The organism is Mesorhizobium sp. DCY119, assembly GCF_003590645.1.
GTDB lineage: Bacteria > Pseudomonadota > Alphaproteobacteria > Rhizobiales > Rhizobiaceae > Mesorhizobium_M.
Window position 1 is genome coordinate 904456 of the sequence record NZ_CP031834.1, and the last position, 56884, is coordinate 961339.

General features: G+C 63.0%; 51 protein-coding genes and 1 riboswitch (2 of these 52 running past the window's edge). Of the genes, 30 read left to right on the forward strand and 21 right to left on the reverse strand.

Translation table 11 applies throughout. The features are described 5' to 3' along the window. From DZG07_RS04315 to DZG07_RS04340, 6 genes are all read left to right on the forward strand, one after another. On the forward strand, window positions 1-375 hold the end of the coding sequence (locus tag DZG07_RS04315; protein WP_162931545.1) for an ATP-binding cassette domain-containing protein. The gene continues 1470 nt to the left of window position 1, outside the view; the window shows 375 of its 1845 coding nt (coding positions 1471-1845); the start codon falls outside the window, past its left edge; the stop codon is at window positions 373-375. Beyond that, window positions 375-1103 (forward strand): ABC transporter ATP-binding protein, encoded by a 729-nt coding sequence (locus DZG07_RS04320; protein ID WP_091909138.1) that lies wholly within the window; start codon window positions 375-377, stop codon window positions 1101-1103. Before DZG07_RS04315 ends, DZG07_RS04320 begins: the two co-directional genes overlap by 1 nt. Window positions 1104-1235: 132 nt before the next feature. After that, entirely contained in the window at window positions 1236-1583 is a 348-nt protein-coding gene (locus DZG07_RS04325; RefSeq protein WP_091909141.1) for a DUF6867 family protein, read from the forward strand. Window positions 1584-1718: 135 nt separating this feature from the next. Continuing rightward, window positions 1719-2834 (forward strand): branched-chain amino acid ABC transporter substrate-binding protein, encoded by a 1116-nt coding sequence (locus tag DZG07_RS04330; protein ID WP_119814577.1) that lies wholly within the window; start codon window positions 1719-1721, stop codon window positions 2832-2834. A gap of 159 nt (window positions 2835-2993) precedes the next feature. Then, window positions 2994-6452, forward strand: a complete 3459-nt coding sequence (gene pyc / locus DZG07_RS04335; protein ID WP_119814580.1) for a pyruvate carboxylase — start codon at window positions 2994-2996, stop codon at window positions 6450-6452. 203 nt (window positions 6453-6655) lie between these two features. Then, window positions 6656-7837, forward strand: coding sequence for an MFS transporter (locus DZG07_RS04340; protein WP_119814583.1), 1182 nt, complete (start codon window positions 6656-6658; stop codon window positions 7835-7837). Between the two features lie 74 nt (window positions 7838-7911). Here the strand turns inward: DZG07_RS04340 and DZG07_RS04345 are convergent, their stop codons facing one another. The 6 genes from DZG07_RS04345 to DZG07_RS04370 all read right to left on the reverse strand — a co-directional run bounded on the left by DZG07_RS04345 (window position 7912) and on the right by DZG07_RS04370 (window position 16095). Next, a complete protein-coding gene (locus tag DZG07_RS04345; RefSeq protein WP_091909152.1) occupies window positions 7912-8070 on the reverse strand; it encodes a DUF3309 family protein in 159 nt (52 codons plus the stop codon). Window positions 8071-8189: 119 nt separating this feature from the next. Continuing rightward, entirely contained in the window at window positions 8190-11360 is a 3171-nt protein-coding gene (locus tag DZG07_RS04350; protein ID WP_119814586.1) for an efflux RND transporter permease subunit, read from the reverse strand. A gap of 15 nt (window positions 11361-11375) precedes the next feature. Continuing rightward, window positions 11376-12509: an efflux RND transporter periplasmic adaptor subunit gene (locus tag DZG07_RS04355; RefSeq protein ID WP_091909157.1), complete on the reverse strand. Its 1134-nt coding sequence runs from the start codon at window positions 12507-12509 to the stop codon at window positions 11376-11378. Window positions 12510-12767: 258 nt separating this feature from the next. After that, window positions 12768-13361: a hypothetical protein gene (locus DZG07_RS04360; protein ID WP_119814589.1), complete on the reverse strand. Its 594-nt coding sequence runs from the start codon at window positions 13359-13361 to the stop codon at window positions 12768-12770. Next, window positions 13358-15631, reverse strand: a complete 2274-nt coding sequence (locus DZG07_RS04365; RefSeq protein ID WP_119814592.1) for a xanthine dehydrogenase family protein molybdopterin-binding subunit — start codon at window positions 15629-15631, stop codon at window positions 13358-13360. Before DZG07_RS04365 ends, DZG07_RS04360 begins: the two co-directional genes overlap by 4 nt. A gap of 2 nt (window positions 15632-15633) precedes the next feature. Then, window positions 15634-16095, reverse strand: a complete 462-nt coding sequence (locus DZG07_RS04370; protein WP_091909165.1) for a (2Fe-2S)-binding protein — start codon at window positions 16093-16095, stop codon at window positions 15634-15636. A 115-nt stretch (window positions 16096-16210) separates the two neighbouring features. Between DZG07_RS04370 and DZG07_RS04375 the strand changes: the two genes are divergently transcribed. Continuing rightward, window positions 16211-16807, forward strand: a complete 597-nt coding sequence (locus DZG07_RS04375) for a TetR/AcrR family transcriptional regulator (RefSeq protein ID WP_245429578.1) — start codon at window positions 16211-16213, stop codon at window positions 16805-16807. Here the strand turns inward: DZG07_RS04375 and DZG07_RS04380 are convergent. Further along, window positions 16798-17928, reverse strand: coding sequence for a patatin-like phospholipase family protein (locus DZG07_RS04380; protein WP_119814598.1), 1131 nt, complete (start codon window positions 17926-17928; stop codon window positions 16798-16800). The genes DZG07_RS04375 and DZG07_RS04380 overlap by 10 nt on opposite strands. 269 nt (window positions 17929-18197) lie before the next feature. Beyond that, a complete protein-coding gene (locus tag DZG07_RS04385) occupies window positions 18198-18980 on the reverse strand; it encodes a 3-hydroxybutyrate dehydrogenase (RefSeq protein ID WP_119821389.1) in 783 nt (260 codons plus the stop codon). A 168-nt stretch (window positions 18981-19148) separates the two neighbouring features. Between DZG07_RS04385 and DZG07_RS04390 the strand changes: the two genes are divergently transcribed. Continuing rightward, entirely contained in the window at window positions 19149-20081 is a 933-nt protein-coding gene (locus tag DZG07_RS04390; RefSeq protein WP_119814600.1) for a helix-turn-helix domain-containing GNAT family N-acetyltransferase, read from the forward strand. Between the two features lie 3 nt (window positions 20082-20084). Here DZG07_RS04390 and DZG07_RS04395 read toward each other — a convergent pair whose 3' ends face one another. Both DZG07_RS04395 and DZG07_RS04400 read right to left on the reverse strand, forming a co-directional pair. After that, complete coding sequence (locus DZG07_RS04395) at window positions 20085-20492, reverse strand: VOC family protein (RefSeq protein WP_245429579.1); 408 nt, start codon at window positions 20490-20492, stop codon at window positions 20085-20087. Continuing rightward, entirely contained in the window at window positions 20489-20962 is a 474-nt protein-coding gene (locus tag DZG07_RS04400) for a metalloregulator ArsR/SmtB family transcription factor (protein ID WP_348626411.1), read from the reverse strand. The genes DZG07_RS04395 and DZG07_RS04400 overlap by 4 nt, the downstream gene beginning before the upstream one ends. 39 nt (window positions 20963-21001) lie before the next feature. Between DZG07_RS04400 and ispG the strand changes: the two genes are divergently transcribed. The 5 genes from ispG (at window position 21002) to DZG07_RS04425 (ending at window position 26620) form a co-directional block, all read left to right on the forward strand. Continuing rightward, entirely contained in the window at window positions 21002-22252 is a 1251-nt protein-coding gene (gene ispG / locus DZG07_RS04405) for a flavodoxin-dependent (E)-4-hydroxy-3-methylbut-2-enyl-diphosphate synthase (RefSeq protein WP_091909171.1), read from the forward strand. Between the two features lie 3 nt (window positions 22253-22255). After that, entirely contained in the window at window positions 22256-23107 is an 852-nt protein-coding gene (locus DZG07_RS04410) for a lytic transglycosylase domain-containing protein (RefSeq protein ID WP_119814603.1), read from the forward strand. Window positions 23108-23285: 178 nt separating this feature from the next. After that, window positions 23286-24149, forward strand: coding sequence for a hypothetical protein (locus DZG07_RS04415; RefSeq protein WP_119814606.1), 864 nt, complete (start codon window positions 23286-23288; stop codon window positions 24147-24149). A gap of 112 nt (window positions 24150-24261) precedes the next feature. Then, window positions 24262-26007, forward strand: coding sequence for a gamma-glutamyltransferase (ggt, locus tag DZG07_RS04420; protein ID WP_119814609.1), 1746 nt, complete (start codon window positions 24262-24264; stop codon window positions 26005-26007). A gap of 151 nt (window positions 26008-26158) precedes the next feature. After that, complete coding sequence (locus tag DZG07_RS04425; RefSeq protein ID WP_119814612.1) at window positions 26159-26620, forward strand: hypothetical protein; 462 nt, start codon at window positions 26159-26161, stop codon at window positions 26618-26620. 6 nt (window positions 26621-26626) lie between these two features. Here the strand turns inward: DZG07_RS04425 and DZG07_RS04430 are convergent, their stop codons facing one another. After that, window positions 26627-28987 carry a response regulator gene (locus tag DZG07_RS04430; RefSeq protein ID WP_119814615.1) on the reverse strand — a complete coding sequence of 787 codons (2361 nt, stop codon included), beginning with the start codon at window positions 28985-28987 and terminating at the stop codon, window positions 26627-26629. Window positions 28988-29112: 125 nt separating this feature from the next. Next, on the reverse strand, window positions 29113-30030 hold the full coding sequence (locus DZG07_RS04435; protein ID WP_119814618.1) for a polyprenyl synthetase family protein: 918 nt from the start codon (window positions 30028-30030) through the stop codon (window positions 29113-29115). 156 nt (window positions 30031-30186) lie between these two features. Between DZG07_RS04435 and mtgA the strand changes: the two genes are divergently transcribed. The 3 genes from mtgA to DZG07_RS04450 all read left to right on the forward strand — a co-directional run bounded on the left by mtgA (window position 30187) and on the right by DZG07_RS04450 (window position 31768). Continuing rightward, window positions 30187-30894, forward strand: a complete 708-nt coding sequence (mtgA, locus tag DZG07_RS04440) for a monofunctional biosynthetic peptidoglycan transglycosylase (RefSeq protein ID WP_091910235.1) — start codon at window positions 30187-30189, stop codon at window positions 30892-30894. A 144-nt stretch (window positions 30895-31038) separates the two neighbouring features. Next, a complete protein-coding gene (gene rpmF / locus DZG07_RS04445) occupies window positions 31039-31221 on the forward strand; it encodes a 50S ribosomal protein L32 (RefSeq protein WP_008834724.1) in 183 nt (60 codons plus the stop codon). A 142-nt stretch (window positions 31222-31363) separates the two neighbouring features. Further along, entirely contained in the window at window positions 31364-31768 is a 405-nt protein-coding gene (locus DZG07_RS04450; RefSeq protein WP_091909184.1) for a hypothetical protein, read from the forward strand. Between the two features lie 5 nt (window positions 31769-31773). Here DZG07_RS04450 and DZG07_RS04455 read toward each other — a convergent pair whose 3' ends face one another. Then, a complete protein-coding gene (locus DZG07_RS04455) occupies window positions 31774-32409 on the reverse strand; it encodes a DUF1062 domain-containing protein (RefSeq protein ID WP_119814620.1) in 636 nt (211 codons plus the stop codon). A gap of 84 nt (window positions 32410-32493) precedes the next feature. Between DZG07_RS04455 and DZG07_RS23715 the strand changes: the two genes are divergently transcribed. Then, entirely contained in the window at window positions 32494-32712 is a 219-nt protein-coding gene (locus tag DZG07_RS23715; protein ID WP_133304722.1) for a hypothetical protein, read from the forward strand. A 54-nt stretch (window positions 32713-32766) separates the two neighbouring features. On the opposite strand, the gene DZG07_RS04460 is transcribed toward DZG07_RS23715, so the two are convergent. Further along, window positions 32767-33195 carry a heme-binding protein gene (locus DZG07_RS04460; protein WP_091909189.1) on the reverse strand — a complete coding sequence of 143 codons (429 nt, stop codon included), beginning with the start codon at window positions 33193-33195 and terminating at the stop codon, window positions 32767-32769. A 127-nt stretch (window positions 33196-33322) separates the two neighbouring features. Here DZG07_RS04460 and DZG07_RS04465 point away from each other — a divergent pair, with 127 nt between their 5' ends. The 3 genes from DZG07_RS04465 (at window position 33323) to DZG07_RS04475 (ending at window position 36799) form a co-directional block, all read left to right on the forward strand. After that, window positions 33323-34909 carry a gamma-glutamyltransferase family protein gene (locus DZG07_RS04465; RefSeq protein ID WP_162931546.1) on the forward strand — a complete coding sequence of 529 codons (1587 nt, stop codon included), beginning with the start codon at window positions 33323-33325 and terminating at the stop codon, window positions 34907-34909. A gap of 61 nt (window positions 34910-34970) precedes the next feature. Continuing rightward, a complete protein-coding gene (locus tag DZG07_RS04470) occupies window positions 34971-35369 on the forward strand; it encodes a DUF2946 family protein (RefSeq protein WP_133304723.1) in 399 nt (132 codons plus the stop codon). A 62-nt stretch (window positions 35370-35431) separates the two neighbouring features. Further along, a complete protein-coding gene (locus tag DZG07_RS04475; RefSeq protein WP_119821395.1) occupies window positions 35432-36799 on the forward strand; it encodes a PepSY domain-containing protein in 1368 nt (455 codons plus the stop codon). Between the two features lie 205 nt (window positions 36800-37004). Here DZG07_RS04475 and phaR read toward each other — a convergent pair whose 3' ends face one another. After that, entirely contained in the window at window positions 37005-37604 is a 600-nt protein-coding gene (gene phaR, locus DZG07_RS04480) for a polyhydroxyalkanoate synthesis repressor PhaR (RefSeq protein WP_091909199.1), read from the reverse strand. Between the two features lie 278 nt (window positions 37605-37882). Between phaR and DZG07_RS04485 the strand changes: the two genes are divergently transcribed. Further along, a complete protein-coding gene (locus DZG07_RS04485; protein ID WP_119814626.1) occupies window positions 37883-39067 on the forward strand; it encodes an acetyl-CoA C-acetyltransferase in 1185 nt (394 codons plus the stop codon). Window positions 39068-39220: 153 nt separating this feature from the next. Next, window positions 39221-39943 (forward strand): acetoacetyl-CoA reductase, encoded by a 723-nt coding sequence (gene phbB, locus DZG07_RS04490; protein WP_119814628.1) that lies wholly within the window; start codon window positions 39221-39223, stop codon window positions 39941-39943. Between the two features lie 106 nt (window positions 39944-40049). Here the strand turns inward: phbB and aqpZ are convergent, their stop codons facing one another. After that, window positions 40050-40739: an aquaporin Z gene (gene aqpZ / locus DZG07_RS04495; RefSeq protein ID WP_119814631.1), complete on the reverse strand. Its 690-nt coding sequence runs from the start codon at window positions 40737-40739 to the stop codon at window positions 40050-40052. Between the two features lie 996 nt (window positions 40740-41735). Here aqpZ and DZG07_RS04500 point away from each other — a divergent pair. The 5 genes from DZG07_RS04500 to DZG07_RS04520 all read left to right on the forward strand — a co-directional run bounded on the left by DZG07_RS04500 (window position 41736) and on the right by DZG07_RS04520 (window position 47267). Then, on the forward strand, window positions 41736-45083 hold the full coding sequence (locus DZG07_RS04500; protein WP_119814634.1) for a helicase-related protein: 3348 nt from the start codon (window positions 41736-41738) through the stop codon (window positions 45081-45083). Window positions 45084-45095: 12 nt separating this feature from the next. Beyond that, entirely contained in the window at window positions 45096-45482 is a 387-nt protein-coding gene (locus DZG07_RS04505) for an RNA-binding S4 domain-containing protein (RefSeq protein WP_091909214.1), read from the forward strand. 151 nt (window positions 45483-45633) lie between these two features. Further along, window positions 45634-45972, forward strand: coding sequence for a ferredoxin FdxA (gene fdxA, locus DZG07_RS04510; protein ID WP_091909217.1), 339 nt, complete (start codon window positions 45634-45636; stop codon window positions 45970-45972). Window positions 45973-46334: 362 nt separating this feature from the next. Further along, window positions 46335-46925, forward strand: a complete 591-nt coding sequence (locus DZG07_RS04515) for a CarD family transcriptional regulator (protein ID WP_091909220.1) — start codon at window positions 46335-46337, stop codon at window positions 46923-46925. Window positions 46926-47075: 150 nt separating this feature from the next. After that, on the forward strand, window positions 47076-47267 hold the full coding sequence (locus tag DZG07_RS04520) for a DUF6494 family protein (RefSeq protein WP_091909223.1): 192 nt from the start codon (window positions 47076-47078) through the stop codon (window positions 47265-47267). 13 nt (window positions 47268-47280) lie between these two features. Here the strand turns inward: DZG07_RS04520 and DZG07_RS04525 are convergent, their stop codons facing one another. Further along, entirely contained in the window at window positions 47281-49068 is a 1788-nt protein-coding gene (locus tag DZG07_RS04525) for an acyl-CoA dehydrogenase (protein ID WP_119814637.1), read from the reverse strand. A gap of 148 nt (window positions 49069-49216) precedes the next feature. Here DZG07_RS04525 and DZG07_RS04530 point away from each other — a divergent pair, with 148 nt between their 5' ends. Beyond that, window positions 49217-50077 carry an RNA polymerase factor sigma-32 gene (locus DZG07_RS04530; protein ID WP_119814640.1) on the forward strand — a complete coding sequence of 287 codons (861 nt, stop codon included), beginning with the start codon at window positions 49217-49219 and terminating at the stop codon, window positions 50075-50077. Between the two features lie 48 nt (window positions 50078-50125). Here the strand turns inward: DZG07_RS04530 and DZG07_RS04535 are convergent, their stop codons facing one another. From DZG07_RS04535 to thiB, 4 genes are all read right to left on the reverse strand, one after another. After that, complete coding sequence (locus DZG07_RS04535) at window positions 50126-51565, reverse strand: M48 family metalloprotease (protein WP_162931724.1); 1440 nt, start codon at window positions 51563-51565, stop codon at window positions 50126-50128. A gap of 229 nt (window positions 51566-51794) precedes the next feature. Continuing rightward, window positions 51795-52526, reverse strand: coding sequence for a thiamine ABC transporter ATP-binding protein (gene thiQ / locus DZG07_RS04540; RefSeq protein ID WP_119814646.1), 732 nt, complete (start codon window positions 52524-52526; stop codon window positions 51795-51797). Next, window positions 52523-54187: a thiamine/thiamine pyrophosphate ABC transporter permease gene (gene thiP, locus DZG07_RS04545; RefSeq protein WP_119814649.1), complete on the reverse strand. Its 1665-nt coding sequence runs from the start codon at window positions 54185-54187 to the stop codon at window positions 52523-52525. The genes thiQ and thiP overlap by 4 nt, the downstream gene beginning before the upstream one ends. Window positions 54188-54279: 92 nt before the next feature. After that, on the reverse strand, window positions 54280-55281 hold the full coding sequence (thiB, locus tag DZG07_RS04550) for a thiamine ABC transporter substrate binding subunit (RefSeq protein ID WP_119821397.1): 1002 nt from the start codon (window positions 55279-55281) through the stop codon (window positions 54280-54282). Window positions 55282-55325: 44 nt separating this feature from the next. Next, window positions 55326-55448, reverse strand: a riboswitch (TPP riboswitch). A gap of 106 nt (window positions 55449-55554) precedes the next feature. Here thiB and DZG07_RS04555 point away from each other — a divergent pair. Together DZG07_RS04555 and DZG07_RS04560 are read left to right on the forward strand one after the other, a co-directional pair. Then, window positions 55555-56199 carry a thiamine diphosphokinase gene (locus DZG07_RS04555; protein ID WP_119814652.1) on the forward strand — a complete coding sequence of 215 codons (645 nt, stop codon included), beginning with the start codon at window positions 55555-55557 and terminating at the stop codon, window positions 56197-56199. Between the two features lie 6 nt (window positions 56200-56205). Further along, window positions 56206-56884 carry the start of an ABC-F family ATP-binding cassette domain-containing protein gene (locus DZG07_RS04560; RefSeq protein ID WP_119814655.1) on the forward strand. It continues 1136 nt past the right edge of the window, so only the first 679 of its 1815 coding nucleotides appear in the window; the start codon lies at window positions 56206-56208; its stop codon lies off the right edge, out of view.

The window sequence follows — 56884 nt, forward strand, 5'->3', positions numbered from 1 at the left end:
AAAGCTCCGGCTGCGCCCAAGGCTGCCGGTGTTTCCAACCGGCTCGCAGCGCCACGCGGCAACAGGGCCGACAATCTGACCCGCATCAAGGGCATCGGCCTCGTCAACGAGAAGAAGCTCAACGAGCACGGCATCTTCCATTTCGACCAGATCGCGGCGTGGAAGAAGGCGGATGTGGTTGCGGCGGAAGCCTATCTCGCTTTCGACGGGCGCATAGCGCGTGAGGAATGGGTGAAGCAGGCAGCGTTGCTCGACAAGGGCAAGGAGACCGAGTTCTCGAAGCGCGTCGACGCCGGCAAGGTCGCGACCAGTCATCCTTCGCAGAAGCCCAAAAGTGCCGCGCCGAAAGCGGCCAAGAGCGGGGAGCGTAAATAATGACCGGCAAGACCCTGCTCAAGGTCGAAGGCGTCGAGACCTATTACGGCAATATCCGCGCGCTCAACGGCGTCAACGTGTCGGTCAATGAGGGCGAGATCGTTGCCCTGATCGGCGCCAACGGCGCCGGCAAGTCGACGCTGATGATGACCATCTTCGGTTCGCCGCGTGCGCGCGCCGGCAAGATCACGTTTGCCGGAACCGACATCACCGAAATGCCGACGCATGAGATCGCGCGGCTGAGGATTGCGCAGTCGCCGGAAGGACGCCGCATCTTTCCGCGCATGACGGTGCTGGAAAATCTTCAGATGGGCGCGAGCCTCGACAATCTGAAGCACTACGACGAGGACGCCGAAAAGGTGTTCACGCTGTTTCCGCGCCTCAAGGAACGCATCGGCCAGCGCGGTGGCACGCTGTCGGGCGGCGAGCAGCAGATGCTGTCGATCGCGCGTGCGCTGATGGCGCGACCGAAGCTGCTGCTTCTGGACGAGCCGTCGCTGGGTCTGGCGCCGCTGATCGTCAAGCAGATCTTCGACGCCATCCGCGTGCTCAACAAGACGCAGGGGCTGACGGTGTTCCTGGTCGAGCAGAATGCGTTCGGCGCGCTGAAGCTGGCTACGCGCGGCTATGTGATGGTCAACGGCAATGTGACGATGAGCGGCACGGGCAAGGAACTGCTCGCCAATCCGGAAGTGCGCGCGGCCTATCTGGAAGGCGGGCGTCATTAGACCATGGTCCCGAAAAGTGGAAACCGGTTGTCGGACAAGATCATGGTCAAGAAGAGTGTCGGCGCGATGACGGTTTCGGCGCGGTGAAGAAAAGGAGACGGACCTTTCAAGGTCTGTCCGGAGGGAAGCAAAATGCAGGGCATTCTTTATGAAGAACCCTCGATATGGCAGTTCTTCTTCGTCACCTGCCTGCTTGGCGGGTGGGCGGCCTGGATGACGGGGCGCGCCTGCGCGCAGACCTGGCGCAACTACGTGGCGCTGGTGTTTTATCTGCTGCTGCTCGGCATCGCGATCCGCTTCATCCATCATGCGCTGTTCAACGGCACGATGTTTTCGCTGCAATACTACATCGTCGACACGATCATCCTTCTGGTCCTGGGATCGATCGGCTTTCGATACACGCGCACCAACCAGATGGTGACGCAATATAATTGGCTCTACGAGAGAGCTTCACTGTTGAGCTGGAAGCCGAAAGGTTGACGTTCATGATTAACGCCGCGTCCTCGTGAAACGGCGTGACAACGGCCGGAAAATCGGCAAACTCATCTTTCTGCGATAGGGTGGGCATCGCATGAAAGCATCATCCACGCCCACTCAGTTAATGGGAGTGTTTCAATGAGAAAATCACTTTTGTCCGCAGTTGCACTGACCGCTCTGATGGCGTTCAGCGGCAGCGCATGGGCGGACGTCCTGCTTGGCGTTGCCGGCCCGATCACGGGTCCGAACGCTGCCTTCGGCGCACAGCTCCAGAAGGGTGCCGAACAGGCTGCAGCCGACATCAATGCCGCTGGCGGCATCAATGGCGAGCAGATCAAGGTCTCGATCGGCGACGACGTTTCCGATCCTAAGCAGGGCATCTCGGTTGCCAACAAGTTCGTCGCCGATGGCGTCAAATTCGTTGTCGGCCACTTCAACTCGGGCGTTTCGATCCCCGCGTCGGAAGTCTATGCCGAAAACGGCATCCTGGAGATCACCCCGGCTGCGACCAACCCGGTCTTCACCGAGCGTGGCCTGTGGAACACCTTCCGCACCTGCGGACGTGACGACCAGCAGGGTGCTGTTGCCGGTGCTTACATCGCCGCCAACTTCAAGGACGCCAAGGTTGCCGTCATCCATGACAAGACGCCTTACGGCCAGGGTCTTGCCGACGAAACCAAGAAGGCGCTCAACGCTGCCGGCGTCACCGAAGCCATGTATGAAGGCGTCAATGTCGGCGACAAGGATTTCGGCGCGCTCATCGCCAAGATGAAGGAAGCCGGCGTCACGCTCATCTATTGGGGCGGCCTGCACACCGAAGCCGGCCTGATCATCCGCCAGTCGGCTGACCAGGGCCTCAAGGCTCCGCTGTTCTCGGGCGACGGCATCGTGTCGAACGAACTTGCCTCGATCGCGGGTGACGCGGTTGCCGGCACCTACAACACCTTCGGCCCGGATCCGCGCAACAACCCGAACGCCAAGGAAATCGTCGAGAAGTTCCGCGCTGCCGGCTTCGAACCTGAAGCCTACACGCTGTACTCCTATGCCGCGACCCAGGTCGTAGCACTGGCTGCTGCGGCTGCCGGTTCGAACGATCCGGAGGCAGTTGCCAAGGCGATCAAGGAAAAGGGACCGTTCAAGACGGTTCTGGGCGAGCTCTCCTTCAACGAGAAGGGTGACCGCACCGACGCCGACTATGTCGTCTACCAGTGGAAGAAGGGCGACGACGGCAAGTACAACTACTTCCAGCTCTAAGGTTTTATACCTTGCGGAAATGCCCGGCGTTCGCGCCGGGCATTTTTTCTTGCTTCAAATTAAATCGATTGAAATTAGTTCTTCGATTTGGGTTGCACTGCAGCAATTTCCCGCTAATCATGCGCCGGCCAATTTCCCTCGGTGTATGGAGCCTTGCTAGTGCCCATTTCGAAGATCCTCGTCGCCAACCGTTCCGAGATTGCCATTCGCGTGTTTCGCGCGGCCAATGAACTCGGGCTGAAAACGGTCGCGATATGGGCCGAGGAAGACAAATACTCGCTGCACCGCTTCAAGGCCGACGAGAGCTATCAGGTCGGGCGCGGGCCGCATCTCGCCAAGGATATGGGGCCGATCGAGAGCTATCTGTCGATCGAGGAGGTGATCCGGGTCGCCAAGCAGTCCGGCGCGGATGCCATCCATCCCGGCTACGGCCTGCTTTCGGAAAGCCCCGAATTCGCCGACGCCTGCGCCGAGGCAGGCATAACCTTCATCGGGCCCAAGCCGGAGACGATGCGCCGGCTCGGCAACAAGGTGGCGGCGCGCAATCTGGCCATCGAGGTCGGCGTGCCGGTGGTGCCTGCGACGGAGCCGCTGCCTGACGACATGGAGACGGTCAAGAAGCTTGCCGCCGGGATCGGCTACCCGGTGATGCTCAAGGCTTCCTGGGGCGGCGGCGGGCGCGGCATGCGCGCCATCCGCTCGGAGGCCGATCTCGCCCGCGAAGTGACGGAAGGCAAGCGCGAGGCCAAGGCTGCCTTCGGCAAGGACGAGGTCTATCTCGAAAAGCTGATCGAACGCGCCCGCCATGTCGAGGTGCAGGTGCTGGGCGACACGCATGGCAATGCGGTGCATCTGTTCGAGCGCGACTGCTCGATCCAGCGCCGCAACCAGAAGGTCGTGGAGCGCGCGCCGGCACCCTATCTCGACGCCATCCAGCGCGGCGAGCTTTGCGACTACGCGCTGAAGATCGCGCGCGCCACGAATTACATCGGCGCAGGCACTGTCGAGTTCCTGATGGATGCCGACAGCGGCAAATTCTACTTCATCGAGGTCAATCCGCGCATCCAGGTCGAGCATACCGTCACCGAGCAGGTGACCGGTATCGACATCGTCAAGGCGCAGATCCACATCCTCGATGGTTTTGAGATCGGCAAGCCGGAATCGGGCGTGCCTTCGCAGTCGGAAATCCGGCTGAATGGCCATGCCATGCAGTGCCGCATCACCACGGAAGACCCCGAGCACAATTTCATTCCCGACTATGGCCGCATCACCGCCTATCGCGGCGCGACCGGCTTCGGCATTCGCCTCGATGGCGGCACGGCCTATTCGGGCGCGGTCATCACGCGTTTCTACGATCCGCTGCTTGAGAAGATCACCGCCTGGGCACCGACGCCGACCGAGGTTATCGCCCGCATGCACCGTGCGCTGCGCGAGTTCCGCATCCGCGGCGTGGCGACCAACCTGACCTTCCTCGAAGCGATCATCACGCATCCGAGTTTCCACGACAATTCCTACACCACCCGCTTCATCGACACGACGCCGGAACTGTTCGCGCAGGTGAAGCGGCAGGACCGCGCCACCAAGCTGCTCAACTATCTGGCCGACGTGTCGGTCAACGGTCACCCGGAAACGCGCGGCCGCCCGGCGCCGAAGGAAGATGCGGCGGCCCCGATTGTGCCCTATCTCAACGGCAAGGTTCCCGACGGCAGCAAGCAGCGCCTCGACGCGCTCGGGCCTGAAAAGTTCGCCGCCTGGATGCGGGACCAGAAGCAGGTTCTGGTCACCGACACGACCATGCGCGACGGCCACCAGTCGTTGCTGGCGACGCGCATGCGCACCCACGACATCGCCCGCATTGCCGGCACCTATGCCCGCGCATTGCCGCAGCTGCTTTCGCTGGAATGCTGGGGCGGTGCGACCTTCGACGTTTCCATGCGCTTCCTGACCGAAGATCCCTGGGAGCGCCTGTCGCTGGTGCGCGAGGCGGCACCGAACCTGCTGTTGCAGATGCTGCTGCGCGGCGCAAACGGCGTCGGCTACACCAACTATCCCGACAATGTCGTGCAGCATTTCGTCAAGCAGGCCGCCGATGGCGGCATCGACCTGTTCCGCGTCTTCGATTGCCTGAACTGGGTCGAGAACATGCGCGTCGCCATGGATGCCGTGCGCACTGAGGGCAAGCTCTGCGAGGCGGCGATCTGCTACACGGGCGACATCCTCGACCCGGCGCGGGCGAAGTACGATCTCAAATATTATGTTGGCCTCGCCGGCGAACTGGAAAAGGCCGGCGCGCATATCATTGCCGTCAAGGACATGGCCGGCCTGCTCAAGCCGGCAGCGGCGCGCGTGCTGTTCAAGGCGCTGCGCGAGGCGACCGACCTGCCGATCCATTTCCACACGCATGACACCTCCGGCCTGTCGGCGGCGACCGTGCTTGCTGCCGTGGAGAGCGGCGTCGACGCTATCGATGCGGCGATGGATTCGGTGTCCGGCAACACCTCGCAGCCTTGTCTCGGCTCGATCGTCGAGGCGCTGAAGGGCGATCCGCGCGATCCTGGCCTCGACCCGCAATGGATCCGCCGCATCTCCTTCTACTGGGAAGCCGTTCGCAACCAGTATGCCGCTTTCGAAAGCGACCTCAAGGGGCCGGCCTCGGAAGTCTACCTGCATGAGATGCCGGGCGGCCAGTTCACCAATCTCAAGGAGCAGGCGCGCTCGCTCGGCCTTGAGACGCGCTGGCACGAGGTTGCCCAAGCCTATCACGATGTCAACCTGATGTTCGGCGACATCGTCAAGGTGACGCCCTCGTCCAAGGTGGTTGGCGACATGGCGCTGATGATGGTCAGCCAGGACCTGACGGTGGCCGATGTCGAGAACCCCGACAAGGACATTGCCTTCCCGGATTCGGTCGTCTCGATGCTGCGCGGCGATCTCGGACAGTCGCCCGGCGGCTGGCCGAAGGCGTTGCAGAAGAAGGCGCTGAAGGGCGAGAAGCCGATCACGGTGCGCCCCGGCTCGCTGCTCAAGCCCGCCGATCTCAAGGCCGACCGCAAGGAGATCGAGGAGAAGCTTGGCCGCGAACTCAGCGAATTCGAATTCTCGTCCTGGCTGATGTATCCGAAAGTCTTCACCGATTTCGTCGGCGCGCAGGACACCTACGGTCCGGTCAGCGTGCTGCCGACGCCGGTCTATTTCTACGGCATGGCCTCTGAGGACGAGATTTTCGTCGACATCGAAAAGGGCAAGACTCTGGTCATCCGCTGTCTCGCCATCGGCGATGTCGATGAAAAGGGCATGGTCACGGTCTTCTTCGAGCTCAACGGCCAGCCGCGCCGCGTGAAGGTGCCGGATCGTGCGCATGGCGCCTCGGCCGCCAAGGCCCGCCGCAAGGCAGAGCCGGGCAACGAGGCCCATGTCGGCGCGCCGATGCCGGGCGTGGTCTCGACGCTGGCCGTGGCTGCAGGGCAGGCGGTAAAGGCCGGCGACGTGCTTTTGTCGATCGAGGCGATGAAGATGGAAACCGCGCTCCACGCCGAGCGCGACGGCACCATTACTGAGGTGCTGGTAAAGGCCGGCGACCAGATCGACGCGAAAGATCTGCTCATAGCCTTCGGCTGAGAGACCGTTCGCTAATTCTACCCTGCCGGTAAATGCGCCGGCAGGCAGAAGTTTCAAACGACTTCCAACTCTTGCCGCATTGGCACGAAATAAGCGGACCGGACAACGCGGCTGGCCCAACGTTTGGCTATGCCTTATGCGTTGACAAGAAATTAAACCGATTTAATTGTCGCTAAATCGCAAATCCGGACGCAGAATCGCTTATGAACGCAACGAACACGATCGCTGCCGCGAAGAAAGGCCGCTGGGCAGTTGCCGCTGCTTTCTTCGCCAATGGCTTCATCACCGGAAGCTGGGCGCCGCAGATTCCCGTTTTCCTGACGCGGCTCGAGATCAGCGAATTCACGCTCGGCCTGCTGATCCTGGTGTTCGGCGTCGGCGCCATCGCCTTCATGTCGTGGTGCGGTCATCTTATTGCGCGTCATGGCTCGCGCAGCGTCATGCGCTGGTTTGGCGCTGCCGCCACATTTGGCCTGCTGATCGTAGCACTCGCGCCGAATGTGCCGCTGGCCGCGCTCTCGATGTTCCTGTTCGGCGGCGTCATCGGCGGTCTGGACGTGGCGATGAATTCCAATGCGGTGGCCGTCGAAAAGAAGCTCTCGCGGGCAATCATGTCGTCCTCGCATGGCTTCTGGAGCCTTGGCGGTTTCGTCGGCGGCGGCATCGGCGGCATCGCAATCCAGACCTATGGCTATCTCGCCCATGCGGCGGGTGTAACCGTGGTAGCGCTTGTCCTCCTTGGATTTGCGCTGCGCTACCTCGTCGTCGAGGACAGGCATGTCGCGGCTGAGCATCGCAAGTTCACATTGCCGAGAAATCCGGTGATCTACCTGGTTGGCGTGATGGCGCTGTTCTCGATGGTCCCGGAAGGCGCCGTGCTCGATTGGGCAGCACTCTATCTCAAGCAGGAACTCGGCGCGGATATCGCAACAGCCGGCTTCGCCTTTGGCTGCTTCGCTGGCACCATGGCGCTGGTGCGCTTCATGGGCGATGCGGTGCGCAACCGCTATGGCGCGGTGACCACGCTCAGGGTTTCCAGCCTGATCGCCGCTGCCGGCATGCTGGTGGCAGGCTTTGCGCCGACGCCATGGATTGCCATCGCTGCCTTCGCCTTCTGCGGCCTCGGCATTGCCAATATGGTGCCGATCGCCTTCTCGGCTGCGGGCAACCAGCCCGGCATGTCGGCGGGCGCCGGCATGAGTGTCGTCACCACCATGGGTTATTCCGGCATTCTGGTAGCGCCGTCGGCCATCGGCTTCATCGGCGGGCACACCGGCTTTGCGCCGGTGTTCGTGGCGGTTTCGGCGCTGCTTGTTGTGGTGTTCCTGCTTGCCGGATTGGCGCGCTCGGCAGATTTCGTACCTGCGGCGCAGCCTGCCGAATAGTTTCGGGTTTCAAGCCCATACAAAAAAGCGCGCCGCGTGATGCGGCGCGCTTTTTTGTTGCAGGCGGCTGCCTGTCAAATTCGTCCCATCAGAAGCAATACGAGCAGCACGACGAGGATAATGCCGACGATACCGGATGGGCCATAACCCCAGGCGCGCGAATGCGGCCACGCGGGAACCGCGCCAATCAGGATCAGAATGAGAATGATGATCAGAAGTGTTGTCAGCGTCATGGCAATTCCCTCGTCTGGAGTGTTGCAATGAACTGACAATGCGCAATCGCGCCACATTGTTCCGCCGGCTACGAAACAGCGGCCGTCCCGGGCACCCGGGACGGCGCTTTCGCTTCGCTTTATTCGGCGGCCTTGGGGTAGGTGACCGGCTCGGCGGTGGTCACCACGGGAGCCGTCTCGGTGGCCGCATCGTCCGTCTTGCCGCGCCGGAACAGCCGGCTGAACCAGCTGCGCTGCGCGCCGGGCTGGCGTTTTGCGCGGGTGAACACCATCAGCATGGCCGGCGTCACCACCAGCGTCAGCACGGTGGCAAAGGACAGGCCGAAGACGATGGCGCTGGACAGCGAGATCCACCACTGGGTCGACGGCGCGTTGATCGTCGTCTCATGGTGGAAGATTTCCAGCCCGAGGCCGAAGGCGATCGGCAGAACGCCCAGGATGGCCGAAACGGCTGTCAGCACCACTGGCCGCGCACGTTCGCGGCAGGTCTGCAGGACGGCTTCGGTCTTGTCCCAGCCTTCCTCACGCAGCCGGTCGTAGGTGTCGATCAGCACGATGTTGTTGTTCACCACCACGCCGGCCAGCGCGATGACGCCGATGCCGGACATGACGATGCCGAAGGCCTGGCCGGTCAAGAGCAGGCCCAGGAACACGCCGATCGTCGCCATGACCACGCAGGACAGCACCAGCCAGACGCTGGTGAACTTGTTGAACTGCGCCAGAAGCACGAGGAAGATCAGGAAGATCGCGGCACCGAAGGCCTTGCTGAGGAAGGCGCTGGCCTCCTCGCTGTCCTCGTTGGAGCCGGCGAGTTTCCAGCGCACGCCTTCCAGCTTCATGTCGGTGACCGCCTGGGAAACCTGCGCCTGCACCGCGGCGACCTGCTGGCCGGCAGCGACGTTTGCCTGCACGACCACCGTGCGGGCGCCGTCGATGCGGTGGAGGATGCCGGTCGTCGGTTCCGGCGTGCGGACGACGAAGTTGGAGATCGGCACCGAGCCCTGGCTTGTCTGGACCCGCAGCTCGTCGAGCGCCGACAAAGTGCGTCGGTCTTCCGGCAGGCGCAGCCTTATGTCGACCGCGTCGTCAGCACCGGCAGGGCGGTATTCGCTGAGCTTCAGGCCGTTCGTGACCAACTGGACGACCGTTCCGACCGAAGTCGGGCTGATGCCGTATTGCGCGGCCTTGGCCCGATCGACCGTCAGCGCCCAATCGACGCCGGGCGGCGGCAGGCCGTCCGAAATGTCGATGACGCCGGGTACCTGGGCAATGCGGGCGGCGACGTCGCGCGCCTTCTGGTCGAGGCCTGCCGGATCGGCAGCGGAAAGCCTGATCTGCACCGGCTTGCCTGTGGGCGGGCCGGCGTCGGGCACACGAACTTCCACGTCTACGCCCGGAATGCCGGCCATCACGCCACGCAGATCGTCGAGGATGCTGTTGGCCGACTTGCGCTCGCGCCAGTCGACGAACTCGTACTGGATCACGCCGACGACATCTTCCGGTATGTCCTGGCCGCCGCCCTGCGTCTTGCCGACGCGGGTGTAGACCGACTTGATGCCGGGCCAGCCGAGCAGCCTGTTCTCGGCTGCCTTGGTGGCGGCATCCATTTCGGCAAGCGAAAGGTTGCCGCGGGCATGGACGTAGAGAAGGCCATAGTCGGGCTCGACATTGGGGAAGAACTCGACGCCTGCACCGTATTTGCCATAGGCCATGAACACGCCCACCAGCAGCGCGACTGTCAGCAGGCAGACGGTGATCGGATAGCGCACGGCCTGCTTGACGATGGCCATATAGCGGCCGTCGCGATGCTCCTCCTCATGGGCAGGCGCCTTGGCGAAGATGGCGCCAAGGGTCGGCGCAAACACCAGCGCGTAGAGCATGGACGCTGCAAGCGTGACGATCAGCGTGATCGGCAGGTACTTCATGAAGTCGCCAATGATGCCGGGCCAGAACAGCAGCGGCGAGAAGGCGGCGATGCGCGTCATGGTGGCGGCGATGACCGGGCCGGCCATGCGCTGCGCGGCAAGCGCGAACGCCTCTTCCTTCGGCATGCCTTCGCTCATGCGGCGCTCGGCGAACTCAGTGACGATGATGGCATCGTCGACCAGCATGCCGACGGCCAGGATCAGGCTGAACAGCACGATCATGTTGATCGTGTAGCCCATCATGGCGAGCAGCAGGATGCCCATCAGGAACGATGACGGGATCGCCAGGCCGATGAGCAGCGAAGCCCGGCCGGACAGCGCATAGAGGATGACGATGAACACCAGGATCACGGCGATCATGACGTGGTTCTGCAGGTCACCCAGCAACTGGTTGACGAAGACCGACTTGTCCTGCGTGTAGGTTACGTTCATGCCTTCCGGCATGGTCTTGATATACTCGTCGGCCACTTCCTTCACATGACCGATCGTATCGATAAGATTGGAGCCGATACGCTTCTTGACTTCAATGGCAATGGCCGGCTTGCCGTTGAGCCGGGTGATCGTCTCGGCATCGGCGAAGGTCGAGCGCACCGTGGCGATGTCCTTGGCCTGGACCACCGCGTTCGGGCCGGCGACGATCGGGAGTGAGGCCACATCCTCGGGCGTTTCGATCAGGGACGGCACCTTGACTGCGTATTTGCCTTCCGACCCTTCGATGTTGCCGGCTGCGACCAGGCTGTTGGACGCGGCAACGCCCTGGATCAGCTGGTCGAGCTGCAGGCCGTAGGACGACAGCTTCATCGGGTCGATGAGCACCTCGACAAGGTCGTCGCGGGAGCCCTGCAGCGAGCCTTCGAGCACGCCGGGAATCTCTTCGATGCGGTCGCGCAGCTCGCGCGCGGATGCAGTGAGCACGCGCTCCGGCACGTCGCCCGACAGCGTCACGACAAGGACGGGAAACTCCGAGATATTGACTTCGTTGACGGTCGGTTCCTCGGCCGCCTGCGGCAGGTCGGCCTTGGCGTCCTGCACCTTGGAGCGCGTGTCCTGCAACGCGGTCGCCAGGTCGGTCTGCGGCTGGAACTCGACCAGCACGTAACCGCCGCCCTGGAAGGCGGCAGAGCGCATTTCCTTCAGGCCCTTGAGGCTTTTGAGCTTGCTTTCCATCGGCCGGAGCAGAAGGCGCTCCGAATCCTCCGGCGAAATGCCCTGGTAGATCAGGCTGATATACATCATCGGAATCGGAACGTCCGGTTCCGCTTCCTTGGGCGTGGACTCATAGGCGATGGCGCCCGCCAGCACGAGGAAGAACAGCACCGATATTGTTAGGCGCGCGTTGTTTATTGCGAGCTTGACGATATTCATGCTCTCTGGTCCCGCTTATTGCGTGCTGCCGGTAGCTTCGCCCATCAGCTTGCGCAAGGTTTCCTGGTCGGCGTCGACGGGCTTGACCACGTCGCCTTCCTTCACCAGTTCCTGACCGGCAACGATTATGCGTGCGTCGCTTGGAATGCCGCCGAGCACCAGCCCTTTCGGCGAATCATCGACGAGGTCGATCGGGAAGAAGGTGACCTTGCTGTCCTTGTCGACGGAGCGAATGCCGAGATCGCCCTTGTCGCCCAGCGTCACCACCGAGCGCGGCAGCATCACTGCGTCGGTCGGCTGCGCGCTCAGCGCGATTTCGGCGGTCATGCCGGCCGGAATGGCGCCGTCGGCATTGGGGATGGCGATCTCGATGCGGAAGGTGCGGGTCGCCGAAGAGGCATCGCGGCTGATGTAGCGCACCTTGCCCTTGACGGTCTGGTCGTTGACCATGCGCACATCGGCCTCGTCGCCGATCTTGATGTAGCGCAGGTCGCGTTCGCTGATTTCGCCGCGCGCGATCACCGGGTCGAGGGCGAGGATGGTCGCGACCTCACCGCCCTGCATGACCGCGCTGCCGAGTTCCACCGGAACGCGGTCGATGACGCCGTTGAACGGGGCCTTCACTTCGTTGCGATCGAGTTCGGCCTGGGCGGTGTCGAGCAGAGACTGCGCCGAGGAGAGATTGGAGCGCGCGGTGTCGAGCTGGAGCTTTGCCAGGTTGCCGGTCTTGGCCAGCCGCTCGGCGGCGTCCAGTTCCGCCCGGCGCTGAACCAGCAGTTGCTTGGCGTTGGCTACTGCCGACAGCTTTTCCTCTGCCGCCAGCATCAGCACGAGATCGCCGGTCTTGACGCGATCGCCCTGCTTGACCGGCAGTTTGTCGATGACGCCGCCGACGCGGGTCGCCAGAACGGCACGCTTGTCGGCCTCGGTCAGGCCGGAGATGCGGATAACGCGCGCATAGGTGCGCTGCGGCGGCGTGATGACGGCGACGGTGCGGGGCGGAGCCTTTGGCGCTACAGTCTCGGCCTTCTTCTTTTCGGCTTCGGTGGCAGCGCTGCCGACGGAGGAGAACTCGCCCGTGCCCATCCAGGCGGCAAAGCCGATGAGCACAATGATAGCGGCAAGCTTGTGGAACCTAATCTTGGCCATGACCGTTTCCAATGTAAGGGCCCCGGCGAGGCCACTCTCGTGCTTGAAGCGCGCCGCCGGATATGGGTGCGCCTATCGCCGGGTTCAATCGGTTCGTTCGCGAAAAGTTGAACGGTGTGCGCCTTTTATCGCAAGTTTGTGACGCAAAATAGTCAGAAAAATTCATGAGTCGCCCAATCCTGACAATGGGTTGTCAGGAGCTCTCGTTAACCGGCGAAGATGACGTCAGCCTTGCAAATACATGCAGGGATTTGACGATTACGGGCAGGGCGCGCCGGCAGCCGTCCATTTCTCGATTGCCTGATAGGTTTCCTCGGCCGAGCCGGGTGCTGGTTCGCGCCCAGGCCCGGGGGCCCAGCCCCAGCCAACGAGCTTGTCGCTGCGCACATGCTCGGCGACTTCGGCGAGCGACCTGCCGCCATTACGCGCCGGGTCCTTGATCTGGGCGCAGATTTCGCCGGACGACTTGCCGAACCAGACCATTTCGGCCGGCGCCAGATGCCAGTTCTCGGCACCGGGCGGGCCGTGCAGCACGCTGGAGTTGGTTTCGAAATGGCAGGTCATGCAGCGCAACCCCGGATTGCCCAGGCCCGAGCCGTCAATGCCGCGCTGGACGTTGAAAGCGTGGAAGCGGGTCTTGCCGTAATGCGCGCCCGACCAGCGCGGATGGTCATCCTCGACATGGCAGTTGGCGCAGCGCGGATGCGAAAATACCGCGTAGATCTTTTCCCACTCCGGCGGTCCTGCCGCTGCATCGACGGCGGGTGACGTCTGCGCTTCCTGCGCCAGCACCCATGTCGCCATGGCAAAGACCATGATGGCTGAGGTCGCGATGACAATGAATGCCCTCATGCGAAACTCACTTCCTTCGACAGCGGAAGGCTGCGTATGCGCTTGCCTGTCAGCGCGAAGACGGCGTTGGCGAGTGCGGGGATCGCCGGCGGCGTGGCGACTTCACCGACGCCGCCCATCTTCCTGGCGTTTTCCAGAATGGCGACTTCGAAGGTCGGGCACTGGAAGATGCGCATGGCGTCGAAATCGTGGAAGTTCGACTGCTCGACCATGCCATCGGCGAAGGTGATCTCCTGTCCCATCGCCGCCGACAGGCCATAGATTGCGCCGGAAACCAGCTGAGCCTCGATGATGCCGGGGTCGATCGCCGTGCCGACATCGGCGGCGATCCAGACCTTTTCGATGCGGATGCCGGCCGGCGTGTCGGCGACCTGCACAACCTCGCCGACCCAGCTGCCGAAGCTCAGCGTGAAGGCAAAACCCTTGGCCTTGCCGGCCGGCAGCGTCTCGCCCCATTTCGCCATCTCGGCGACTTTCTCGACGACCTTCAGCGCGGTCGGGTGTGCCGTCATCAACTTCCGGCGCAGCTCGACGGGGTCGGTTTTGCCGGCGGTCGCGATCTCGTCCATGAAGGCTTCGTGAAAGAAGCCGTTGTAGGAATTGCCGACCGAACGCCAGAAGCCGACGGGCACCGAAACCTGCGCGGGGATCGCAGCGACGCGGTAGTTCGGCACGACATAGGGCTGATCGAAAGAGCCTTCGGCAATGGTCTTGTCCGGCCCGACCGGCGACAGCGAGGGAAACGTGCGCCGCAGCACGCTGGCGATGATGGAAGGGGAGGCGATCTTCATGTCGATCGCCACCGGCAGGCCGTCGTCACCGAGCCGCGCCTGGAATTTTCCGGCTGCTGCGGGGCGGTAGACGTCGTGGCGGGTGTCTTCCTCGCGTGTCCAGATGATCTTCACCGGACGCCCCCCTGCCTCCTTTGCCAGAAGGGTGGCATAGATGGAAAAATCCATCTCGCCGCGCCGGCCGAAGCCGCCACCGAGGAATGTCGTGTGGACATTGACCTTGTCCTGCTCGACGCCCGCAGCACCGGCGCAAAGCTGGCGGGTTATGGTCGGCATCTGGTTGGGCGACCAGATGTCGAGCACGCCGTCCTTCAGCCGTGCCGTGGCGTTCATCGGCTCCATGCAGGCATGGGCCAGATAAGGCACGGCATAATCGGCTTCGACGATCTTTTCGCGTGGCGCGTCGGCGAAGGCGGTGTCGACATTGCCGTCGTCGCGCAGCGCCGAGCCTTGCGTGGCAAGCGCGTCGGTCAACGCCTTGGAGATCGCTGCGCTATCTATTGGATATTCGGCGCCGGCCCATTCGACCTCGATGGCTTCAGCCGCCTTGAACGCCGCCCAGGTGTTTTCGGCGATCACGCCGAAGCCGTGGCCGTAGGTCGTTTCGAGCGGCACGATCCTGATCACGCCGGGCATCTTCTCGGCCTTGGAGAGGTCGGACTTAACCGGCTTCGACCAGAAGCGCGGGCTCATCTTCACTGTACCGTGCAGCATGTCGGGCAAGGTCACATCGACGCCGAAGATCGGCGCGCCGGTGACCTTGGCCAGCATGTCCGTGCGCATCTGCGGCTTGCCGAGCAGCTTCCACGCGGTCTTTTCCCTGAGCTTCAGCGTTGCGGGCGGTTCGATCTGCGCGGCTGCAACTGCAACTTCGCCATAGGTCAGGCTCTTGCCCGACGCCTTGTGGGTGATGGTGGCGTCGGCCGTTTCCAGTTCGGAAGCCGGTACGCCAAGGTTCTTTGCCGCCGCTTCGATCAGCATATGGCGGGTTGCTGCGCCGGCCTGGCGCATCTTGTCGAAACCGTCGCGGGTCGATGACGAACCGCCGGTGCCCTGGAAACCGAGGACCTTGCCGAGAGCGCCCATCGCACCGCGCGCCGTTTCGGCGACGAGGCCGTCATTGTAGAAGGCGAAGGGGCCGCCGTCGGCCAGCATTTCGGAATTGTAGTAAGCGTAGGCCGCCGGCCCGTGCTCGACCTTGATCCTGTCGAGGCCGACATCGAGTTCCTCGGCGACCAAAGCGGCAAGCGAGGTCGAAACGCCCTGGCCCATCTCGGCGCGCGGCGCGATGACGGTGATGGTATTGTCGGAGGCGACCTTCACATAGGGATTGAACGTCGCCTCGCCCTCGGCAAGCTCGCCTTCGAGCGGGTTGGGGTAGGGCTTGCGATAATAGTAATAGCCGATGGCGACGCCGCCGGCGATTGCGGCTGCACCAATCAGGAATGTGCGGCGGGCGATCTTGCCAACGCTGGCCATGGTCAGATCCCCGCCGTCTTGAGTGCTGCCGCTTTCTTGATTGCGGCGCGGATGCGCGGATAGGTGCCGCAGCGGCAGAGATTGCCGCCCATGGCGTTGTCGATGTCCTCGTCGCTCGGGCTCTCGATCTCGTCGAGCAGCGCCACCGCGCTCATGATCTGGCCGGCCTGGCAGTAGCCGCATTGGGCGACCTGCTCTTCCAGCCATGCCTGCTGCACCGGATGCAGCTTGCCGTCGGTGGAGATGCCTTCGATGGTGGTGATTTCGCCCTGCACCTCTCTGAGCGGCAGGATGCAGGAGCGCACCGGCGTGCCATCCATATGCACGGTGCAGGCACCGCAGGCGGCGATGCCGCAGCCGAATTTCGGCCCGGTCTTGCCGGCGAGGTCGCGCAGCGCCCAGAGCAGGGGCATCTCCGGATCGGCTTCGATGTCGATTGGCTTTCCGTCGACGATGAGGCGCATGGGGATACCCTTTGTTGTCGTCCACAGCCTGCCGTGAAGCTTGCGCCTCCGACGTTTCTACATCTTGACAAAATTCGTCATTATGTCAATAGACGTTTGCAAGGACAGATTTGCCGTGACCGCAACCGCAGAAACAGCCACCGACCCGAAACGCGCCCGCATCCTCGACGGGGCGTTGAAGATGTTTCTCGCCTACGGTTTCTCGCGCACGACCATGGACGACATCGCTCGGGCAGCCGAGGTTTCACGCCCGGCGCTCTATCTCCTGTTCAGGAACAAGACCGACATTTATCGCGCGCTGGCGTCGATCCTGCTTGAAGGCTCATGCGCGAAGGCGAAGGTTGCGCTTGCCACCGGCAAGCCGCTCGGTGAGCGCATGTGGCTTGCGATCGACACGGCGATCATCTCGGTCATGGCTGAGATTTCGGAATCGCCGCATGGCGCGGAAATCCTCGACATGAAGGGCAGTCTTGCCGGCGATGTCGTCGAGGCGTGGCGTTCGACGCTGGTCGGTCATTTCGCCGCTGCAATCGAGAGCGAAGCCAAGACTACCGGTGCCGATCTGGCGGTTCGCGGCCTGTCGCCGATGATGCTCGCCGACATGCTGTTCGATGGTCTCGAAGGCATGAAGATGAGGATCACCGGCGCAGAGGAGCAGCGCAAGGCGGTGCGGGGATTGGTCCGGGTTATCGAACTTTCAATTCAGGCGTGAGAGCGAGCACCGGCAGGCTTCTTGCGGGTCGCCAGGAATTCGCGGACGCGCTTGCCGGGATCGCGCTGGCGCAGCGGGCCGAAGCGGCCTTCGAATTCGTCCGTCAGGTCCAGCGTGCCACGCTTGCCGATAGCATCGAAATTCTCTTCCAGCCAGTCGCCGGCGGCATTGCGGCCGAGATCGCGCAGATATTCGAGGAAGGCCCATTCGGCATTGATCTTGGATGATGCCGAAAGGTTCTTGAAGGCTTCGTCGGCGTCGATGCGATGCATGCGGATGTCGCGATACTCGCCATGCGGCAGCCGGCCCGAGGCGATCATCTCCTTGATGAAGGCGATGGCGCGGAATTCGCGCAGCAGGGCGGCGTTGAAGGTGATCTCATCGATGCGGTTCTGGATCTCATTGGCGGTCTTTGGCGTTTCCTCGCGCACCACCGGGTTTATCTGCACGAGCAGAACGTCTTCGGTCGCGGCCTGATCGAAGAACGGAAAGATCGCCGGGTTGCCGCCGTAGCCGCCATCCCAATAGGGCTTTCCCTCGATCTCCACCGCCTGGAAAATCTGCGGCAGGCAGGCCGAGGCCATGACCACGTCGAGGGTGATCTCGTTGTGATCGAAGACGCGCAGCTGGCCGGTCTCGACATTGGTCGCCGAGATGAACAGCTTGATCGCCTTGCGGGAGCGGACATTGTCGAAGTCGATCTCGGCCTCGACCACGTCGCGCAGCGGATTGACGTTGAGCGGATTGGCGAGATAGGGCGACAGCGAGCGGGACATCATGTCGTACCAGATGTAGCCCGGCGTGTTCTCGATCGACCAGTTGCCCCACAACACGTCCCAGGGTGCGCGCCGCACCGGGCTGAAACGGCCTTTGAGCGCGATCGCGCGCCACAGATCGTGAAGCTTCTGGCGCGCACCGTCGGCGCCGTCGCGCACCCAGCCGTCGGCCAGGGCTACGGCATTCATGGCGCCGGCGCTGGTGCCGGACACCGCCGCGATATCAAGCCGGCCGTCTTCCAGCAGGCGGTCGAGCACGCCCCAGGAAAAGGCGCCGTGCGATCCGCCGCCCTGAAGGGCGACATTGATCGGTTTGTTATCCTCCGCCTTGCCGTTGGTGGTCATGGCGTTGTCCTTTCAATCGCTTTCTGGTGAGCGTAATCGCATTCGAAATACCCCCACCCCTAACCCCTCCCCACAAGGGGGAGGGAAATCTTGCTTCGTGGCCGCCCAGCCCCGATCTTCACCGTTCTTGCTGGCTAAAACAGTGAAATCGTCCCCCTCCCCCTTGTGGGGAGGGGTTAGGGGTGGGGGTATAATGCCGCCCAGGCTCTATCAGAGCATTCATATGCAATTGCCTTGCCGTAAACGGCGAGAAAGAAAAACTCAGCGCCTCACTCCGCCGTCCAGCCGCCGTCGACGGAGATATGCGTGCCGTTGATCTGGGCGGCGGCGTCCGAGCAGAGGAAGGCAGCGGTTGCGCCGATCTGCTCGACGGTGACGAATTCCTTGGTCGGCTGCTTGTCGAGCATGACGTCGCGGATCACCGTTTCGCGGTCCATGTTATGCGCCTTCATCTGGTCGGGAATCTGGGCTTCGACCAACGGCGTCAGCACATAGCCGGGGCAGATGGCGTTGCAGGTGATACCGTCGGTGGCGACTTCCAGCGCAACGGTCTTGGTCAGGCCCATGATGCCGTGCTTGGCCGAGACATAGGCAGACTTGAACGGCGAGGCGACGAGGCCGTGTGCCGAGGCGATGTTGACGATGCGGCCATAGCGGGCCTTCTTCATCAGCGGAAGGGCTGCCGCGATCGTGTGGAAGGCCGACGACAGGTTGATGGCGATGATCGCATCCCATTTGTCGATCGGGAATTCCTCGACCGGCGCGACATGCTGGATGCCGGCATTGTTGACCAGGATATCGACCGAACCGAATTTTTCGGCGGCCTTGGCAACCAGCGCGCGGCATTCGGCCGGCTTCGACATGTCGGCCTGCACATAGATCGTCTTGACCGAATGATCCCTGGCGATCTTGTCCGCGATGGCGTGATCGTCAGCCGTGTCGGAAAAGGAATTGACGACGATGTTGCAGCCCTGCGCGGCGAGCGCATGGGCGATCGCCAGGCCGATGCCGGAGGTAGAACCGGTGACGATTGCTGTTCTTGTGGCGGCCATGGCAAAATGTCCTTTGTCCAAAATGGTGCGGCGCACTCTATATATTGCATTGCAGCAAAATTGCGAATGTGGTGCGACAGGACGGCACGGAAGGATAGGCCACAAAATGAAAATTACTTGACTAAGTCAAGTAATTTGGCGAGGATGGGCGCTTTCCATGGTGCTCCAATGCTCAAAATTCTCGCTCCTGCCGAAGACCAGATCGAAGCCGTGCGGATATTCAATCGCTTCTACACGCGCCAGATCGGCTTGCTGCAGGAGGGATTGCTCAGGAGCAATTTCTCGCTGACCGAGGCGCGGGTTCTTTATGAGCTGGCGAACCGCGAGGGCCTGACGGCGAGCGACCTGACGCGCGAGCTGGGGCTCGATGCCGGCTACCTCAGCCGGCTTCTGAAGAAGTTCGAGACCCGCCGTCTGCTGACGCGCGCACCGTCCACGCTCGATGGCCGCCAGACGGTTCTGTCATTGACCGTTGCCGGCCGCGCAGCCTTTGCGCCGCTGAACCGCGCATCCGCAGAAGAGGTCGCCACGCTGCTGGGGCGTCTTTCCGTCGAGGATCGGGAAAAGGTGGTGAAGGCGATGCAGGCCGTGCAGCGCCTGCTTGGCGGCGCGGAGCCGAAGGAACCCTACATTCTGCGGCCGTTGCAGGTCGGCGACATCGGCTGGATCACGCACCGGCAGGGTGTGCTTTACGCGCAGGAATATGGTTTCGACGGGAGCTACGAGGCGCTGGTGGCGGAAATCCTCAGCACCTTCGTCCGGGATTTCGACCCGCAATGGGAGCGGGCCTGGATCGCCGAACGGGATGGCGAGGTGGTCGGCTCGGTCTTCATCGTGCGCAAATCCGAAACCGTCGCCAAGCTCAGGCTGCTCTATGTCGATCCATCGGCGCGCGGCCTCGGCATCGGGCGCCGGCTGGTCGAGGAGTGTATCTCCTTTGCCCGTTCCAAGGGCTACAAGACGATGACGCTATGGACCAACGACATACTGCTGGCTGCCCGGCACATCTATCAGACGGCGGGGTTCAAGCTGGTTGAGGAAGATCGCCACCACTCCTTCGGCCAGGATCTGGTCGGGCAGACGTGGGAGCTGGAGCTTTGAGGCTCAGTTCGCCTCGTCGATCTGGAAAAGCTGGATGTAATTGCCGCAAGTGTCGTTGAGCGCGACGGTGGTCGGCCCGCTTGCCGGTTTCGTCGGCGAGCCGCGAAACTCGACGCCAAGCAATGTCAGCCGCGCATATTCGGCGTGGATGTCGTCGACGCCGAAGGCCGTGATCGGGATGCCGGCGGCGAACAGGGCCTTCTGGAACGTCACCGCTTCGGCAACGCCATGCACCGGTTCGAGCAACAGTTCGGTGCCGTCCGGTTCGTCAGCGGCCGTCACCGTCAGCCAGCTTGCGCCATTGCCGAAGGGAATGTCGCGCTTGAGCGCAAAGCCAAGCTTTTCCGTATAGAAAACCTTCGCCTTCTGCTGGTCATCGACCAGCACGCTGGTGAGTTTTACCCGGATCATGGCGGTTCTCCCTGCTTTTGTTCATCCTCGGCGCGCAAGATGGCCTCGAGCGTGTCGAGCCGGTCCAGCCAGTAATTCTCGTAGAAGCGCAGCCATTCGTCGGCGGCTTTCAGCGGCGCGGGCTCGATACGGCAGATATGCGAGCGGCCCTCGACGCGGCGCCGGACGAGGCCTGCCGCTTCCAGTACGCGGATATGCTTCGAGGCTGCGGCAAACGACATGTCGAAGGGGGCTGCCAGCTCGCCGATATTCTGCTCGCGGGCCGTCAGGCTGCGCAGCATCGCCCGCCGCGTCGGGTCCGACAGCGCACGGAAAATACCGTCCAGGGCGGGGGTGTCATCTAAAACCATATGGTTCAATATCAGCCTGATAAAAAACTGTAAACCCTTTGGTTCAATAACGCCGCTCGATATAGACTGACGGGTGAGCGAAACGTCGCGGCCATTGACATCGGGCGCGGCGTCCTCCACGTCAGGCGCGACTACCTTTTCGCAAAGAGGCTGCCGGTAATGACCGGATATTTTTCCTCCCCATTTCCCCGCCGCCACTCGGTCGGCGTCGACGTCGGTGGCGTGATCGTCGGCGGCAGTGCGCCGGTCGTCGTTCAGTCGATGACCAATACGGACACCGCCGATATCGACCAGACCGTGGCGCAGGTTGCGGCACTCCATCGTGCCGGTTCCGAGATCGTGCGCATCACGGTCGACCGCGACGAATCGGCTGCCGCAGTGCCCGCGATCCGCGAGCGGCTGGAGCGGCTGGGCATCAATGTGCCGCTGGTCGGCGACTTCCATTATATCGGCCACAAGCTGCTGGCCGATCATCCGGCCTGCGCCGAGGCGCTGGCGAAATACCGCATCAATCCGGGCAATGTCGGCTTCAAGGACAAGAAGGACAAGCAGTTCGCGGCGATCGTCGAAATGGCGATCAGATACGACAAGCCGGTTCGCATCGGCGTCAACTGGGGTTCGCTCGACCAGGAGCTTCTGACGAAGCTGATGGACGAGAACCAGAACAGCGGCTCGCCGCTGACGGCGCAGGAAGTGACGCGCGAGGCGATCGTGCAGTCGGCGCTGATCTCGGCCGACCTTGCCGAAGAGATCGGCCTGCCGCGCGACAAGATCATCCTGTCGGCCAAGGTCAGCCAGGTGCAGGACCTGATCGCCGTCTATACGATGCTGGCGCAGCGCTCCGACCATGCGCTGCATCTCGGCCTCACCGAGGCCGGCATGGGCTCCAAGGGCATCGTCGCCTCGTCGGCGGCCATGGGCATCCTGTTGCAGCAGGGCATCGGCGACACGATCCGCATTTCGCTGACGCCGGAGCCGAATGGCGACCGTACCCGCGAGGTGCAGGTGTCGCAGGAACTTCTGCAGACCATGGGTTTCCGCCAGTTCGTGCCGATCGTGGCGGCATGCCCAGGCTGTGGCCGCACGACCTCGACGGTGTTCCAGGAACTGGCCCAGAACATCCAGGCCGATCTGCGCAAGAACATGCCGGTGTGGCGCGACAAATATCCGGGCGTCGAAGAGCTCAAGGTCGCGGTCATGGGCTGCATCGTCAACGGACCCGGCGAATCGAAGCATGCCGATATCGGCATTTCACTGCCCGGTACCGGCGAGATGCCGGCAGCTCCCGTCTTCATCGACGGCAAGAAGGCGGTGACGCTGCGCGGGCCCTCTATTGCCGAGGATTTCGAAAGGCTGGTCGCCGACTATATCGAGCAGCGGTTCGGCCGCGGCAAGCAGGCAGCAGAGTAGCGCATGCGCAGCCTCGCAAAAGCAGCCCTGCTCTTTTGCGCGATCGCCTGGAGCGACACAGCCCTTGCCGACCCGCCCGGACGGACAAAACCGGTGACGGTCGGCCGCATCTGCAACCTCATCGACACCCATGCCGGCCGCTTCGGCGTGCCGCGCGATTTCTTTGCCCGCCTGATCTGGAAGGAAAGCCGCTTCGACGCCAATGCGGTCAGCCCGGCAGGCGCGGAAGGCATTGCCCAGTTCATGCCCGGCACGGCCAGGATACGCGGGCTGGCCGACCCGTTCGACATCGAGCAGGCGATCGAGGCATCGGCCAAATATCTCGGCGAGCTCAAAACCGGCTTCGGCAACCTCGGCCTGGCGGCTGCCGCCTACAATGCCGGCGAGACGCGGGTGTCGCGCTGGCTCTCTTCAGGCGGCTTCCTGCCCATGGAAACGGAAAACTACGTACTCGACATCATGGGCGAGCCGGCCGACAATTTCACCAACGCTTCCTATGCCGGCACCATTCACCCGCTCGACAAGAAGCAGGAGTTTTCCGAAGCCTGCCGCAGGCTGCCCATCGTCAAGGCAGCGACGATCCCCATGGCCCGCATCAACGTCAAGCCGTGGGGCATTCAGGTGGCGGGCAATTTCCGCCAGTCGGCCGCCATCCGCCAATGGCAGCGCGAGAGGGCGAAATTCCCAGCGCTGCTGCGTGGCTATGATCCGGTGGTCAGCCGCATACGCTCGCCCATCGGCCGGCGCGGCATCTATGCGGTCAGGATAGGGGCCGACAACCGTGCCACGGCCGACATCATCTGCCAGAAGTTGCGTGGCGCCGGCGGCGCCTGCGTGGTGATGCGAAACAGGTAGATCCGGAAGTATTCACCGACATAACCGAGGCAGCGAAGCCGATTTCCTGTCCGATTTTCAATTGCGGCGTCACTCGCCGCAACAACGTCTTGTGGTTGCATGTTCTATGTGATCGACTTGCAGAAATGGGAACGGATTGGATGGAGAGGGCGCGGCGCTTTCGCACCTGGCGAGGCAGATGAGCAAGACGGCGGAAGAGATACTGGCTCATCCCCGTTTTGCCGAGGCGCGGCGCGCGCATATCGATGCCCTGGTAGGGTTGTTTGCCGACAACCGCTTCGTCACCCGGCTCATGATCGATTCCGGCACGATCATGCTGAGGGCGCTCCTCGTCGGCTTCCATGTCGCCCACGACGAGGATGACCGGACGACCTGGGCAACGCTCGGGCAGCTTCAAAATGTTCTTGTGGAGCGCGGTCTGGCAAGTGCGCGCCGTGTCGAGGATCTCGTCGCCCGCTTTCGTCAGGTAGGCTACGTCGTTTCCGTCGAATCTCCGTCGGATATCAGGGTGCGCATCCTCAAGCCGACCGAGCAGTTGCTGGCGCATGATCGTGATCATCTCGCCGTCTACCATCGCTTCCTGTACGATCTTTATCCCGATCGCGGACACGATTGGACCTTGCGGCAGGATCCCCGGGTGCATTTTGCAATACGCAAAGCAATGTTTCTGGCGCTCGACAAGGCCACGGTTTTCACGCGCCACCAACCGATAATGACGTTTCTCTCCCGCAACGCCGGCTATTGCGCGTTCCTGCTCGTGGCGCAGGCAGCACTTTCGCGCTACCCCCGCGAGCAGAGTTTCGGCTCGATCGCCGATCGTCTCGGCGTCTCGCGAACGCATGTCCGCAATATATTTGTCGATGCGGAGGCCGCGGGGTTTGTCAGTTGCGAAGGCAAGCCGGGTAGTCCCGTCGAGATATTGCCACCGCTCTGGCAGGCTTATGACAGTTTCCTTGCCGATATGCAGGCAGGTCAGGACGCCATCGCGCAGGCCGCCTTCGCCACTCTGCGAGCGGATTGCGGCGCCGATCACCCAGCCTGACAGGGCATCATTCAACGTGTCCCTGAGCGGATGCTGCCCGGGTCATTCGTGCTGGACACGGCCGGCGCGACGGGCTTGTCTGTCGGAGATCAGAATCCAAGGAGGCAGCCACATGGAAAAATCCTTTCGCAGATCGATCATCCTTGCCATTACCAGCGCGGTCGGCTTCATCCCATTATCGTCCGCCTTCGCCGTATCGCCCGAGCCGCTGGAAGCGGAGCACGGCATGGTGGTGACCGCGCAGCATCTGGCGTCGGAGGTCGGTGTCGACGTGCTGAAGAAGGGCGGCAACGCCGTGGATGCGGCGGTTGCGGTCGGCTACGCGCTGGCAGTGGTCTACCCGACCGCCGGCAATATCGGCGGCGGCGGCTTCATGACCATCCGCCTGAAGGACGGCAAGACGACCTTCCTGGATTTCCGCGAGCGCGCGCCGCTTGCCTCGACCAAGACGATGTATCTCGACGACAAGGGCGAATTCATAAAGGGCCTGAGCACCAGCGGCTATCTGGCCGTTGGCGTGCCGGGCTCGGTCATGGGGTTTGAGACGGCCCGGACCAAATATGGAGAACTCTCGCGTGAGGATCTTATGGCGCCGGCGATACGTCTGGCCAAGGAAGGTTTTGCGCTGGAGGAGGGTGACGCGACCTCGCTGGAGGGTGGCGCCAAGAAGCTGGCCAAGGATCCCGCGGCGGCAGCGATTTTCCTCAAGCCGGATGGCAAGCCCTACGCTGCCGGCGAGACGCTTGTTCAGCCTGAACTTGCCGCATCGCTTTCCAGCATTTCGGAAAAGGGGCCGGACGCTTTCTACAAGGGCCCGATTGCCGACGCGATCGTCAATGCCAGCATGTCGATGAAGGGCATTCTGGCGAAGGAGGATTTCGAGCAGTACTCGGTGCGCGAACTGGAGCCGATCAAGTGCAATTATCGCGGCTATGAGATCGTCTCCTCGCCGCCGCCGAGTTCGGGTGGGGTGATCATCTGCGAAATCCTCAACGTGCTGGAAGGCTATCCGCTTTCCTATCTCGGCTACGGTTCGGCCGACACCACACATGTCATGATCGAGGCGATGCGGCATGCCTATGTCGATCGCAATACGGCGCTTGGCGATCCTGATTTCGTGAAAAATCCGGTCGAGAAGCTGCTCGACAAGAATCATGCCAGGGAAATCCGCACCAAGATCAGCCCGTTCAAAGCGGGCGTTTCGCAGGATCTGAAGCCGGAGGGTTTTGGCGAGAGCAACGAGACGACGCATTATTCCATCGTCGATGACGAGGGCAACGCGGTCGCCGTCACCTACACGCTCAACGGCTCTTTCGGCGCCGGCGTCGTGGCGCCGGGAACCGGTATCCTGCTCAACAACGAAATGGACGATTTCACCGCCAAGCCGGGCGTGCCCAATCTCTACGGGCTGGTTCAGGGCGAAGCTAATGCGATCGAGCCGAAGAAGACGCCGCTGTCCTCGATGAGCCCGACCATCGTCTCCAAGGATGGCAAGCCGTTCATGGTCATCGGCAGCCCCGGCGGGGCGCGCATCATCACGATCACGCTGGAAGCGATCGTCAACGTCATCGATCACGGCATGAACATCCAGGAAGCGATCGACGCGCCGCGCATCCACCACCAATGGCTGCCCGATAAGGTCTATATGGAGCCCTATGCGCTGTCGCCTGACACGCGGCGTCTGCTCACCGGCATGGGACATGATGTCGATATCGACCCGGACTGGACGATCTGGGGGCAGGCCGCGGGCATAATCATCGGCGGCAAGAGCGTGGCCGAAATCGAGAAGGGCGGCGGCGCGCGCTATTACGGTGCGATGGACAGCCGCGCCGCTGCGGGAGCGCCGCGTGGCTATTAAAGGGCCCTGACAGCTTATTGCCTTTTTCGAGCGTTAACGCTGTTCCTTCGAGGAAGAGGGATGTTCGCTGGTTTGAATTGAGTGAGCGAACGGGTTCGGTTTAGGCTGCCATGCTTGTGGGGCTGCCTGCGCTTTTGACGAGGATAAAAGAATGACAGGAACGCGATCCATTGTTCTGGCTGCCGGTTTGACGGCTCTTATGGCGACCGGGTCTTTCCCAGCCTACGCACAGGATTCGAAAACGACGAACCAGGCGATCGACGAGGCGCTCGGCAACCACGCCCAGTATGAGACGGTCATCAAGGCGTTGCAGCAGGGCGTGAAGGGCAAGGATGCCAAGGCGGTCGCGGCGCTGGTCAATTATCCGATCAGCGTGAAGATCAGCGGCAAGGATACGGAGATCAAATCCGAGAAGGATTTCGTCACCCATTACGACGCCATCTTCACGCCCAAGATCGCCAAGGTGGTCGAGGATCAGAAATATGAAGACCTGTTCGTGAATTATCAGGGCATCATGTTCGGCGACGGCCAGGTCTGGATCAACGGCATCTGCAAGGACAGCGCCTGCAAGGCCGTCGATGCCAAGATCGTCACCATTCAGGATGGGCCGTAACAGCCTCTAGGCTGTCCGTGCCAGCTCCGTCGTCTCGCTCAGCCACGCGCCGATCTTGGTGCCGAGACGATCGGGCGAAATCGGCTTGGGCAGGTAATCGTCCATGCCGGCGTCGATGCATTTCTCGCGGTCGCCCTTCAGCGCATGGGCGGTGACGCCGATGATCGGCGTATGCGCGCCGATGGCGGCCTCGGCGTTGCGAATGGCGCGTGTTGCTTCGTAGCCATTCATCTCCGGCATCGACACATCCATCAGGATCAGGCGCGGGCTGAAGGTGCGGTACATCTCCACCGCGGTGCGGCCGTTGGCGGCGATCCTGTAGGATAGGCCGAGACCGTCGAGGATCTGGCCGAAGACAAGCTGGTTCACCTCGTTGTCCTCGGCCACGAGGATGTCGAGCGGTACATTGGCCGAGGGCTGTGCCGTGCTCTGCATGGGCGTCGTGGCAGCCGAGCCGCGCAAGACGGTGAAGGCAGGTGTTGCGGGTTTGGGCGCCGGCGCTGGTGCGACAACAGGTGCGGCCTCGCGCACGAATTGCGCCGCCTTGCCAAGCTGGGTGCGCGCCTTCTGGATCGCGCCGATGACGGTGCCCAGAAGTATCGCCGAACGGGCCGGCTTGGTCAGGTGGGCGGCAATGCCATAGTCGAGCACGAGGCGGCCGAAATCGACCTGGTCGACCGAAGTGAGCAGCACGACGGGGATGGAGGCAAGCCGGCTGTCGGAGGACATCGCCTTGGCGACGTCGGCGCCGTTCATGCCGGGCATCTGGTAGTCGAGGATGACGCAGTCCACCGTCGCGCCGAGCTGGTGGGCGCGGTCGAGGAAGGCGAGGCCGACGGCGCCCGTCTCCGCAGCGGCGCAATCGAAGCCCCAGCTTCTGAGCTGTTCGAGCAGGATGTCGCGGTTGACCGGATTGTCGTCGATGACCAGAACGCGCGCGCCGGTGACATCGGTCGGCACGATCTCGGTCTGCGCGGTGGCCTCATGCGCCGGCAGTGGCACGGTGAACCAGAACACGGAGCCACGCCCGACCTCGCTCTCGATACCGATCGTGCCGCCCATCAAGTCGACAAGCCGCGCGGCAATGGCGAGGCCCAGGCCGGTGCCTTCGTGACGGCGCGTGGAAGAATTGTCGACCTGCGCGAATTTCTCGAACACGGTCTGCAGCTTCTCGGCGGGAATGCCGATGCCGGTGTCCTCGACGCGAACTTTCAACTGCACGGTGCCATCCTCGACCGTGCCGGAAACGTCGATGAGAACGTGGCCCTTCTCGGTGAACTTCACCGCATTGCCGAGCATGTTGGTGATGATCTGGCGGAAGCGCCCGACATCGCCAACGACATGGGCTGGCAAGCGCGGATCGACGCGCACGATGAGCTCGAGGTTCTTTTCGGCGACGCGTGCCGAAACCAGCGTGGCGACGTCCTCGACCGCTTCCGAAAGCCGGAACGGTGCGGGGTCGAGCGTGAGCTGGCCGGCATTGATCTTCGAAAAATCGAGGATGTCGTTGATGATGGTCAGCAGTGCGTTGCCGGATTTGACGATCACGTCGGTGAAGGTCTTCTGGCGCGCCGTCAGCTCGGTCTTGGCCAGAAGCTCGGCCATGCCGAGAACGCCGTTCATCGGCGTGCGGATTTCATGGCTCATATTGGCGAGGAATTCGGATTTGGCTCGGTCGGCGGCCTCGGCCTGGAACAGTGATTCCGCCGACTCGGCAAAGGCCTTGCGGATCGCCTTTTCCATCGGCCGGAATATCCACAGTGCAACCAGTCCAAGCACCGCGATCAGCGCCAGTCCGGCATAGGACAGGAACGTGTCGCTGCGGTGCTCGACGAATGCGCGCTCGCGATCGAGTGCGGTGCGGGCGCGGATCAGCAGAGGCTGGGCGAAAAGATCGTTCTGGTTGCGGATTTCGCGATTGCCCCATTCGTCGATCTTCTGCGCACCGGCAAGCACGCCGAGATTGCGCACGATATCGCGCGCCGACCAGAACAGGTCGCCATTGACCGAAGCGGAATCGAGATCACCGATGGTTTTTGCCGAAAGATCGTTCCGCACCGCGGCGAGATCGGCGGTCAGCGCGTCGATTTTTTCCTGCAGCCGGTTGGCGTGGCCGCTCGCGGCATTGGAAAGGTCGGCGCGGGTGTCGGCGCGCCAGGCGGTGGTTGCGGTCTCGGAGAATGTCGTGGCGTTGCGAAGATCGCGCCCGAGCGTGGTGAGGTTGCCGCCGATCTGGTCGATCGCGTTGCGCAGCTGGTTCATGCTGTTCAGCGTGTAGAAGATCGCGCCCGAGGTCAGCGCGAAAATCAGCAAACCCGACAGATATCTGATCCGGATCGAACGGATGAACAGCGAATAATCTGGCACGCACACACTCCGGACACATACGCACAATTTTACAGAGCCGGATTACGCTTGATTTACATTAAAATTTCGTGATCGAGAATCACCGGTTCTCCCGCAGGTTGCGCCAGGGTGTGTGGAGATTCAGCCTATTTGCGCCGCTCGGCGACGAAGCTGGCCGCATCTTTCAAGAGGGCGGCGCGTTCGCCGTAGGGCTCAAGCAGAAGATGCGCCTGTTCCACCAGGCCGTGCAGTTGGTCCTGAGCCCAGTTCGCGCCATGCAATCCGACCAGCGTCGCCTTGCCGGCGGCAGCATCCTTGCCGGTCGCCTTGCCCATGGTTTCCGCGTTGGACGTCAGGTCGAGCAGGTCGTCGGCAAGCTGGAAGGCAAGGCCGATGGCCGAGCCGAATTCAGCAAGCCGCTCGCGATCGGCGGGGGCGGCACCGGCCAGGATGGCGCCGGCCTCGCAGCCGTAACGGATCAGCGCGCCGGTCTTCATCGCCTGCAGCGTGATGATGCCGGTCTCGTCGGGGCGCTTGCGCTCTGCCTCGAGGTCGAGCGCCTGGCCGCCGGCCATGCCGCCGATGCCGGCTGCCCGCGAAAGGCCTAGCACGAGGTCGAGCTTTCGCTGCGCCGGCAGTTCCGTCGCCTCATCGGCGATAATGTCGAAGGCGTAGGTCAAAAGGCTGTCGCCGGCCAGGATGGCGCTGGCCTCGTCGAAGGCGCGGTGCACGGTCGGCTGGCCGCGGCGCAAATCGTCGTCGTCCATGGCAGGCAGATCGTCGTGGATCAGCGAGTAGCAGTGCACGCATTCGAGCGCTGCGGCGACGCGCAGTGCTGCCTCGCCGTCTGCTTCAAAAAGAGCCGCACTTTCCAGCACCAGAAAGGGGCGCAGGCGCTTGCCGCCGTTCAGCACGCCATGGCGCATGGCGGCCAGCAGCGTACCCGGCCGCACAATCTCGCCGGGCAGGATGCGCTCGTCGAGCAGGCGTCGCAGCAGCGCCTCGACAGACTGGGCACGCAACTCAAGGTGGGCTTCGAACGGCAAAATGTCTTCCTCGATCATGGCCGCCACGGTTTACGGCAATCGCAGCCGCGGTCAAGTTCGTCGCATTGAGACATTGCGCTGCCGGCCAAGCGCCATTATGCCGAAGGCAAGGAGCGCTGAGGGACAGAAGGCTTGGACGAACCAATAATCGATCCCGAGACGCGGGGGCTCGAAATGGCACCGAGGCGGAAGGCAAGATCGCTCGGCGATATGCGCGTGTGGGTTCGCCGCGCCATCCTCGCGGCCATCGGCGTTGCGCTGATTCCCGCTGTGCTGACGTTTCTCTACATGCTGCCCTTCATACATCCGGTCTCGACCTTGATGCTGAAGGATCTGGCGACTTTCTCCGGCTACGACCGGCGCTGGGTTTCGATCGACGATGTCGCGCCGGTGCTGGCGCACTCCGTCATCATGTCGGAAGATGGCCAGTTCTGCTCGCACCGGGGCATCGACTGGGGCGAACTGCGGCTGGTGATAGACGATGCGCTGGCCGGGGAGGCGACGCGCGGTGCATCGACCATTCCCATGCAGACGGTGAAGAACCTTTATCTCTGGCAAGGCCGCTCGATGATCCGTAAGGGGCTGGAGGTACCGCTGGCGGTCTATTTCGATGCGGTCCTGTCGAAGAAGCGGATCATGGAGATCTATCTCAACATCGCCGAGTGGGGGCCGGGCATCTATGGCATCGAGGCCGCCGCCCAGCATCATTTCGGCGTCCCGGCCAAGCAACTGACGGCACGGCAGGCCGCCCTGCTTGCGGTGACGCTGCCCAATCCGATCGACCGCAACCCGGCGAGAGCCGGTGCCGGCTTGAAGCGGCTCGCCAACCTCGTCCAGCGCCGGGCTTCACGCGCTGGCGCCTATGTCGGCTGCGTCGACTAGGCTGGATCGAAAAAAATTCGCCGCGGTGCTGGTCAATCGCGGCTTTGCCGTGTATAGGCACGCCACTTATCTCAGATTACGGCCTGTTACGTGCGGCCCTTTAGCGAGGGCAGTCGGGGCTTTTACGATGGATGGAGCAATTCCATGGCTGTGCCAAAACGAAAGACCTCGCCTTCCAAGCGTGGCATGCGCCGTTCGGCGGATGCGCTGAAGGCTCCGACCTATGTCGAAGACAAGAACTCGGGCGAAATGCGCCGCCCGCACCACATCGACCTGAAGACCGGCATGTATCGCGGTCGCCAGGTTCTGACGCCCAAGGAAAGCTGAGAAGCCTTCCTCGCGCCGTTATGCGGTGAAACGATCAAGGGACTGGCCGCGCGCCGGTCCTTTTTCGTTTGTCAGGCGTTCAATCGGATGACCTGTTAGTCTACCAAGGCGTTTCGCCGTTCTTTGCGAGAAAAGAGAATAGATGCTGTCCCTTGTGCCGCTGCTGATCATCCCCTTCATCCTGTTCAATCTCGGCCTTGCCGGCCTGTTCGGTTCGGGCACCGGCGATCCTTTCGCCACGCAGATGTTTTCCGTGCAGATGATGTCGGGCGGCATCTGGACGATGACGGTCGGCGATCTGCTCATCGTCGTGGCGCTGCTTCTGCTCTTCGTCGAGATGATGAAATCGACGCGCACCTCCAATGCCTCGATCGTCGATCACCTGCTTTCGACCTTCGTCTTCGTCGCCTTCCTGGTCGAGTTCCTGCTGGTCAGGAGTGCTGCTCATCCCGTCTTCTTCACGCTGATGGTGATTGCGCTGATCGACGTGCTTGGCGGCTTCTCGGTTTCGCTGCGCTCCGCAGGGCGCGATGTCAATCTGAGCTGACGCACTCAGCTGCTGTCGACGCCGGCCGCCGTCATCGCGACGAGATGGCGGTCGCTTTCGCCCGACAGATCGAGGGCTATGCGCATTCCATGCTTTGCCGGCCGCCGCATGAAATGCCTGTCCGCCGTTGCGGTCAGGCACTCTTTGTCATGCAGTGCCTGTATGCGGCTTCGCGACAGGCCAAGTTCATTCGCCAGAAGACGGTCGACGCGCAAGCTGGTTTTGGACGGCGCAGCGAGATGGATTTCCATTTTCGCTGCGGAGTGGGGATTACCTGAGACGACGTTCTTTCGAACTTCAACGTCGCCGAACTCTTCGACCCGTTCGGCGCTGCGCCGCAGGTCGTCGAGATCGAAGGCCAGTCGCGCCGTCCATTCGGGATCGTTCGTGCGCAGCGCGTGCAGCAGGTCCGGATCGATCGAGCGTACATTGCGGCGCTCCAGAAGCGGGCGGTTCCAGGTGCCGTCGCAGTCGATGCAGCGATAGATCAGCCAGGCATCGATGCGCTTGCCATTGGCGTTGACCCTGGCCTTGCCTGAGCTGCTGAAGGGCCTGATGTCGCCGCATCGGCGGCAGGGAAGCCAGGGTTGCGGGGCGGTTTGAGGGATAATGGTCCATTGGACGCAAAGTACGTCTGACATGCCGGCTTGATCTTCCTGGTCGGAAGTTCCTCAAGACGGCGGTGTCGGAGAGCCTCAGGCGAGGCACGGTTTGGCAGAAGTCGGGTGCGGATCAAGGACGAGCCGGCGGCGATGACACCAGCGGCAGTCCAGCCATGCCATCCCGGTCTCGATCCGCCACCTGAAGAACGCAAATTCGCGATTGCGACAGGCCTGCGCCATGCCGCGTTTCTGGTGGAACTGACGAGACCGGAATTACAAAGGCAAGACGAGCCGAACCTGGGATTGTTGCGCTGGAGCGCGTTTGTAGCGAAACCCGAATAGGATGGGAAGTGGCCGCGAAGGCTCAAAACGCAGCCACTACAATCGCGCAGAAGATCAGCCGCCGTCGGCTTCGAAACCGGCGGCCTGGATGCCGGCGATTGCCACCAACTCGTCATTGTCGGAGGTGTCGCCGGAAACGCCGACCGCGCCGATGACCTCCCCCTGCGAGCGGATCAGCACGCCGCCGGCAACCGGCACGACCTTGCCGCCGGAAACGCCGGACAGGCCCTGCATGAAATGCGGACGCTCCTTGGCCATGGCCTCCACCCGGCGCGAGCCTGCGCCGACCGCCAGCGCGCCATAGGCCTTGCCCGACGCGATCTCGAATCGCAGGAACGATGCGCCGTCCTGCTTCTGGAACGCGATGACATGCCCGCCGGCATCGAACACGACAATGCCAAGCGGCTTGAGATTGATTTCCTTCGCCTTGGCAAAAGCGGCATCGATGATTTCGTTAGTCTTGGCGAGTGTCAGGCTTGGCATGGTTTCTCCTCTAGGGCCGATTTGGCCCATTGCTTTTATGCGGCGGGGCGTGAAATTTGTATGCCTTCCGGAAAAGAAGCTGTTTTGCCAGATCGGCCATGACCAGCCGCAATGAGGGGATTGACGCTTGAGAAGATTCGATGTGCCGGGGCGCTCGCCCGTCTACGCGGAAAACGGCATGGCCGCGACCTCGCATCCGCTGGCAACCGCTGCGGCAATCGCAGTGCTGAAAGAAGGCGGCAACGCCGTCGATGCGGCCATCGCTGCCTCGGCAACGCTTACCGTGGTCGAGCCGCATATGACCGGCATCGGCGGTGATTGTTTTGTCATCCTGGCCGAGCCTGACGGCTCCATTCATGGTTTGAACGGCTCCGGCCGCGCGCCTGCTGGAGCGGACGCGGCACGCCTGCGCGATCTCGGTTACAGCGCCGTGCCGGAAAGCGGGCCGCATTCGGTGACCGTGCCCGGCGCCATCAATGCCTGGGAAATGCTGCATGCCCGCTTCGGCAAGCTCTCCTTCGAGCGGCTGTTTGCGGACGCGATCGGCTATGCCGAGAACGGCTATGCCGTGCATCCGCGCGTTGCCTCGGATTGGGTGGGTGTCGTCGAGGAACTCGCGACAGATGAGGGTGCCGCCCGGCACTATCTGATCGACGGCAAGGCGCCTGCTCTCGGCACACGCCACAAGGTGCCGGCGCTGGCAGCAACGTTGCGCAAGATCGCCACGCAGGGCGCTAAAGCTTTCTACGAGGGCGAGGTCGCTGCCGAAATCGCCGCCACCATCCGCGCCAAGGGCGGCTTCATGACCGAGGACGACCTTGCCGCGACTTCCGCCGACTGGGTCGAGCTGATCTCGACCCGCTATAACGGCTACGACGTCCTTGAAATCCCGCCCAACGGGCAGGGCATCACCGCGCTCATCCTGCTCAACCTGATGGCCAAGGTCGGCACCGGCAAGCTCTCCCCCGACAGTGCCGAGCGCTATCATCTCGAGATCGAAGCGGCGCGGCTGGCCTATTCGGTGCGCGACCATCTGGTGGCCGACCCGAAGTCGATGACGGTGACGCCGGCGCAGCTTCTTTCGGACGCCTATACCGCTGCACTCGCCGAAGGAATCGATCCGGCGCGGCGCAATGCAAAGATCGTGCTGCCGAAGACGCCGGCCTCCGATACGGTCTATCTCACAGTGGTCGATCGCGACCGCCGCGCGGTTTCCTTCATCAACTCGGTCTATGACAGTTTCGGCTCCAAGATCGTGACCCAAAAGTCCGGCATCGCGCTGCAGAATCGTGGCACCTGCTTCTCGCTGGAGGAAGGCCACCCCAACGAACTCGGCCCGCGCAAGCGGCCCATGCACACCATCATCCCGGCGATGGCGCTGAAGGATGGCAAGGCGGCCGTATCGTTCGGCGTCATGGGCGGCGCCTATCAGCCGATGGGCCACGCCCATGTCTTCTCCAACCTTGCCGATCACGGCATGGACCCGCAGGAGGCGCTCGACCATGCGCGGCTGTTCTGGGGCGAGGATGGCGTGCTCGAGGCCGAGGCCGGAATCTCGGCGGAGGTGCGCGAGACGCTTGCGAAAAAGGGCCATACGCTGCGTGACGCAGCCAAACCGCATGGCGGCGGCCAGGTCATCGTCATCGACGACAAGAACGGCTTCCTGATCGGCGGCTCGGACCCGCGCAAGGACGGGCTGGCGCTGGGCTGGTGAGGGTGCATCGCGCCGCAGTGACTTCGCGGCGTGGGCATGTCATTGACGCTGCATGAAGCTCATGCGGCACCTCTTGAAGGACAGGCTGTCGGTCGGCGCGATTGCTGCGCTGATCGGCTATATGCTGTTGCTTCAGGGGCTGGTTGCGGGTTTTTCGCAAGGAGCCATGGCCGCTTCGGCCCTCGATCCGCTGCATGTCATCTGCGCTTCGGACGGAACGATCTCTACCGCCGCGAAAGACCCCGCCGGCTCGCCGGTGGACAAGGCGTTCCAGTGTCCTTGCGCGACGCTCTGCCAGCTTGCGGCGACCGCCACGCCGGCGGTTCTTGGCCAACTCGCGGTCTTTGCCTATGCCGCGCCGAAAGACACGAATGCGGTGCGCTTCGAGCAAGCCGACGTCTTCCAGTCGGTCTTCCGAGGCCTTCTCGCAGAAGCCAGGGCACCACCACTCTCCATGTGACGTCGAGCGATACGAAACCGGCCTGACAGGCCGTTCGATATTTCACGCCTATGGAGACACTCATGTCCGATCTGACCATCGGGCGGGAAAGTGCCGGCATTGCCGCGCAATCCGCGTCCGACCTTTACCGCGCCGTCTGGCGCTGGCATTTCTATGCAGGCCTGCTGGTCCTGCCCTTCATGATCACGCTCGCCGTCACCGGCGCGCTCTATCTGTTTCGGGACGAGTTGGATGCAGTCATTCATGCCGACCTGAAACGCGTTGAAATCCAGGAAAGCGCAAAGGTTGCGCCGTCCGCTATGGTGGCCGCAGCTCTCGCTGCCCATCCTGGCACTGCCGTCAAATTCACCGATCCCGGCTCGCCCGACGCATCGGCCGAGATCACCGTCAATACCGAGACGCAAGGCAAGCTGGCGGTCTATGTCGATCCCTATGACGGCAAGGTGCTCGGCTCGCTCCCCGACCGCGGAACGGTGATGTGGACCATCCGCTACCTGCACAGCCTGAAATATTTCGGGTCGACCGCCCGCATGGTGATCGAGATCGCTGCCGGCTGGTCGGTCCTGCTTGTCGGCACCGGCATCTATCTGTGGTGGCCGCGCCGGCAGACGGGCGGCGTCGTCAGCGTGCGCGGAACCCCGAAGCGTCGGGTGTTCTGGCGCGACACCCATGCCGTCACCGGCATTTTCGTCGGCTTCTTCATCGTCTTCCTGGCGATCACCGGCATGCCCTGGTCGGGCGTCTGGGGCGGCAAGGTCAATGAATGGGCCAATGGCAACAATTTCGGCTATCCCGCCGGCGTGCGGATCGCGGTGCCGATGTCGGACGAGCATCTCGATCATGTCGCCAAGACATCATGGTCGCTCGAACAGGCGCAGGTTCCGCAATCGCCCGCCGGACACCACGGCGCCACCCCGATAAGCTTGGATGATGCGGTCTCGACGTTCGACCGGCTCGGCCTGCATCGCGGCTATGCCGTCAACATTCCGGCGACGCCGACGGGCGTCTATACCGGCTCGGTCTATCCCGACGACCTGGCGCAGCAGCGGGTGGTTCATCTCGACCAGTATTCGGGCAAGCCGCTGATCGACATGAGCTATGCCGACTACGGGCCGCTCGGCAAATGGCTGGAGTGGGGGATCAATGTCCACCTCGGCCAGCAGTTCGGTCTCGCCAATCAGCTCGTGCTGCTGGCAGCCTGCATCGCCATTGTCGCACTCGCCGTTTCGGCGGGCGTGATGTGGTGGAAGCGCCGACCTCAGGGTTCGCTCGGCGTGCCGCCAATGCCGTTGGACAGGCGCGTGTTTCGCGGGCTGATTGCGATTCTTGCCATCGGCGGGGTGCTGTTTCCGCTCGTCGGAGCATCGCTGGTGGTGATGCTGGCGCTGGATTGGGCGTTTGGGCGGGTGCGGATGGTTGGGAAGGTTTGAGGAGAAGGAGGCTGGCCGCAACGCTGGCGACCCCCTCTCCCCGTCCTTCACGGGGAGAGGGTAAGGGTGAGGGGCCGTTTAAGGCCTTCTGCAGTTCGCACCTTCAACGAGGCACCGCTGCCCCGGCCCTTCGCTAGGGCTCCGGGCGTTCGAAACTCGAAAAGCCAAATCGTTGGCTTTTCGCCGGCCAAAGGCCGGACGTTTCTCACCCCATAGAATCGATCTTGCGCTGCATGGCAGCAATCTGCTCCTTCAGCTCCTGAAGGTCGCCCGGCTTTTCAGAACTTTCCTGCTTTGCCGGCTCGGCGGGTGCGGAGGCAGTGCCGCCCTGCGGGAAGGGCGTGAACAGGCGCATCGCGTTCTGGAACATTTCCATGTTGCGGCGCGTCTGTTCTTCCAGCGCCTTCATCGGCGCAAGCTTCATCATCTCCATCGGCGACTTGCCGAGAGAGGTTTTCATCTGCTCGCGAAAGCGTTCCTGCTCCTTGGCGAAAGCCACCATCGACTGTTCGAGGAAGCTCGGCACGATCATCTGCATCTGGTCGCCATAGAAGGCGATGAGCTGGCGCAGGAACGGGATCGGCAGCATATTCTGCCCATCCTTGTTCTCCAGCTCGAAAATGATCTGCGTCAGCACCGGGTGGGTGATGTCCTCGCCGGTCTTGGCGTCCTGCACGGTGAATTCCTCGCCCTTCTTGACCATCTCGGCCAGGTCCTCGAGCGTCACATAGGTGCTGGTGCCTGTGTTGTAGAGTCGGCGGTTGGCGTATTTCTTGATCACGACCGGATCGTCTTTTGCGGGCATCAAATTCCTCCCCAGGGACCGGAACGCGAAGTATGCAGCCGGTAACGATTGCGCCATGGCGAGGATATGCGCAAAACGTCTGCAATTCCAAGCGCTTTGTGCAGTGCGGGAATTTTGTGCGGAAATGCTGCGTTGCGCGGGCGATTTTTTGGCTGCGTTTTATTGCGGCAGCAATCCTGACCCATCGATTTCCAGTTTGACTCGGGTTCCTTAACGGGCAAGAAAAGCCCTTGAGAAGACCTCTATGCGGTCCGGCCCTAACTGTTCTGGAGAGTGAAATGCCCGCCTCGAATTCCATCGTCATCGCCAGCGCCGCCCGCACTGCGGTAGGTTCCTTCAACGGCTCGTTCGCCAATACGCCTGCCCATGAACTGGGTGCTGTCGTCGTCAAGGAAGTGCTGGCACGTGCCGGTGTTGATGCCGCTGAAGTCGATGAGGTCATCCTCGGTCAGGTGCTGACCGCGGGGCAGGGCCAGAACCCGGCGCGGCAGGCGTCCATCGCCGCCGGCCTGCCTATTGAAACCACCGCCTGGGGTCTCAATCAGGTCTGCGGCTCGGGCCTGCGCGCCATCGCGCTCGGCATGCAGCAGATCGCGACGGGCGACGCCAAGATCATCGTTGCCGGCGGCCAGGAATCGATGTCGCTGTCCACGCATTGCCAGCATCTGCGCGCCGGCACCAAGATGGGCGACCTGAAGCTCATCGACACGATGATCAAGGACGGTCTGTGGGATGCCTTCAACGGCTACCACATGGGCAACACCGCCGAAAATGTCGCACGCCAGTTCCAGATCACCCGCGACGATCAGGACGAATTCGCGCTCGCCTCGCAGAACAAGGCGGAGGCCGCTCAGAAGGCGGGAAAGTTCAAGGACGAGATCGTCGCCTTCACCGTCAAGGGCCGCAAGGGCGACACCATCGTCGACCAGGACGAATATATCCGCATCGGCGCGACGATCGATGCCATGCAGAAGCTTAAACCCGCCTTCGACAAGGACGGCACGGTGACTGCCGCCAACGCGTCCGGCCTGAATGACGGTGCCGCCGCTGCCGTGCTGATGACCGAGGCCGAAGCCGAGAGGCGCGGTATCACCCCGCTTGCCCGCATCGTTTCCTGGGCGACCGCCGGCGTCGACCCATCCATAATGGGCACGGGGCCGATCCCGGCATCGAAGAAGGCGCTGGAGAAGGCCGGCTGGTCGGTCGGCGATCTCGATCTCGTCGAGGCCAACGAGGCTTTTGCGGCTCAGGCCTGCGCGGTCAACAAGGGTCTCGGCTGGGATCCGGCCATCGTCAACGTCAATGGCGGGGCGATTGCCATCGGCCACCCGATCGGAGCATCGGGCGCGCGTATCTTCAACACGCTGGTCTTCGAAATGAAGCGCCGCGGCGCCAAGAAGGGCCTCGCCACGCTGTGCATCGGCGGCGGCATGGGCGTGGCGATGTGTGTTGAGGCGATTTAGGAATCTAGGGGAATAAGAGAATAGGGCAGTAGGGGAGTAGGTGGAAGTAAACAGTAAGCGATTAGCCTCAGAGTGAATGCCACTCCTTGCTTCCCCTACTGCCTTACTCCCCTATTCCCCTACTCCCATAAAAAATAAGAGGAGGAGCACTTCATGACCAGAACAGCACTCGTCACCGGGGGATCGCGTGGCATCGGGGCGGCGATCGCCGTTGCGCTGAAGAATGCGGGCTACAAGGTTGCCGCCAATTATGCCGGCAATGACGAAGCGGCGCAGAAATTCACCGCCGACACCGGCATCAAGACCTACAAATGGTCGGTCGCCGACTACGACGCCTGCGAGGCCGGGATAAAACAGGTCGAGGCCGATCTCGGGCCGGTCGATGTTCTGGTCAACAATGCCGGCATCACCCGCGACGCACCTTTCCACAAGATGACGCGCGACCAGTGGCGCGAGGTCATGGAAACCAATCTCAACGGCGTCTTTAACATGACGCATCCGCTGTGGAACGGCATGCGCGAGCGCAAGTTCGGCCGCGTCATCACCATTTCCTCGATCAACGGCCAGAAGGGCCAGTTCGCGCAGGCGAATTATTCGGCGGCCAAGGCCGGCGATATCGGCTTCACCAAGGCGCTGGCGCAGGAAGGCGCGCGCGCTGGCATCACCGTCAACGCCATCTGCCCCGGCTATATCGCGACAGACATGGTCATGGCGGTGCCGGAAAAGGTGCGCGAGTCCATCATCGCGCAGATCCCGGTCGGCCGGCTCGGCGAGGCCGTCGAGATCGCGCGCTGCGTGGTGTTCCTGTCATCCGACGATGCCGGCTTCATCACCGGCTCGACGATTACCGCCAATGGCGGGCAGTATTTTGTGTGAGGTTGGGTGCTGCCACGTCGCCAGAGGCATGGCTGACGACCGTTGATGTTGGCAAAAAAGAAAACGGCGCCCGAGGGCGCCGTTTCCGTTTGATCTGCCGCAAAAATCACTCGTCGCCGAACAGCGACTTGTGGGCGATGCCGGCGAGGATGGCGCCGACGATCGGGGCGACCCAGAACAGCCAGAGCTGCTGCAGCGCCCAGCCGCCGACGAACAGCGCCGGACCGGTGGAGCGCGCCGGGTTGACCGAGGTGTTGGTCACCGGGATCGAGATCAGGTGGATCAGGGTCAGCGCCAGGCCGATGGCGATCGGCGCAAAACCTGCCGGAACGCGTTTCGTCGTGACGCCGAGGATGATCATCAGGAACATGAAGGTCAGCACGATTTCGATGACAAGGGCTGCACCCATCGAATAGCCGCCCGGCGAATGCTCGCCATAGCCGTTCGATGCGAAGCCGCCGGAAAGCGAGAAATCCGCCTTGCCGCTGGCGATGAAGTACAGGATCGCCGAGGCGACGATGGCGCCGATGACCTGGGCGATGACATAGGGGACGAGATCCTTGGCCGGAAGACGCCCGGCCACGGTGAGGCCGACGGATACGGCCGGATTGAAGTGGCCGCCGGAAATCCCGCCCACGGCATAAGCCATGGTGAGGACCGTCAGGCCGAACGCAAACGCAACGCCAAGAAAACCAATACCGAATTGGGGGAAAGCGGCGGCAAGAACGGCGCTGCCGCAACCGCCGAAGACGAGCCAGAAAGTACCGAGGAACTCGGCGAAGAGACGTTTGGACATGGTAATACCCTCCTAGTACCAATGACCTAGAAGATTCACGAAATCGGGCACAACGCAATGGCGAGACATGCGGTGGGGCCTGCCACTTCAACGATTGTCACAGCTATTTACGTTGGGGCAGCCTTTGCGTTTGCAAAGCTGTGCCGGAACGGGGCATTTTGGTTAATTCCCGCCGCCCGGTCGGCATGCCGGAGCGACGCCGGCAGGGGATAATTGTGCCTCGCCGGACAAGCCTCACCATATGCTGTGGTGAACAAACCGGGAAACGACCGCCATCAGCGATTCGTCGCTGCTTCGTTCTTCCTTTGAGCGGAACGTTAACGGAAATGCTCGCCGCGGGACGCTCCATGGTCATTTCCGCTTAAGCATCTTTACGAAAGCCTTAATGCACGAGCCGCGCCTTCGGCCGGGCAAGTGGTGCGCCGGGTAAAGGTTAACAACAGTAGCGAAAAAGGCGTAGTCGGGTGAATACGCGTTCCTGCATGTGGATGCTGAATCGCTGTCAAGTCCCACATGTTGCGTCGAACAAACCGTGAATCCAGCTAAATCAGTGATTCGTCGCCGATTCGTTCCGTGTTTGGCCGGAACGTTAATTTCGGGACACGCGAGGTCGGATGTTCTCGATGTGAAATTCTATAAAATATAATAAATTCAATCTGTTAAACGTTTCTGGCACCATCCAGCCGGCAAAAGGTTAATGCCGAGGGACGAATCCCGAGCCTGTCGAATTTCAGCGATTCAGCATGTGGTGAGATTCGCCGTGACTCAGGCTACATGTGGGGGTGAACAAAAGCTGAATCTGCTGGAGTCAGCGATTCGTAGCCGATTCGTTCCAGACTCGTTCCACCTCTTAATTTTCGCGAAAATTCAGGCTTTCGTTTCCGCGCCCAAGTGCCTATCTGTCGAAACGAACGTGCTTGCCCGGAAATTGCCGCGATAGCCGGCCAGTCGGGTCTTTCGCGACAAACCGCGCCAGAAAGGCCGCCACCGCCGCCGATGAACATTCATCCCAAACAGAATGACCCGCTCGTGCTTTCCGGCCGCGACGTGACGGCCGTGCTCGGGCCGACCAACACCGGCAAGACGCATCTGGCGATCGAGCGCATGGTGGCGCATGAAAGCGGCATCATCGGCCTGCCGCTGCGGTTGCTAGCGCGCGAGGTCTATGGCCGCGTCTGCGACAAGGTCGGTGCTGCCAAGGTGGCGCTCGTCACCGGCGAGGAAAAGATCCTGCCGCCCGGCGCCAAATATTCGGTCTGCACAGTCGAGGCGATGCCGCGCGAGACCAATGCCGCCTTCGTCGCCATAGACGAGGTGCAGCTTGCCGGCGATCTCGAGCGCGGCCACATCTTCACCGACCGTATCCTGCATCTCAGGGGCCGGCAGGAGACGCTGCTGCTGGGCGCTGCCACCATGCGTGGCATTCTGGAGCGGCTGCTGCGGGGCGTTTCGGTGGTCACCCGGCCGCGCCTGTCGCATCTCGCCTATGCCGGTTCCAAAAAGCTGACGCGTCTTCCCCGGCGCTCGGCCATCGTCGCCTTCTCGGCCGACGAGGTTTATGCGATCGCCGAACTGATCCGGCGCCAGCGTGGCGGTGCTGCCGTCGTGCTCGGAGCGCTCTCGCCGCGCACCCGCAATGCGCAGGTGGCGCTCTACCAGTCCGGCGACGTCGATTACCTCATTGCAACCGACGCTATCGGCATGGGCCTCAATCTCGATGTCGACCATGTCGCCTTCGCCCAGAACCGCAAATTCGACGGTTTCCAGTTTCGCGATCTTACCGCTGCCGAGCTTGGCCAGATCGCCGGCCGTGCCGGGCGGCATCTGCGCGACGGCACTTTCGGCGTCACCGGCCAGGTCGATCCGCTTTCAGACGAGCTGATCGAGAAGATCGAAGGGCATGAGTTCGACCCGGTGAAGGTGCTGCAGTGGCGCACGTCGCAGTTCGATTTTTCGAGCCTTGATGCACTCAAGCGCTCGATCGAGACGACAGCGCCCGTCGAAGGGCTGACGCGCGCCTTGCCGGCAGTCGATGCGCAGGCGCTGGAGCAATTGTCGAAGGATGCCGACATCCGCGCGCTGGCGACAAGCCGCGACCGCGTCGCGTTGCTGTGGGAGGTCTGCGCGCTGCCGGACTATCGCCGCATCGCGCCGGCGCAGCATGCCGACCTCATTTCCTCGATCTTCGTCGATATCGCCGATCGCGGCCATGTCGACGAAAATTACATGGCCGAACAGGTGCGCCGCGCCGACTCGACCGAGGGCGATATCGACACGCTTTCGCACCGCATCGCCCAAATACGGACGTGGACCTATGTTTCCAATCGGCCTGGCTGGCTTGCCGATCCGGCACATTGGCAGGAAAAGACGCGGGAAATCGAAGACAGATTGTCGGATGCGCTGCATGAACGGTTGACGAAACGCTTCGTAGACCGCAGGACTTCCGTCCTCATGCGCCGCCTTAGAGAAAATACAATGCTTGAAGCCGAAATAAGCCCAACCGGAACGGTCCTCGTCGAAGGCCACCATGTCGGGGAATTGCAGGGGTTCCGTTTCACCGCCGACCAGAGCGCGGCCGGTGAGGATGGCAAGGCCATCAAGGCGGCAGCGCAAAAGGCGCTCGGCGTCGAGTTCGAAACGCGCGCGGATCGCTTCTCGGCCTGCGCCAATGGCGATCTCGCGCTTGGTTCCGACGGCACGCTGCGCTGGATCGGTGCGCCGATCGGCACGCTGGTGTCGACCGACGACGCGCTGCGCCCGCGCGTCATCCTGCTTGCCGACGAGCAACTGACCGGCCCGGCACGCGACAAGGTCGCCGTGCGCGCCGAACGCTTCGTCAATTTCCAGATCGATACGCTGCTCAAGCCGCTGCTCGATCTGAAGAACGCCGAGCAGCTTTCCGGCATCGCGCGCGGCATCGCCTTCCAGCTCGTCGAGAATTTCGGGCTGATCAACCGCCGCGATATCGCCGACGACATCAAGACGCTCGATCAGGAAGGCCGCGCCGGCCTGCGCCGTCTCGGCGTGCGCTTCGGCGCCTACCATGTCTTCGTGCCGTCGCTGCTGAAGCCTGGTCCGGCCGGGCTGGTGACGCTGCTGTGGGCGCTGAAGAACGACGGCAAGGACAAGCCCGGCTTCGGCGACGTGGTTCATGCGCTGGCTGCCGGCCGCACCTCGGTTGTCATCGACCAGACATTCGACAAGGCGTTCTACAAGCTTGCCGGTTTCCGCAATCTCGGCCGCCGCGCCGTGCGCGTCGACATTCTCGAGCGGCTGGCCGATCTCATCCGCCCCGCGCTGGCCTGGAAGGCCGGCATCGGCGTGCGGCCTGATGGTGCGTTCGACGGCAGCGCCTTCCTGGTGACGCCGGCGATGATGTCGATCCTCGGTGCTACCGCTGACGACATCGAGGAAATCCTGAAGGGTCTCGGCTACCGTGCTGAGCCGAAGCCGGCCGTCGAGGTCAAGGCACGGCTGGAAGCGCTGGACACCGCCGCGCGCGAAGCCGCCGAGAAGGCAGCCGCGGCAAAGATCGAAGCGCAGGAGGCTGCTGCGAAAGCTGCCGCCGACGCAGCCAATGCCGTGTCGGATGCTGCGACCACTGAGGCGGAAGCTGCCACGCCGGAAGCCGACGCAACGGTGGCTGAAGCTGCCGAGCCGGTTTTGGAGCCCGAAGGTGAGGTAGTGGCAGAGGCTGCCGCCGCCGCGCCCGAAGCCGACACAACTGTTGCGGACGCTGTCGAGGCAACTGCTGACGCAGCAGCCGCGCCGGTTGAGGTTTCCGCATCGGAACCAGCCGTGGAAGAACCGGTTGCGGAATCCGCGCCAGCGGCTCCCGAATCTGAAAACGCAGAAGCGACGCCCGCTCCAGAGGCGGCTGCGGAAACGCCTGCCGAGGCTGCGTCTGTTGTCGAAGCGGCTGCACCGCAACCTGAAACGCCGGTCGAAGAGCCCAAGCCCATTCTTCTGTGGCGGCCGGCCCGCTTCGAGCGTCATCCGCGTCCACGCCATGACAATCGCCCGCGCGGTGGCCAGGCGGAAGCGCGTGGCGCACCCGGCCAGCCGCGCCGGGATGGCGAACGTCCGGCCCGCGAAGGCGACAGGCCGGCACGCGAGCAGGGCGGCAAGGAGCGTTTCGACCGCAGCAAGTTCAAGGGCAAGTCCGGCAAGCCGAGCACCGAGGGTGGACGGCCCGATCGCCGCGACGATCGTGGCGGCGGCAAGGGCGGCTTCCAGGGCAAGCCCTCGTTCCAGTCCAAGCCGCGCGAGGAGCGGCCGGTGCGCGTCGATCCGGACTCGCCCTTCGCCAAGCTCGCCGCGCTGCGCGACCAGCTGAAGAAGTAGGCTGCAGGGTCGATGCCCGCCGACGGTCGTCAGCGTATCGACAAATGGCTGTTCTTTTCGCGCGCGGTGAAATCGCGTTCGCTGGGCGCGAAACTCGCCCAGGCGGGCCGCGTTCGCATCAATGGCGAGAAGTCCAGCCAGGCTGCGGATTCGGTTAAGCCAGGCGATGTCCTGACCATCACGCTGGAACGGCGCATCCTCGTCTACAAAGTGCTTTCGTGTGGGTTCCGCCGTGGGCCGGCGGAAGAAGCGCGGTTGCTCTACGAGGATCTTTCGCCCGCACCTGCGCCGAAGGATGCTTCACTTCCCGACGCGCTCGTTCCCGTCCGTGACGCCGGCAGCGGCCGCCCGACCAAGCGCCAGCGCCGGGAAACAGACCGGTTGCGCGGCGGCGATTGACGGTATCGGTTGCCATTGCTGCTTGGGTGGGGTGAAAATGCATTCCGGTGTGAGGCAATTGCGCGCAAAAGCCACCCTTGCAAGACATTGGCAAAGGCGCTACCTCACCCCATCTTAAGGTTCGAAAGGGCCGTCCCGGAGCAGTAGCAGCATGACCTATGTCGTGACCGATAATTGCATCAAATGCAAATACATGGACTGTATCGAGGTCTGTCCGGTCGACTGCTTCTATGAAGGCGACAACATGCTCGTCATTCACCCCGACGAGTGCATCGACTGCGGCGTTTGCGAACCGGAATGCCCTGCCGACGCCATCAAGCCGGACACCGAGCCGGGCTTGGACAAATGGCTTCAGATCAACGACGAATATGCATCCAAATGGCCCAACATCACGGCCAAGAAGGATGCGCCGGCCGATGCCAAGGAATTCGACGGCGTCGAGGGCAAGTTCGAGAAGTATTTTTCGGCGGAGCCCGGCGAAGGCGATTGAAGGCAGCGACGCTGCAATCAGCATGAACGGGCGTTGATTACGCCTTCCGGCGGACATTTCCGGCGGTCGGGTCTTCGCGCATGCAGCAAAACCTTGATTCTTTCAACTTTTTGTGGTACCACTGCTGCAACATGCCGCTGACACGCTGTCGATTTATGGCGCAACGCCCTAATCACTGAAAGGTGAACACGAACTCCGGACCAAGGCATCTTGGGCCAGGCAAACGCTTTTGATGCGATTTGCCAGGTCCTGCTTTACCGGAGGGCGTTAGCCTGTGTGTGGCATTCCCAGTTCGGCCAGTTGGCCGTCCCATCAGGTCCGCCGGCGCTCTAGCCGGGACCACAAAAGGAGTTCAGGGCGTAATGGCAACCACAACCCCGCAGAAGAAGCCTTCCTCAGCAGGCCGTCACGGCTTCAAGACCGGCGAATACATTGTCTACCCGGCACATGGCGTCGGCCAGATCATGTCCATCGACGAGCAGGAAGTAGCGGGCCACAAGCTGGAGCTCTTCGTCATCGATTTCCAGAAGGACAAGATGCGCCTGAAGGTGCCGGTCGCCAAGGCGACCTCCATCGGCATGCGCAAGCTTTCGGAAACCGACTATGTCGACCGTGCGCTGAAGGTTCTTCAGGGCCGCGCTCGCGTGAAGCGCACCATGTGGTCGCGCCGCGCGCAGGAATATGATGCGAAGATCAATTCCGGCGACCTGATCTCGATCTCGGAAGTCGTTCGCGACCTTTTCCGTGCCGAGAACCAGCCCGAGCAGTCCTACTCCGAGCGCCAGCTCTATGAAGCAGCCCTCGACCGCATGGCCCGTGAAATCGCCGCCGTGAACCGCCTGTCGGAAACCGAAGCGGTTCGCATGATCGAGATCAACCTTGCCAAGGGCCCGAAGCGTGGCGCCAAGGCCGAGGCCGACAACGAAGAAGCCGAGCAGGAAGAAGCTGCGTAAGCAGCGGCTTTCAGGCTTTCGACATTTGAAAAACCCGGCGGCAACGCCGGGTTTTTTTGTTGCCACCATTTAGGCATCGAAGATCGATCGTTATTGCTCTTGCCTCATAACGATATAAAATCCCGTCAATCCGCCAGAGGAGTGCCGGCCATGGACGAAGACGCCCTCAACATGTCGATCCGTAAATTCCTGAAGGAAGTCGGCATCACCTCGCAGCGTGAGATCGAGGCGGTGGCGCGCAACGGCAAGGTCAAGGGCGGCAAGCTCAAGCTGCGCATGACCCTGACCGCCGAAGGCACCGACCTCAACCATGTCGTGGAAGGCGAGATAAAGCTGGCTTGAGCCCGCCGTTGTTTCAGAACCACTCCGGCTTCATCGTCAATGTCGTGTCGTCCAGGCTGTCGAGCAGCGCGCGCTGGGTGCGGGCCTTGGGCAGCTCGTAGGCGAAGAAGTAGCGGCAGGTGGCAAGCTTGCCTTCGAGGAAATCCCGGTTGGCCCCGTCGTTCCTCAGCTTGCGCGAGGCGGTGAGCGCCTGGCGCAGCCACATCCAGGCGACCACCACATGGCCCATCATGTCGAGGTAGAGCGTCGCGTTGGCAAGGCCGCTTTCGGGGGCACTGGCGGCCCTGCTGGCAAGCTTTCCGGTCGTGGCGACGGCCTCACCGAGATGGGCGGCCAGATCCTCGGCATGAGCGGCGAGGTTTTCGAAGGCGTGCGCCTGCGTCACGTCGGCCATGATCCTTGTGGCCAGCGTCTTGATGCCGGCGCCGTTGTCCTGCATCACCTTGCGGCCGAGCAGGTCAAGGCCCTGAATGCCGTGCGTGCCTTCGTGGATGGCGTTCAGCCGGTTGTCGCGGTAGAGGCGCTCGACCGGATAGTCGCGCGTATAACCGTATCCGCCAAGCACCTGTATCGCGTGCTTGTTGGCCTCGAGGCAGAATTCCGACGGCCATGACTTGGCGATCGGCGTTAGCAGATCGAGCAGCAATTCGGTTTCGTGGCGGGTTTCGGCATTGGGGGCTGCCTTCGTCGCGTCGACAAGAAAGGCCGTGTAGAGCAGCAGCGCCAGCGCGCCTTCCACCGCCGCCTTCTGGGCGAGCAGCAGGCGCCTGACATCGGCATGCTCGATGATCGGCACCGGGGCGCTCGCAGCGTCCTTGTGGCCGGGGTGGCGGCCCTGCGGGCGCTCCCTGGCATAGACCAGCGAAGCACGATAGCCGGCGGCACCAAGGGCAGCCGCCCCAAGGCCGACGCCGATCCGGGCCTCGTTCATCATGTGGAACATATAGGTGAGACCGCGATTGGCCTCGCCTACGAGATAGCCGCGGCAGGGCGCCTTCTCGCCGAGATTGAGCGCTGCATTCGTCGTGCCGCGATAGCCCATCTTGTGGTTCAGCCCGGCAAGCTCGACGCCGTTTCTCTTGCCCCGCTTGCCGTCCTTCCGGAGCAGGTATTTCGGCACGATGAACAGCGATATGCCCTTCACCCCGGGTGGGCTGTCGGGAAGCCGCGCCAGAACCAGATGGACGATGTTTTCCGAGATTTCCTGATCGCCGCCGGAGATCCACATCTTCTGGCCATGCAGGAGATAGCTGTCCTTGTCCGGTTCCGCCTTGGTGGTGATGTCGGAGAGTGAGGAGCCCGCCTGCGGCTCCGACAGGCACATGGTGCCGAAGAAGCGGCCCTCGATCATCGGCTTCAGGAAGCGTTCCTTCTGGTCGTCAGAGCCGAAGGCCGCGATGAGGTGCGCTGCCCCGACCGTCAGGAACGGGTAGGCTGCGGTGCTGACATTGGCCATCGAGAAGATGAAGCTTGCAGCGCTGCGCAGGGTTTCCGGCATCTGCGCGCCGCCCCATTCCTGATCGAAGCCCGCGCCGAAGAAGCCGGCTTCGCGATAGGCTGCCAGCGCCTGCCCCACGCGGGGGTCCATCGCCACCTTGCCGCTTTCGAAGCGCGGCTCGTCGAGATCGAGCGCTGCCGCATGCGGCAGGAAGTGATCCATGGCGATGCGCTCGGCGGTGTCCAGCACCTCCTCCATGGCAGTCCGGTCATAGTCGGCAAAGCGCGGCAGTGCCGCCAGGCTGGCGGTCGGCAGGGCGTCGAAAAGCTGGAAAGCAAGATCGGTACGGTCGACGGAGATCATGGAACAATCCTTCGCGCGAGACGTTTCAAGGCCTGTAGGGCGATGTGCGGCGACTTCAACCCTCCCCGACCGTCCCCGTCTAATGTCCACCCCCGGGTCGGAAGCCTCGAAGTATAGAGCAATTGCGCCGGAGTTTGGGAGTGCCCGGATGATTGAAGACAAAGCAAGGCGAACCATGATCCGGGCGGCCATGAAGGCGCCCTATCTCGAGCGTGGCGAAGAGCATGAACTGGCACTTCGGTGGCGCGATCACCGTGACCAAGCGGCGATGCACCGCATCACCACCGCGCACATGCGCCTCGTCATCTCGATGGCGACCAAATTCCGCTATTTCGGCCTGCCCATCGGCGATCTGATCCAGGAGGGCCATGTCGGCCTTCTCGAAGCCGCAGCGCGGTTCGAGCCGGACCGCGACGTGCGTTTCTCGACTTATGCGACCTGGTGGATACGGGCCTCGATGCAGGACTACATCCTGCGCAACTGGTCTATCGTGCGCGGCGGCACCAGTTCGACGCAGAAGGCGCTGTTCTTCAACCTGCGCCGGCTGCGCGCCAAGCTGGCGCAAGGCCCGGGCATGCTTTCGGGAGAGGCGCTCTACAAGGAGATTTCCACCGCCCTTGGCGTTTCGGAATCCGATGTCGCGATGATGGATTCGCGGCTTTCCGGCCCCGATACCTCGCTCAATGCCCCCCTGGTCGATGATGGCGGCGGCTCGGCCGACCGCATGGATTTCCTCGTCTCCGACGATCCCTTGCCAGATGAAGTCGTTGGCGAAGCGATCGACGATGAACGCCGCTCTGGCTGGCTGAAGAATGCGCTCCATGTGCTGAACGAGCGCGAACTGCGCATCATCGAGGAGCGCCGGCTTCAGGACGAGGGCGCCACGCTGGAATCGCTCGGCGAAACCCTCGGCATCTCCAAGGAACGCGTGCGGCAGATCGAAAGCCGCGCGCTACAGAAGCTCAGGGTTGCGCTCGTCAAGGAAAGCCCGGCGTTTCTGAGCGCTTGATGCTGCGATTTTCCTTCTCCCACAAGGGGAGAAGGAAGGGCTTCTTTCCTACCGATCAGAAACGATCTTAACCTTGTCGCCGGCCGACACCGTGGCGCCGGGCGCAAGGCCGTTGAGCACCCTGAACAAATCGAGCTTGCGGTCGACGCCGATCATGCCGGCAGCCAGCGTGCCCATCGTCTGGCCCGGCCTGACGGTGACGACGCGGATGCGCAGGGGTTTGAGCGCTGCCTTTTCCGCCTCGCTCAGCACGTGGAAACTGCCGCCCACCGACCGCGCCACGGCATCGAGCGAATTGCCGGCCAGCGGTGCGGCCGTCAGCAGGCGATAGACCTGGCCGTTGGCGCGGATGACGGTGACGTCGAACTGCCAGCCGTCGGCCCGCGCCTGGGCGACTGCAGCCTCGTTGCCATTGATGGTCTCGGTGCGCACGCTTGAATCCACCAGCCCGGCAACCCAGCCGCTGCGCAGATAATCGGTCAATGACATCTTCGGCTCGATGGTCACGCCGTCGAAGCGGATCGCCATGTCGCCGGGACCGGTCGCGGTGACGGCTGCCGCCGTATTGTCGATGGCAAAGCCTGCGGGGACCGAGAACGACACGCCAAGACGCGGATGCATGAACGTGTTGCCGCGCACATAGCCTTCTTCCGGCGTGTCGCCGAACAGCAACCCGTCAATGCCGGCGAGGAAGGAGTCGCGATCCTTGACCCCGGTGCCGGGAGGGCCGATCAGGCGGGCGTGGCGCTGCGCCAGTTCGATGCGCTGCGGCGTGTTGGGGTGGCTGGCCAGGAAGTCGAGGCTCGGATCGGTCGCGCCGCTGATCGAGCGGAAATCGCTGTAGGCAGCCATGGACTGCAGGAAGCGGCCGGCGGCATAGGGGTCGAAGCCGGCCTGCCCGATCGCCTTGATGCCGATGGCGTCGGCTTCCAGCTCCTGGTTGCGCGAGAACTGGGCGAGCCTGAGCTTGCCGCGGATCAGCGCCACCTTGGCCGTCTGGCTTTCGCCGAGAACGTCGGTGACGACCTTGTTGGCCAGAACCTCCTCGGCTTCCTTCTGCTGGCGCTGAAGGCCGTGATTGGCCGTCACATGGCCCATCTCGTGGGCGATGACGGCGGCAAGCTCGGAGGAATCGTTGGCGAGCGCCAGAAGCCCGCGCGTCACATAGAGATATCCGCCGGGCAGCGCGAAAGCGTTGACGTTGGGCGAATTGAGGATGGTGATGCGATAGGTCTGCGTCGGGTTTGCCGACACGGTGGTCAGGCTGCCGACGACCTTGGCGACCATGCGCTCAAGCTTGGGATCGGAATATTCGCCGCCATAGGTCGCGAGAATGCGCGGATGCTGGCTCTTGGCGAGTTCGGCCAGCCGGTTGTTGCGCGAAACGCTGTCGACGGTGACCGGGTTGTCGGACGGGCGGAAGGCAGATTCCGTGATGTCGCTGCCGGTCAGCGCCTGGCAGCCGGCCAGCAGTGCCAGAAAAGCCATGGCAAAGCCGAAGCGCGCCGCAGGGCGCACCGGCGAGAGCATCTCTCTGGCTGTGATCCGGCAGGTCGACAGAACGGCTTCCTTTCGTCGGGCAATGACTGCCATCCACGGCAGCCCAGTGTTACGCGGACCTAGCCATACTCTTCCTGGCAAAACAAGAATGCGGATAAGCCCCTGAAACTGCTCTGGCCGCAAATTATGTCCGCTTCCGGGCGATTCAATCGAATCGCTACGCGCCAGTATCAAAACCAATATAGTCCCGGAACGCCGCAGGTCCATCTTTGGTGAAGAATGTAACGGTTTCACCGGTCGCTGCCACCGTTCCACGGTCGAGAAACACCATGTTTCCGCCGATTCTGCGGGCATCCTCGGGTTGATGTGTCACGAAAACCACAGTCATGCCGTGTTCGGCCTGAAGCGCCTTCACCAGATCGACCATGTCCTCGCGTAGGGCAGGCCCAAGCGAGGCAAAGGGCTCGTCGAGAAGCAGCACGGGCCGGTCGCGCACCAGAACGCGGGCGAGCGCCACGCGCTGGCGTTCGCCGCCGGAAAGCTCGCGCGGCAGGCGTTTTGGCTTGTCGCCAAGGCCCGTGCGGTCAAGCGCTTCGGCTATTGCGGCGCGGTCGGCATCAGTGAGGCGCAGGGCCGGCGAGCGGCCGAGGCCGACATTCTGCTCGACCGTCAGATGGGCGAAGAGGTTGTTCTCCTGGAACACCATGGAGACAGGCCGTTCCGAGGGCGGCGTAGCGGTCACGTCGGTGCCGCCGATCAGCACGCGGCCCGAACGCGGCAGTTCGAAGCCGGCTATCAAATTGAGCAAGGTCGATTTGCCGGCGCCGCTTGGCCCCATCACCGTGGTGATCGCGGCCGGCTCGATCGCGAGGTCGAAATCCACCCCCGTCTCGCCATAGCTGAAGGCCACCTTGTCCAGCGTGATGCCGGCACCTGTCCTGTCGATCATCGCGAAGCGTCCTTTCCGAGCCGGTCGGCGACAAGCATCAGCACGAGGCAGAGAAGGCCGAGCATCAGGGCAAGCCCGGCTGCATCCGCGGTACGATAGCTGCCCATGCGGGCGAGCAGAAGATAGGGCAGCGTCTGCACGGAATCGCTGCCGAACAGTGCGATGACGCCGAGATCGCCAAGTGACAGCGCCATGGCGAAGGCAAAGGCGGTCGAAAGCGGGCGGCGCAAAACGGGCCAGTCGACCAGCCTCAGGCGGTTCCAGCCGCTGATGCCGAGCTGGGCGCAGAGGCGCTCGTGCCGCTCGCTGGCGGCGTCATAGGCTGGGCGTATGGCGCGGATGGCGAAGGGCATGGCCATGACCGCATTGACGGTGACGACCATGATCGGCGCAACAGTGAAGACATCGCCCATATGGCGCAGCAGCACGAACCAGCCCGCACCGAGGACGATGGGCGGCACCACCAGCACGAAGCCGGCGCCTGTGTCGGTCATGCGCTCCAGAAAGGTCTTTTCGCCGGCCCCGCGCCGCAAGGCCAGCGCGCGCCGCGCCATGATCAGCGACAGCGCCAGCATGGCCGACAGGCAGGCGGAAAGCGTTGCCAGCACGAGGCTGGTGATGGTCGCCTGCCGCACCGTGCTTTCGCCGGCGAGGCGCAAAAGATCGGCGTCCAGTCCGGCAAGGACGGTCGCCAGCATCGGCCCGGCGACGAAGGCGAGTGCTGCGATGAGAAGGATCGCGTTGAGGGCGGTTTCGCCATCCCCGGCGGAGACATAGCGGCGCTGCGTCACCGACAGATTGGCATCGCCGGTGGTGTTTGCGCCGAGCCGCATCAGCGCGAAGACGACGGCCATGGTGAGCGCGATCTGCAGCAGCGTCAGTGCCACCGCGCGGGCGGGGTCGAAGTCGAAGCGCAGCGACTGGTAGATCGCGACCTCCAGCGTGGTGGCGCGCGGGCCGCCGCCCAGTGTCAGCACGATGGTGAAGGATGTGATGCACAGCATGAAGACAAGGCCGGCAACACCCGGCAAGCTGGCGCGCAAGGCCGGCCATTCGATCAGGCGAAAGCTGGAGCGAGCACCCATGCCGAGCTGGCTTGCCAGCCGCCACTGGTCAGCGGGCACCGTGTTCAGGGCTTCCAGAAAAAGACGCGTCGCCAGCGGCAGGTTGAAGAAGACATGCGCGACCAGAATGCCCGACAAGCCATAGATGCCGGGCCAGTCGCCGCCGCCGATGGTCGAAAGCAGGCCGGAGAAATAGCCGGCGCGGCCGTAGAGGGCGAGAACGCCGAGCGCCACGACAATGGCCGGCAGCGCCAGCGGCACGGCAAACAGGCGCAGGATCAGCCCGCGCCCTGGAAATGCCGGGTGCCGGGAGAGGGCGCGCGCGACGAAGATCGCCGGGAGGATGGAAAGTGCAGTTGATAGAAGCGCCTGCCACAGCGTGAAGCGGGCGACGCGGAAGAGGTAGGAATCGAAGGCGGCGATAGCGCCGGACGTGTCGCGCGCGCCTTCGAGGATCAGGCCGAGAAACGCTCCGCCGATGAGGACGGCTATCGCGGCAAGCGCGATGACGCCGGCGGTGATGCGCCTATCCCTCCCCCTTGAGGGGAGGGTACGGCCGAAGGCCGGGGGTGGGGTCGGTGCGGCCGTACTCGACATTCAATTGCGCCTCGCGCTGCCTCCGGCAACCCTCTCCGTCGCCTGCGGCGACACCTCCCCCTCAAGGGGGGAGGAAGGCCGCGGCCGCCCGCTCACTTGCTCATAACCCCCAGCCACTCGTCCACCCACGCCTTGCGGTTGGCGGCCACGTCGTCAGCGCTGATCTGCAAGGTCTTCGCCGGCTTTACGAGCTTGTCGAAGGCTGGGTTGAGCGGCTTGTCGGTCTTGCCGGCGGGGAACATCCAGTTGGTTTCGGGAATGGCGTCCTGGAAACCGGGCCCGGTCATGAATTCCATGAACTTCTTGGCCAGCGGGTTCTTCGCGCCGGTGGTGGTGATGCCGGCGACCTCGACCTGCAGATAGTGACCCTCCTCGAAGGGTGCAGCCTGATATTTGTCCGTGCTCTCGGCGATCATGTGGTAGGCGGGCGAGGTGGTGTAGGACAGCACCATCGGCGCTTCGCCCTTGGTGAATAGGCCGTAGGCCTCGCTCCAGCCCGGCGTCACGGTCAGCACGCGGTTCTTCAGCTTGGCCCAGGCTTCCGGTGCCTTGTCGCCATAGACCGCCTTGACCCAGAGCAGCAGGCCGAGGCCCGGCGTGGACGTGCGCGGGTCCTGGATGGCGATCTTTTCCGAAGGGTCGCCCTCGACCAGTTCCTTCAGGCTTTTGGGCGGGTTCTTCAGCTTCTCGGTGTCGTAGACGACGGCGAAATAGCCATAGTCGAAGGGCACGAAGGTGTCGTCCGTCCAGCCGCCCGGCACGTTGATGCTGGCGAGATCGATGCCGGAGGGCGAAAACAGGCCGGTGGCCTTGGCCTCGGCGGTCAGGTTGGTGTCGAGGCCGAGCACGACATCGGCCTTCGTGGAAGCGCCTTCCAGCTTGACGCGGTTGAGCAGCGCCACGCCGTCGGCCACCGAGACGAACTCGACGTCGCAGCCGCACTCAGCCTCGAAGGCCTTTTCCACCTGCGGGCCCGGGCCCCATTCGGCGGTGAAGCTCTCATAGGTGTAGACGGTGAGTTTTTCAGCGGCGAGCGCCGGCAGGGCGGCGGCCACGGCAAGGGTGGAAACGAGCGAGAATAGCAGCGTGCGCATCGGCGCCTCCTTCATTAGCGTTGAAAGGGAATTTGAAGCGCCGGGCGTCCGAAGCATCTAATCCCTCCGCCGGTACAAACCGGATCAGGTTCAGCGGGTTGGCCGGGTTTCCCCCTTGCCTCTCAGCCGGCTCACGAAAATCGTGTCCGGCACCCCGTTAGAGCGGGATCAGACATAGGACCAAGCGAAGAGGCGCGCAAGCGGTAGTTTCGGGCTGCGCGGCGCATTGGCGGCTTCCCGTATGGCCGCGCGGCATGATAGAGGCGAGCCACCATGAGCCGATTTTTCATCCTGCTTGGCGGCGAACTCGTCCGCACGCCCCGCATCGACGCGCAACTCGAAGGCAGCCGCATCATCGCGGCCGATGCCGGCATCGGCCATGCGGCGCTGCTTGGCGTCACGCCGGAGCTGTGGGTCGGCGATTTCGACTCGGTGCCGGAAAACCTGCCGGACAGCTACGCAGCTATACCGCGCGAGACTTTTCCAGCGGAAAAGGACAATACCGACGGCGAACTGGCGATCACGGCTGCGCTCAAGCGTGGCGCGACCTCGCTGGTGCTGGCGGGTGCCTTCGGCGGCCCGCGCGCCGACCATGCCTTCCTGCATCTGGCGCTGGCCCTGAGGCTGGCCGAACAAGGCACGCCGACGGTGCTGACCAGCGGCGCGCAGGAGGGGCACCCGCTGCTGCCCGGCGAAACCGCGTTTGACTATGCCGATGGCACGCTGTTTTCCGTGCTCGGCTTTTCCGAATTGTCGGGCCTCACCGAAACCGGCGCGAAGTGGCCGCTCGACAATGTCGAGGTCGCCTTCGGCTCATCGCTGACGCTCTCCAACGAAGTGCGCGGAAGCCTGCGCATCACGCTCGAACGTGGCCGCGCGTTGCTGCTCGCCCATCCTTATCCTCTTCCGGAACACTGAAAAGACATGGCGCCACCGCTTCTCAATCTCGACGGTATCCGGCTGACCTTTGGCGGCACGCCGCTGCTTGACGGTGCAGCACTGTCGGCCTCGGCGGGCGAGCGCATCGCGCTGGTCGGGCGCAACGGCTCGGGCAAGTCGACGCTGCTCAAGATCGCCGCCGGCATCATCGAGCCGCAGGACGGCGAAGTCTTTCGCCAGCCCTCCGCGACCATCCGCTATCTGCCGCAGATGCCCGACATGGAAGGTTTTGCGAGCGTGCGCGCCTATGTTGAGGCGGGCCTCGGACCGGCTGACGATCCCTACCGCGCCACCTATCTGATGGAACATCTCGGCCTGACCGGCGAAGAGCGCCCCGACGATCTTTCGGGCGGCGAGGCGCGCCGCGCAGCGCTTGCCCGCGTCATGGCGCCTGAGCCCGACATCCTGCTGCTCGACGAGCCGACCAACCATCTCGACCTGCAGGTCATCGAATGGCTGGAAGACGAGCTCAACCGCTCGTCCTCGGCGCTGATCGTGATTTCGCATGACCGGCGCTTTCTCGAGCGCGTATCGCGCGCCACCGTCTGGCTCGATCGCGGCCAGACACGCAAGCTCGACAAAGGTTTCGCGCATTTCGAGGAATGGCGCGACACCATCCTCGAGGAGGAAGAGCGCGAGCAGCACAAGCTCGGCCGCCAGATCG

Excerpts from the sequence above, each read along its gene's own strand:
- DZG07_RS04320 (WP_091909138.1), top strand. The coding sequence starts at position 375 with ATGACCGGCAAGACCCTGCTCAAGGTCGAAGGCGTCGAGACCTATTAC.
- DZG07_RS04325 (WP_091909141.1), top strand. The coding sequence starts at position 1,236 with ATGCAGGGCATTCTTTATGAAGAACCCTCGATATGGCAGTTCTTCTTC.
- DZG07_RS04330 (WP_119814577.1), top strand. The coding sequence starts at position 1,719 with ATGAGAAAATCACTTTTGTCCGCAGTTGCACTGACCGCTCTGATGGCG.
- DZG07_RS04340 (WP_119814583.1), top strand. The coding sequence starts at position 6,656 with ATGAACGCAACGAACACGATCGCTGCCGCGAAGAAAGGCCGCTGGGCA.
- DZG07_RS04345 (WP_091909152.1), bottom strand. The coding sequence starts at position 8,070 with ATGACGCTGACAACACTTCTGATCATCATTCTCATTCTGATCCTGATT.
- DZG07_RS04350 (WP_119814586.1), bottom strand. The coding sequence starts at position 11,360 with ATGAATATCGTCAAGCTCGCAATAAACAACGCGCGCCTAACAATATCG.
- DZG07_RS04355 (WP_091909157.1), bottom strand. The coding sequence starts at position 12,509 with ATGGCCAAGATTAGGTTCCACAAGCTTGCCGCTATCATTGTGCTCATC.
- DZG07_RS04360 (WP_119814589.1), bottom strand. The coding sequence starts at position 13,361 with ATGAGGGCATTCATTGTCATCGCGACCTCAGCCATCATGGTCTTTGCC.
- DZG07_RS04365 (WP_119814592.1), bottom strand. The coding sequence starts at position 15,631 with ATGGCCAGCGTTGGCAAGATCGCCCGCCGCACATTCCTGATTGGTGCA.
- DZG07_RS04370 (WP_091909165.1), bottom strand. The coding sequence starts at position 16,095 with ATGCGCCTCATCGTCGACGGAAAGCCAATCGACATCGAAGCCGATCCG.
- DZG07_RS04380 (WP_119814598.1), bottom strand. The coding sequence starts at position 17,928 with ATGACCACCAACGGCAAGGCGGAGGATAACAAACCGATCAATGTCGCC.
- DZG07_RS04385 (WP_119821389.1), bottom strand. The coding sequence starts at position 18,980 with ATGGCCGCCACAAGAACAGCAATCGTCACCGGTTCTACCTCCGGCATC.
- DZG07_RS04390 (WP_119814600.1), top strand. The coding sequence starts at position 19,149 with ATGCTCAAAATTCTCGCTCCTGCCGAAGACCAGATCGAAGCCGTGCGG.
- DZG07_RS04395 (WP_245429579.1), bottom strand. The coding sequence starts at position 20,492 with ATGATCCGGGTAAAACTCACCAGCGTGCTGGTCGATGACCAGCAGAAG.
- ispG (WP_091909171.1), top strand. The coding sequence starts at position 21,002 with ATGACCGGATATTTTTCCTCCCCATTTCCCCGCCGCCACTCGGTCGGC.
- DZG07_RS04410 (WP_119814603.1), top strand. The coding sequence starts at position 22,256 with ATGCGCAGCCTCGCAAAAGCAGCCCTGCTCTTTTGCGCGATCGCCTGG.
- DZG07_RS04415 (WP_119814606.1), top strand. The coding sequence starts at position 23,286 with ATGAGCAAGACGGCGGAAGAGATACTGGCTCATCCCCGTTTTGCCGAG.
- ggt (WP_119814609.1), top strand. The coding sequence starts at position 24,262 with ATGGAAAAATCCTTTCGCAGATCGATCATCCTTGCCATTACCAGCGCG.
- DZG07_RS04425 (WP_119814612.1), top strand. The coding sequence starts at position 26,159 with ATGACAGGAACGCGATCCATTGTTCTGGCTGCCGGTTTGACGGCTCTT.
- DZG07_RS04435 (WP_119814618.1), bottom strand. The coding sequence starts at position 30,030 with ATGATCGAGGAAGACATTTTGCCGTTCGAAGCCCACCTTGAGTTGCGT.
- mtgA (WP_091910235.1), top strand. The coding sequence starts at position 30,187 with ATGGCACCGAGGCGGAAGGCAAGATCGCTCGGCGATATGCGCGTGTGG.
- rpmF (WP_008834724.1), top strand. The coding sequence starts at position 31,039 with ATGGCTGTGCCAAAACGAAAGACCTCGCCTTCCAAGCGTGGCATGCGC.
- DZG07_RS04450 (WP_091909184.1), top strand. The coding sequence starts at position 31,364 with ATGCTGTCCCTTGTGCCGCTGCTGATCATCCCCTTCATCCTGTTCAAT.
- DZG07_RS04455 (WP_119814620.1), bottom strand. The coding sequence starts at position 32,409 with ATGTCAGACGTACTTTGCGTCCAATGGACCATTATCCCTCAAACCGCC.
- DZG07_RS04460 (WP_091909189.1), bottom strand. The coding sequence starts at position 33,195 with ATGCCAAGCCTGACACTCGCCAAGACTAACGAAATCATCGATGCCGCT.
- DZG07_RS04470 (WP_133304723.1), top strand. The coding sequence starts at position 34,971 with ATGCGGCACCTCTTGAAGGACAGGCTGTCGGTCGGCGCGATTGCTGCG.
- DZG07_RS04475 (WP_119821395.1), top strand. The coding sequence starts at position 35,432 with ATGTCCGATCTGACCATCGGGCGGGAAAGTGCCGGCATTGCCGCGCAA.
- phaR (WP_091909199.1), bottom strand. The coding sequence starts at position 37,604 with ATGCCCGCAAAAGACGATCCGGTCGTGATCAAGAAATACGCCAACCGC.
- DZG07_RS04485 (WP_119814626.1), top strand. The coding sequence starts at position 37,883 with ATGCCCGCCTCGAATTCCATCGTCATCGCCAGCGCCGCCCGCACTGCG.
- phbB (WP_119814628.1), top strand. The coding sequence starts at position 39,221 with ATGACCAGAACAGCACTCGTCACCGGGGGATCGCGTGGCATCGGGGCG.
- aqpZ (WP_119814631.1), bottom strand. The coding sequence starts at position 40,739 with ATGTCCAAACGTCTCTTCGCCGAGTTCCTCGGTACTTTCTGGCTCGTC.
- DZG07_RS04500 (WP_119814634.1), top strand. The coding sequence starts at position 41,736 with ATGAACATTCATCCCAAACAGAATGACCCGCTCGTGCTTTCCGGCCGC.
- DZG07_RS04505 (WP_091909214.1), top strand. The coding sequence starts at position 45,096 with ATGCCCGCCGACGGTCGTCAGCGTATCGACAAATGGCTGTTCTTTTCG.
- fdxA (WP_091909217.1), top strand. The coding sequence starts at position 45,634 with ATGACCTATGTCGTGACCGATAATTGCATCAAATGCAAATACATGGAC.
- DZG07_RS04515 (WP_091909220.1), top strand. The coding sequence starts at position 46,335 with ATGGCAACCACAACCCCGCAGAAGAAGCCTTCCTCAGCAGGCCGTCAC.
- DZG07_RS04520 (WP_091909223.1), top strand. The coding sequence starts at position 47,076 with ATGGACGAAGACGCCCTCAACATGTCGATCCGTAAATTCCTGAAGGAA.
- DZG07_RS04525 (WP_119814637.1), bottom strand. The coding sequence starts at position 49,068 with ATGATCTCCGTCGACCGTACCGATCTTGCTTTCCAGCTTTTCGACGCC.
- DZG07_RS04530 (WP_119814640.1), top strand. The coding sequence starts at position 49,217 with ATGATTGAAGACAAAGCAAGGCGAACCATGATCCGGGCGGCCATGAAG.
- DZG07_RS04535 (WP_162931724.1), bottom strand. The coding sequence starts at position 51,565 with ATGGCTTTTCTGGCACTGCTGGCCGGCTGCCAGGCGCTGACCGGCAGC.
- thiQ (WP_119814646.1), bottom strand. The coding sequence starts at position 52,526 with ATGATCGACAGGACAGGTGCCGGCATCACGCTGGACAAGGTGGCCTTC.
- thiP (WP_119814649.1), bottom strand. The coding sequence starts at position 54,187 with ATGTCGAGTACGGCCGCACCGACCCCACCCCCGGCCTTCGGCCGTACC.
- thiB (WP_119821397.1), bottom strand. The coding sequence starts at position 55,281 with ATGCGCACGCTGCTATTCTCGCTCGTTTCCACCCTTGCCGTGGCCGCC.
- DZG07_RS04555 (WP_119814652.1), top strand. The coding sequence starts at position 55,555 with ATGAGCCGATTTTTCATCCTGCTTGGCGGCGAACTCGTCCGCACGCCC.